51 protein-coding genes and 5 tRNA genes (2 of these 56 only partly in view) are annotated in these 56,195 nt (G+C 65.1%); 21 read left to right on the top strand and 35 right to left on the bottom strand.

What is annotated here, in order from left to right:
* Positions 1-657 carry the 3' portion of a polysaccharide deacetylase family protein gene (locus tag ACFQ24_RS13490; RefSeq protein WP_380912009.1) on the top strand. 78 nt of this gene lie to the left of the window's left edge, so the window shows 657 of its 735 coding nt (coding positions 79-735); its start codon lies beyond the left edge, outside the window; its stop codon occupies positions 655-657.
* A 59-nt stretch (positions 658-716) separates the two neighbouring features.
* On the opposite strand, the gene chrA is transcribed toward ACFQ24_RS13490, so the two are convergent.
* The gene (gene chrA / locus ACFQ24_RS13485; protein WP_380912007.1) at positions 717-2,096 is read right to left on the bottom strand and encodes a chromate efflux transporter; all 1,380 of its coding nucleotides are present in this window, start codon (positions 2,094-2,096) and stop codon (positions 717-719) included.
* Positions 2,093-3,040 carry a chromate resistance protein ChrB domain-containing protein gene (locus tag ACFQ24_RS13480; RefSeq protein WP_380912005.1) on the bottom strand — a complete coding sequence of 316 codons (948 nt, stop codon included), beginning with the start codon at positions 3,038-3,040 and terminating at the stop codon, positions 2,093-2,095. The genes chrA and ACFQ24_RS13480 overlap by 4 nt, the downstream gene beginning before the upstream one ends.
* Before the next feature lie 58 nt (positions 3,041-3,098).
* Here ACFQ24_RS13480 and ACFQ24_RS13475 point away from each other — a divergent pair, with 58 nt between their 5' ends.
* The 4 genes from ACFQ24_RS13475 (at position 3,099) to ACFQ24_RS13460 (ending at position 9,941) form a co-directional block, all read left to right on the top strand.
* Positions 3,099-4,454 (top strand): alginate export family protein, encoded by a 1,356-nt coding sequence (locus ACFQ24_RS13475; RefSeq protein ID WP_380912003.1) that lies wholly within the window; start codon positions 3,099-3,101, stop codon positions 4,452-4,454.
* A gap of 81 nt (positions 4,455-4,535) precedes the next feature.
* Positions 4,536-5,270, top strand: coding sequence for an ImuA family protein (locus ACFQ24_RS13470; RefSeq protein ID WP_380912000.1), 735 nt, complete (start codon positions 4,536-4,538; stop codon positions 5,268-5,270).
* A complete protein-coding gene (locus tag ACFQ24_RS13465; RefSeq protein ID WP_380911998.1) occupies positions 5,164-6,717 on the top strand; it encodes a Y-family DNA polymerase in 1,554 nt (517 codons plus the stop codon). Before ACFQ24_RS13470 ends, ACFQ24_RS13465 begins: the two co-directional genes overlap by 107 nt.
* Positions 6,714-9,941, top strand: a complete 3,228-nt coding sequence (locus tag ACFQ24_RS13460) for an error-prone DNA polymerase (RefSeq protein ID WP_380911996.1) — start codon at positions 6,714-6,716, stop codon at positions 9,939-9,941. Before ACFQ24_RS13465 ends, ACFQ24_RS13460 begins: the two co-directional genes overlap by 4 nt.
* A gap of 9 nt (positions 9,942-9,950) precedes the next feature.
* Here the strand turns inward: ACFQ24_RS13460 and ACFQ24_RS13455 are convergent, their stop codons facing one another.
* Positions 9,951-10,622 carry a spermidine synthase gene (locus ACFQ24_RS13455; protein WP_380911994.1) on the bottom strand — a complete coding sequence of 224 codons (672 nt, stop codon included), beginning with the start codon at positions 10,620-10,622 and terminating at the stop codon, positions 9,951-9,953.
* Between the two features lie 130 nt (positions 10,623-10,752).
* On the opposite strand from ACFQ24_RS13455, the gene ACFQ24_RS13450 reads away from it, so the two are divergent.
* Entirely contained in the window at positions 10,753-11,202 is a 450-nt protein-coding gene (locus tag ACFQ24_RS13450; RefSeq protein WP_380911992.1) for a hypothetical protein, read from the top strand.
* Here ACFQ24_RS13450 and ACFQ24_RS13445 read toward each other — a convergent pair.
* The 10 genes from ACFQ24_RS13445 to ACFQ24_RS13400 form a co-directional block, all read right to left on the bottom strand.
* Positions 11,187-12,977, bottom strand: a complete 1,791-nt coding sequence (locus ACFQ24_RS13445) for a carboxypeptidase regulatory-like domain-containing protein (protein WP_380911990.1) — start codon at positions 12,975-12,977, stop codon at positions 11,187-11,189. The genes ACFQ24_RS13450 and ACFQ24_RS13445 overlap by 16 nt on opposite strands.
* Positions 12,974-15,091: a DUF4175 domain-containing protein gene (locus tag ACFQ24_RS13440; protein WP_380911988.1), complete on the bottom strand. Its 2,118-nt coding sequence runs from the start codon at positions 15,089-15,091 to the stop codon at positions 12,974-12,976. The genes ACFQ24_RS13445 and ACFQ24_RS13440 overlap by 4 nt, the downstream gene beginning before the upstream one ends.
* Entirely contained in the window at positions 15,088-16,233 is a 1,146-nt protein-coding gene (locus ACFQ24_RS13435) for a BatA domain-containing protein (RefSeq protein WP_380911987.1), read from the bottom strand. The genes ACFQ24_RS13440 and ACFQ24_RS13435 overlap by 4 nt, the downstream gene beginning before the upstream one ends.
* Positions 16,230-17,123 carry a DUF58 domain-containing protein gene (locus ACFQ24_RS13430; protein ID WP_380911985.1) on the bottom strand — a complete coding sequence of 298 codons (894 nt, stop codon included), beginning with the start codon at positions 17,121-17,123 and terminating at the stop codon, positions 16,230-16,232. The genes ACFQ24_RS13435 and ACFQ24_RS13430 overlap by 4 nt, the downstream gene beginning before the upstream one ends.
* A 10-nt stretch (positions 17,124-17,133) precedes the next feature.
* Complete coding sequence (locus tag ACFQ24_RS13425; RefSeq protein ID WP_380911983.1) at positions 17,134-18,123, bottom strand: AAA family ATPase; 990 nt, start codon at positions 18,121-18,123, stop codon at positions 17,134-17,136.
* A 42-nt stretch (positions 18,124-18,165) separates the two neighbouring features.
* A complete protein-coding gene (locus ACFQ24_RS13420; RefSeq protein WP_380911981.1) occupies positions 18,166-18,861 on the bottom strand; it encodes a DUF4159 domain-containing protein in 696 nt (231 codons plus the stop codon).
* Positions 18,862-18,877: 16 nt separating this feature from the next.
* Entirely contained in the window at positions 18,878-20,212 is a 1,335-nt protein-coding gene (locus ACFQ24_RS13415; RefSeq protein ID WP_380911980.1) for a TldD/PmbA family protein, read from the bottom strand.
* 22 nt (positions 20,213-20,234) lie between these two features.
* Positions 20,235-21,869: a TldD/PmbA family protein gene (locus ACFQ24_RS13410; protein ID WP_380911979.1), complete on the bottom strand. Its 1,635-nt coding sequence runs from the start codon at positions 21,867-21,869 to the stop codon at positions 20,235-20,237.
* 303 nt (positions 21,870-22,172) lie between these two features.
* A tRNA-Pro gene (locus ACFQ24_RS13405) sits at positions 22,173-22,249 on the bottom strand.
* 108 nt (positions 22,250-22,357) lie between these two features.
* Positions 22,358-22,657, bottom strand: a complete 300-nt coding sequence (locus ACFQ24_RS13400; RefSeq protein WP_380911977.1) for a JAB domain-containing protein — start codon at positions 22,655-22,657, stop codon at positions 22,358-22,360.
* A gap of 166 nt (positions 22,658-22,823) precedes the next feature.
* On the opposite strand from ACFQ24_RS13400, the gene thyA reads away from it, so the two are divergent.
* From thyA to ACFQ24_RS13380, 4 genes are all read left to right on the top strand, one after another.
* Complete coding sequence (gene thyA, locus ACFQ24_RS13395; protein ID WP_380912040.1) at positions 22,824-23,762, top strand: thymidylate synthase; 939 nt, start codon at positions 22,824-22,826, stop codon at positions 23,760-23,762.
* A 129-nt stretch (positions 23,763-23,891) separates the two neighbouring features.
* Positions 23,892-25,187 (top strand): 3-methyl-2-oxobutanoate dehydrogenase (2-methylpropanoyl-transferring) subunit alpha, encoded by a 1,296-nt coding sequence (locus tag ACFQ24_RS13390; RefSeq protein ID WP_380911975.1) that lies wholly within the window; start codon positions 23,892-23,894, stop codon positions 25,185-25,187.
* Between the two features lie 211 nt (positions 25,188-25,398).
* On the top strand, positions 25,399-26,403 hold the full coding sequence (locus tag ACFQ24_RS13385; protein WP_380912038.1) for an alpha-ketoacid dehydrogenase subunit beta: 1,005 nt from the start codon (positions 25,399-25,401) through the stop codon (positions 26,401-26,403).
* A gap of 6 nt (positions 26,404-26,409) precedes the next feature.
* Positions 26,410-27,717, top strand: coding sequence for a dihydrolipoamide acetyltransferase family protein (locus tag ACFQ24_RS13380; RefSeq protein WP_380911973.1), 1,308 nt, complete (start codon positions 26,410-26,412; stop codon positions 27,715-27,717).
* Positions 27,718-27,720: 3 nt separating this feature from the next.
* Here the strand turns inward: ACFQ24_RS13380 and ACFQ24_RS13375 are convergent, their stop codons facing one another.
* On the bottom strand, positions 27,721-28,191 hold the full coding sequence (locus tag ACFQ24_RS13375; protein ID WP_380911971.1) for a hypothetical protein: 471 nt from the start codon (positions 28,189-28,191) through the stop codon (positions 27,721-27,723).
* A gap of 140 nt (positions 28,192-28,331) precedes the next feature.
* Here ACFQ24_RS13375 and ACFQ24_RS13370 point away from each other — a divergent pair, with 140 nt between their 5' ends.
* From ACFQ24_RS13370 to ACFQ24_RS13360, 3 genes are all read left to right on the top strand, one after another.
* Positions 28,332-29,501 (top strand): AI-2E family transporter, encoded by a 1,170-nt coding sequence (locus ACFQ24_RS13370; RefSeq protein WP_380911969.1) that lies wholly within the window; start codon positions 28,332-28,334, stop codon positions 29,499-29,501.
* 42 nt (positions 29,502-29,543) lie between these two features.
* Positions 29,544-29,620, top strand: a tRNA-Asp gene (locus tag ACFQ24_RS13365).
* 85 nt (positions 29,621-29,705) lie between these two features.
* Positions 29,706-29,782, top strand: a tRNA-Asp gene (locus ACFQ24_RS13360).
* A gap of 46 nt (positions 29,783-29,828) precedes the next feature.
* Here ACFQ24_RS13360 and ACFQ24_RS13355 read toward each other — a convergent pair.
* The 4 genes from ACFQ24_RS13355 to ACFQ24_RS13340 all read right to left on the bottom strand — a co-directional run bounded on the left by ACFQ24_RS13355 (position 29,829) and on the right by ACFQ24_RS13340 (position 31,370).
* Positions 29,829-30,065, bottom strand: a complete 237-nt coding sequence (locus ACFQ24_RS13355; RefSeq protein WP_380911967.1) for a DUF2842 domain-containing protein — start codon at positions 30,063-30,065, stop codon at positions 29,829-29,831.
* Positions 30,062-30,649 carry a 5-formyltetrahydrofolate cyclo-ligase gene (locus ACFQ24_RS13350; protein WP_380911966.1) on the bottom strand — a complete coding sequence of 196 codons (588 nt, stop codon included), beginning with the start codon at positions 30,647-30,649 and terminating at the stop codon, positions 30,062-30,064. The genes ACFQ24_RS13355 and ACFQ24_RS13350 overlap by 4 nt, the downstream gene beginning before the upstream one ends.
* Positions 30,650-30,850: 201 nt before the next feature.
* Positions 30,851-31,183, bottom strand: a complete 333-nt coding sequence (locus tag ACFQ24_RS13345; RefSeq protein WP_380911964.1) for a cell division protein ZapA — start codon at positions 31,181-31,183, stop codon at positions 30,851-30,853.
* Complete coding sequence (locus tag ACFQ24_RS13340; protein ID WP_380911962.1) at positions 31,176-31,370, bottom strand: hypothetical protein; 195 nt, start codon at positions 31,368-31,370, stop codon at positions 31,176-31,178. The genes ACFQ24_RS13345 and ACFQ24_RS13340 overlap by 8 nt, the downstream gene beginning before the upstream one ends.
* Before the next feature lie 189 nt (positions 31,371-31,559).
* On the opposite strand from ACFQ24_RS13340, the gene tkt reads away from it, so the two are divergent.
* The 4 genes from tkt (at position 31,560) to ACFQ24_RS13320 (ending at position 36,860) form a co-directional block, all read left to right on the top strand.
* Positions 31,560-33,527 carry a transketolase gene (gene tkt, locus ACFQ24_RS13335; protein WP_380911960.1) on the top strand — a complete coding sequence of 656 codons (1,968 nt, stop codon included), beginning with the start codon at positions 31,560-31,562 and terminating at the stop codon, positions 33,525-33,527.
* A gap of 30 nt (positions 33,528-33,557) precedes the next feature.
* Positions 33,558-34,568, top strand: coding sequence for a type I glyceraldehyde-3-phosphate dehydrogenase (gap, locus tag ACFQ24_RS13330; protein ID WP_380911958.1), 1,011 nt, complete (start codon positions 33,558-33,560; stop codon positions 34,566-34,568).
* A 77-nt stretch (positions 34,569-34,645) separates the two neighbouring features.
* A complete protein-coding gene (locus ACFQ24_RS13325; RefSeq protein ID WP_380911956.1) occupies positions 34,646-35,848 on the top strand; it encodes a phosphoglycerate kinase in 1,203 nt (400 codons plus the stop codon).
* A 106-nt stretch (positions 35,849-35,954) separates the two neighbouring features.
* Positions 35,955-36,860 (top strand): fructose bisphosphate aldolase, encoded by a 906-nt coding sequence (locus tag ACFQ24_RS13320; protein WP_380911954.1) that lies wholly within the window; start codon positions 35,955-35,957, stop codon positions 36,858-36,860.
* Positions 36,861-36,893: 33 nt separating this feature from the next.
* Here ACFQ24_RS13320 and ACFQ24_RS13315 read toward each other — a convergent pair whose 3' ends face one another.
* The gene (locus ACFQ24_RS13315; protein ID WP_380911952.1) at positions 36,894-37,280 is read right to left on the bottom strand and encodes a hypothetical protein; all 387 of its coding nucleotides are present in this window, start codon (positions 37,278-37,280) and stop codon (positions 36,894-36,896) included.
* Positions 37,281-37,381: 101 nt separating this feature from the next.
* Between ACFQ24_RS13315 and thiE the strand changes: the two genes are divergently transcribed.
* Both thiE and ACFQ24_RS13305 read left to right on the top strand, forming a co-directional pair.
* Complete coding sequence (gene thiE, locus ACFQ24_RS13310) at positions 37,382-38,074, top strand: thiamine phosphate synthase (protein ID WP_380911950.1); 693 nt, start codon at positions 37,382-37,384, stop codon at positions 38,072-38,074.
* A gap of 71 nt (positions 38,075-38,145) precedes the next feature.
* Positions 38,146-39,417 (top strand): MFS transporter, encoded by a 1,272-nt coding sequence (locus ACFQ24_RS13305; RefSeq protein ID WP_380911948.1) that lies wholly within the window; start codon positions 38,146-38,148, stop codon positions 39,415-39,417.
* 64 nt (positions 39,418-39,481) lie between these two features.
* On the opposite strand, the gene ACFQ24_RS13300 is transcribed toward ACFQ24_RS13305, so the two are convergent.
* From ACFQ24_RS13300 to ACFQ24_RS13270, 7 genes are all read right to left on the bottom strand, one after another.
* A tRNA-Lys gene (locus ACFQ24_RS13300) sits at positions 39,482-39,557 on the bottom strand.
* Between the two features lie 46 nt (positions 39,558-39,603).
* A tRNA-Lys gene (locus tag ACFQ24_RS13295) sits at positions 39,604-39,679 on the bottom strand.
* Between the two features lie 105 nt (positions 39,680-39,784).
* The gene (gene rodA / locus ACFQ24_RS13290) at positions 39,785-40,897 is read right to left on the bottom strand and encodes a rod shape-determining protein RodA (protein WP_380911946.1); all 1,113 of its coding nucleotides are present in this window, start codon (positions 40,895-40,897) and stop codon (positions 39,785-39,787) included.
* Entirely contained in the window at positions 40,894-42,963 is a 2,070-nt protein-coding gene (gene mrdA / locus ACFQ24_RS13285) for a penicillin-binding protein 2 (protein WP_380911944.1), read from the bottom strand. The genes rodA and mrdA overlap by 4 nt, the downstream gene beginning before the upstream one ends.
* On the bottom strand, positions 42,960-43,487 hold the full coding sequence (gene mreD / locus ACFQ24_RS13280) for a rod shape-determining protein MreD (protein WP_380911942.1): 528 nt from the start codon (positions 43,485-43,487) through the stop codon (positions 42,960-42,962). Before mreD ends, mrdA begins: the two co-directional genes overlap by 4 nt.
* Positions 43,484-44,401 (bottom strand): rod shape-determining protein MreC, encoded by a 918-nt coding sequence (mreC, locus tag ACFQ24_RS13275; RefSeq protein WP_380911940.1) that lies wholly within the window; start codon positions 44,399-44,401, stop codon positions 43,484-43,486. The genes mreD and mreC overlap by 4 nt, the downstream gene beginning before the upstream one ends.
* A 21-nt stretch (positions 44,402-44,422) precedes the next feature.
* On the bottom strand, positions 44,423-45,469 hold the full coding sequence (locus ACFQ24_RS13270; protein WP_380911938.1) for a rod shape-determining protein: 1,047 nt from the start codon (positions 45,467-45,469) through the stop codon (positions 44,423-44,425).
* A 160-nt stretch (positions 45,470-45,629) separates the two neighbouring features.
* Between ACFQ24_RS13270 and mutL the strand changes: the two genes are divergently transcribed.
* Positions 45,630-47,414 (top strand): DNA mismatch repair endonuclease MutL, encoded by a 1,785-nt coding sequence (mutL, locus tag ACFQ24_RS13265; RefSeq protein WP_380911936.1) that lies wholly within the window; start codon positions 45,630-45,632, stop codon positions 47,412-47,414.
* Positions 47,415-47,432: 18 nt separating this feature from the next.
* Here mutL and ACFQ24_RS13260 read toward each other — a convergent pair whose 3' ends face one another.
* The 4 genes from ACFQ24_RS13260 to ychF all read right to left on the bottom strand — a co-directional run bounded on the left by ACFQ24_RS13260 (position 47,433) and on the right by ychF (position 51,285).
* Complete coding sequence (locus ACFQ24_RS13260; protein ID WP_380912036.1) at positions 47,433-47,918, bottom strand: MaoC family dehydratase; 486 nt, start codon at positions 47,916-47,918, stop codon at positions 47,433-47,435.
* A gap of 36 nt (positions 47,919-47,954) precedes the next feature.
* Complete coding sequence (locus ACFQ24_RS13255) at positions 47,955-49,505, bottom strand: alkaline phosphatase D family protein (RefSeq protein WP_380911934.1); 1,551 nt, start codon at positions 49,503-49,505, stop codon at positions 47,955-47,957.
* 89 nt (positions 49,506-49,594) lie between these two features.
* Positions 49,595-50,089 carry a DNA-deoxyinosine glycosylase gene (locus tag ACFQ24_RS13250; protein WP_380911932.1) on the bottom strand — a complete coding sequence of 165 codons (495 nt, stop codon included), beginning with the start codon at positions 50,087-50,089 and terminating at the stop codon, positions 49,595-49,597.
* 95 nt (positions 50,090-50,184) lie between these two features.
* Positions 50,185-51,285 carry a redox-regulated ATPase YchF gene (ychF, locus tag ACFQ24_RS13245; RefSeq protein WP_380911930.1) on the bottom strand — a complete coding sequence of 367 codons (1,101 nt, stop codon included), beginning with the start codon at positions 51,283-51,285 and terminating at the stop codon, positions 50,185-50,187.
* 165 nt (positions 51,286-51,450) lie between these two features.
* On the opposite strand from ychF, the gene ACFQ24_RS13240 reads away from it, so the two are divergent.
* The gene (locus ACFQ24_RS13240; RefSeq protein ID WP_380911928.1) at positions 51,451-51,903 is read left to right on the top strand and encodes a DUF983 domain-containing protein; all 453 of its coding nucleotides are present in this window, start codon (positions 51,451-51,453) and stop codon (positions 51,901-51,903) included.
* 8 nt (positions 51,904-51,911) lie between these two features.
* Here ACFQ24_RS13240 and ACFQ24_RS13235 read toward each other — a convergent pair whose 3' ends face one another.
* The 5 genes from ACFQ24_RS13235 to ACFQ24_RS13215 all read right to left on the bottom strand — a co-directional run.
* A complete protein-coding gene (locus ACFQ24_RS13235) occupies positions 51,912-52,595 on the bottom strand; it encodes a DUF2490 domain-containing protein (RefSeq protein WP_380912034.1) in 684 nt (227 codons plus the stop codon).
* Between the two features lie 124 nt (positions 52,596-52,719).
* Positions 52,720-54,348, bottom strand: coding sequence for an alpha-D-glucose phosphate-specific phosphoglucomutase (locus ACFQ24_RS13230; protein ID WP_380911926.1), 1,629 nt, complete (start codon positions 54,346-54,348; stop codon positions 52,720-52,722).
* 102 nt (positions 54,349-54,450) lie between these two features.
* Positions 54,451-55,020 carry an aminoacyl-tRNA hydrolase gene (pth, locus tag ACFQ24_RS13225; protein WP_380911924.1) on the bottom strand — a complete coding sequence of 190 codons (570 nt, stop codon included), beginning with the start codon at positions 55,018-55,020 and terminating at the stop codon, positions 54,451-54,453.
* 81 nt (positions 55,021-55,101) lie between these two features.
* Positions 55,102-55,722, bottom strand: a complete 621-nt coding sequence (locus ACFQ24_RS13220) for a 50S ribosomal protein L25/general stress protein Ctc (RefSeq protein ID WP_380911922.1) — start codon at positions 55,720-55,722, stop codon at positions 55,102-55,104.
* A 164-nt stretch (positions 55,723-55,886) separates the two neighbouring features.
* Positions 55,887-56,195, bottom strand: the final stretch of a protein-coding gene (locus ACFQ24_RS13215) for a TraB/GumN family protein (RefSeq protein WP_380912032.1). It continues 567 nt past the right edge of the window; 309 of the gene's 876 nt are visible here — the last part of the coding sequence; the start codon falls outside the window, past its right edge; it ends in the stop codon at positions 55,887-55,889.

Genomic DNA, 56,195 nt, shown 5'->3' with positions numbered 1-56,195 from the left:
TCGCTTGCCTCACAACTTGATATCGCCTTGCCCGCCCTGGATGCCGCTGGCCTCAAAGGCACGTTTTTCCTGATCGGCAGCCAGATTCGTCCGGAACAGATCGGAAGATGGCGCGCGGCGGCTGCAGAAGGTCATGAGCTTGGCAACCATACGGTTCGCCATGCCTGTCCGAAATCCAGCTATCCGCCGGCGCGCAGGCTGGACACCAGCAATTCCTATGACATGGAAATGATGCTCGCGGAAATCCGCACAATGAACAGCATGCTGACGGCGATCGACGGAAAGCTTCAGCACGGTCTCGCAACGCCGTGCGGGCAGCATCTGGCCGGGGGCGAGGACTATCTGCCCGCACTTCGAGCCAGCGGTCTGGTTCGTTATACCCGAAGTGCCGATGGGGCGAGCGATGGGGCACTGGACCCGATGAACCTGCCCTGCATCTGGTTCGACGAAAAGGCCAGCGGAGTCGACATGATCGCCGCGGTCGAAAAAGCCAGGCGCGACGGCGGCCTGCTGATCATCGGCTTTCACGGCGTCGGCGGCGACTATCTGAAAGTTAATGGTGAGGCACATGCGCAGCTGCTTGCCTATCTCAAGCAGAACACGGCGACCATCTGGGTCGCACCGCTCATGACCGTGATGGACTATGCCGCCCGCTGAAGAGCATAGACAGCAGGGCGGTTTGGCCCGGCCCATCCGGTGGACGCCGCGCGCTGGCGTTAAAGCAGCATATAGGCCGCACCTGCTGCGGCGCAGGTGCCAAGCACCGTGAGGATGCCTGCCTTGAACCGGAGCACCGCGACAAGGGCGGCGGCGGACAACAGCAGGGCGGGCGGGTTTACCGATGCCAATACCGGCAGGTCGACCGTGGCGACCCGCTTGACCTCCCGGAACAACGTATGGATCGCGAACCAGAGCGCCAGGTTCAGGATCACGCCCACGACCGCAGCGGTGATTGCCGTCAGGGCAGCGGACAGTGCCCTGTTGCCGCGCATCCTTTCGATGAAGGGTGCCCCGGCGAAGATCCAGAGGAAGCAGGGAACGAAGGTCACCCATGTTGTCAAGATCGCGCCCAAGGTGGCGGCCGCCAGCGGGTTCAGGGTGCCTGCATCGCGGAACGCCGCCAGAAAGCCCACGAACTGCGTCACCATGATCAGCGGGCCGGGCGTCGTTTCCGCCATGCCGAGCCCATCGAGCATCTCGCCCGGCCGTAGCCAGCCGAAGGTGCCAACCGCTTCCTGCGCGACATAGGCCAGCACGGCATAGGCACCGCCGAACGTCACCACCGCCATCTGGCTGAAGAAGCCGGCGATGCGGGTGAATACGTCATCGGGCCCTAGGATCAGGTACAGCGCCAGCACCGGCGCGAGCCACAGAATGAGCAGCGTCAGTGCCATGCGGATCGACCAGCCCGGCTTGGGACGCGCGTGGGCAGGCAGTTGCTCGCCCAATGCGGTGTCGCGGTCATGGACGATGGTGCCGCCGGCCTGTCCATGCGATGCCCCGCCCTGGAACGCGCGCAAGCCCAGACGGCCGCCGGCATAGCCTGCGATCCCGGCCGCCAGAATGATGAGGGGGAAAGGCGCGCCGAGAAAGAAGATGGCGACGAACGCGATCGCGGCGATCATGCGCATCGACCCGTTTTTGAGCGCGCGCGATCCCACCCGCACCACCGCCTGTACGACGACAGCCAGCACCGCTGCCTTCAAACCGAAGAACAGGCCCTCTACCAGGGGCACATGGCCCAGCAGCACATAGACATAGCTCAGCGCCAATATGGCGAGGAAGCCCGGCAGTACGAACAACGTTCCGGCGATGAGGCCGCCCTTCGTCCGATGCAGCAGCCAGCCGATATAGATGGCGAGCTGCTGCGCCTCTGGCCCCGGAAGCAGCATGCAATAGTTCAGCGCATGGAGAAAACGTTCCTCACCGATCCAGCGTTTTTCCTCCACCAGCAACCGATGCATCACGGCGATCTGCCCGGCCGGACCGCCGAAGCTCAGCGCCGCGATCTTGGCCCAGGTGCGGGTCGCTTCACCGAGCGAAATCCCATGACTGAATTGCTGATGATCGCCATTCGTTGCCGATTTGGTGGTCATGTCTCGCCCCCGCGCTTGCTGAAATAGGCATGGAACTGGTTGAGTGCCTCGCTGGCGAAGGCGATGCGCTGAAGATCGTCGTCGGTCGATGCGCAGACGCCTGACAGCATCGCGCTCAGCCCCGGTGTTTCGGGACGGCCGAACTTGCCGTCTCCCATGTCGAGATCATGGATGATCTCTCCGATGGCCTGAAGGCCGGGATCATCCGTCAGCCCCGCGCGGAGCAGCAAGGTTTCGAAACTGCACCGGTCGCCTTCATGGGTGAATTCCGCATCGGCCATGTCGAAGCGTAGCTCGCTCGGGCCGGGCACATGGCTGCGGCTGTCGACGAAGCGGAACCGCGCCTGCGGATCGATGAATCGGCGGATCAGCCAGGCGCAGGCGATGCGATCCACATGGACGCCGCTGCGCGTAACCCAGATTTTGTTCTTGAGGTCTGGCGTCTCCGTATCAGAAGACGGTTCGGGTCGTCCGATGTCGGGATGTTCGTATCTGCGTCTGTCGAGTTCCGCCAGTGCCGCTTCGGCTTCGAGCCTGCCGTCTGCGTCGAAAAAGTCGAGGCGCTTTACGTCCGCCAGTTTCCTTTGCAGCCGGGCGATGTCGCTGCCGCTGGCGGGGCCCGTGTCGATCAGGCGGCGGGCAGCGTCGGCAATGTCCTTATAGTCCGCGTCCCGCGCGCCATCGAACAAGGCGCGGATGTCTGCGTCGGTCTGGCCGGCCAGCAAATGCGCCTCGATCAGGATCGCCTCGCCGCCTTCCTGCACGATGTCGGCCATCAAATCCTGAAAAGCCGCCTTGTTCGCGGACGTCTCCGGCAGGACATGCGCCGCATTCTTCAGGGGAACGGCGCCGATCGCCTGCAACCTGCGCCAGATCTTTACGCGCAGATAGGGCGGCTTTGCCGGCAATTGATGGAGCAGGGCCAGCCACCGGAGATTTTCCATTTCACCAATCATGATTCATATGTATCATGTTCAAAATTGTTATGGAACATGTGTATCTATGAAATGTTCGCGTTTCGTTGTGCGCCATGGCACGATGGCTTTGTGTGCTGGTCTTACCATCGTCTCGCTCCCTGCCAGAGCCGATGACGGCCTCACGCTGAGCGGCACCGTGCGCTTGCGCTACGAAACGATCGACGGACAGGCGCGCGCCGGCTTCAACCGCAGCGACGACCTCTTCAACATCCGCACCCAGATTGCGGGCGAGTATCGGTCCGGCGATTTTCGCGTCGGGGCCGAACTGTTCGACAGCCGCGCCTATGGCGCGCGCACCGGCACGCCCATTTCGACCAACGAAGTCAACGCGATCGAGCCAGTGCAGGCCTATATCGGCGTCGACATTCCGGCCGCTTTCGGCAGGGGGACAAAGCTGTCATTGACCGCTGGTCGCATGATGCTGAACCTGGGCTCGCGCCGCCTTGTCGCCGCCGACGATTATCGCAACACGACCAACGGCTATACCGGATTGAAGGCGGATATTGAGGGCAAGGCCGGTCTCAAGGCGACCGTCATCTACACGCTGCCGCAAATGCGGCTACCCGACGATCTTGAGTCCGTGCGCGATCATGTGGTGCGGCTCGACCGCGAAAGTTTCGACCTCGTGCTATGGGGCGGGATCGTGTCGAAGGAGCGGGCGGTCGGACCCGCGATGGCGGAACTCAGCTATTTCCACCTGGGCGAACGGGACGCGCCGGGGCGTCCCACGCGGGACCGGTCGCTCGATACATTTGGCGGACGGCTGATCACGCAGCCGGCCATTGGCAAGCTCGATTATGAAGTGGAAGCCTTTTACCAGACCGGTCATGTCAGCGCGTCCCTTGCCTCGGCCGCGCCGCAGTTGTCGGTGAGTGCAGGCTTCGTGCATGCCGACCTTGGCTACAGTTTCGCAGGCCGCTGGAAGCCGCATCTTTCGGCGGAGTTCGATTGGGCCAGCGGCGACCGGCCGGGAGGGCATTATGGCCGGTTCGACACATTGTTCGGCATGCGGCGGGCGGATCTAGCACCGGCTGGCCTCTATAATGCACTCGCCCGCACCAACATCCTGACGCCGGGCGTCCGCATGGAGGTAAGTCCGGGCAAACGGCTCGATATGTTCATCGCGGGACGGCTGATGTGGCTGGCGGCACGGGAGGACAGTTTCTCGTCGACGGGCGTGCGGGACGCGAGCGGCGCCTCCGGGCGCTTCGCCGGGCGGCAGGTAGAGGCGCGGCTGCGCTACTGGATCATCCCGGCGCGCCTTCGCTTCGAATATGACGGACTGGTGTTGGACAAGGGCAGGTTCCTGCGTGACGCGCCCAATGCGCCTGCAAAGCACGCCACCCTCTACAACAGTTTCAATCTCACTATCAGCATCTAGCATCCGTTTCGCCCTCCTCTTTTTGAGGGTGGACGATCGCTCACATAAAGAACATAACAAGAACATAGTGAGCGAATCGTCATGTCTGAGCCTATTCCCATCAGGGGCGACCGTCCGAAAAGCGGCGTTGCGTCCAATGATCCGTCAGCGATCCCGCTGCTGGAAAAGGGCAGGCTGCACGAACTCCATTGTTCGGGGGAAGACAGGGCGGCTGCGCTGTCCTTCGCCTTGGCCATGGGGCAGTGGGACAGGGATGGCATGGTCTTCGCCCTGCATGTGCCGCGCAAAGCCAGTCTGCCGCTGGTCCTTTTCGGTGATGGCCTCGCCGCACTTGGTTTTCCCCCGCATCAATTGACCATCGTCGAAGCGGCCAGTGAGGTCGACATGCTCCGCGCCTGCCACGATGCCGTGCGATGCAGCGGCGTCGCGGCCGTGCTGATGGAAGCGGAAGGTCGCTTTGCCGATTATGATCTGACCGCCAGCCGCCGTCTCGTCCTGGCGGCGGAAGCATCCCAAAACTGCGTGATGCTGCTGCGGGTGGGTGCCGAGCCACGATCGAGCGCCGCGCAGACGCGCTGGTCCATTTCCAGCGCGCCATCGGTTCCGCTGGAGGCGGGCGCGCCCGGAGGATCGGCGATCCATGTCGAATTGCTGCGAAATCGCGGGGGAAGGGCAGGAAGACGCTGGCGGCTGATATGGGATGACGAGCATGGAACATATCGGGATGCAGACGAGCGAGAGGCGGTGTCTGGCGCTGTGGTTCCCCTTTCTTCCTTGCGAGCGGGCGCAGTCGGCGGCGCGCGCCGATCCGGCTGAGGATGCCGCGCCCTTTGCGCTGGTGGACCGAATCGGCAATGCCTTGCGCCTGACGGCGGTGGATCGACGCGCGGCAAGGCAGGGGTTGGTCGCGGGCATGACTCTGGCCGATGCGCGGGCGCGCTGCCCTGAACTGGTCACGCAGCAGGCCAATCCTGCCGCCGATGCCCTGCACCTTGGCCAAGTTCTGGAACGGATGCGGCAATTCACCCCCATGGTGGCGCTCGACCCGCCCGGCGGCCTGATCCTGGACATCAGCGGCTGCGCGCATCTGTTCGGTGGAGAGGAGGCCCTCGCCGTGCAGGCGCGGCGGAGCGCCGGCCATGCCAGTCGCCATGCCTTTGGTCCCAACGCCATGGCTGCGCGGGCGCTGGTGCGTCATGCCTGCACGGCGGAGGACCGGCGGGAGGAGAGGGTGGCGGCATTGCCGGTCGCCGCGCTCGAACTGGAGGATTCCGCGCTGGCGGCGCTGCGGCGGGCGGGGCTGCGCACGATCGGCGATCTCGCCTCCCGGTCGATGGGAATGATCGCCGCGCGCTTTGGCGAGCAGGCCGTCACCCGGCTGCGCCAGATCATGGGAGAGGCCGCCAGCCCTGTCGCGCCGTCCCGTCCCGTTGCGCCGATCCGCGCCGAAGCGCGCTTCCCCGAACCCATCGCCCGCACCGACGATGTCATGGACGTGATCGAAGAACTGCTGGAACAGGTCGCCCGGCAGATGGAAGCGCGCAAGCTGGGCGGCCGACGCTTCGCCATCCGCCTGTGGCGGAGCGACGGCGCGCGTCAGGGGCTTGCCATCGAAACAGGGCAGCCGGTGCGCGATCCTGCCGCTGTCCTGCGCCTTTTGCGGGAGCGGATCGACAGGATGGCGGACCCCCTGGATCCCGGTTTCGGCTTTGACTCGGTCCTGTTGGCGGTTCCCCATGTCGAACCGCTGGCCGAACGGCAGCAGGCGATGGAAGAAGAAGGGGCCGCGACCGGGGATCAGGACGTCATGACCCTGGTGGACAGGCTCTCCATTCGTCTGGGCAGCGGCAATGTGACGCGCCTTCAGCCCTGTGACCGCCATCTTCCGGAGCTTTCGCAGCGGCAGGTTCCCGCGACACAGGCGCGCGCCACGGCCTGGCCGGCGCAGGACAGGCCGCCACGCCCGTTGTTGATGTTCGATCCGCCGCAACCGGTCGCAGTGATCGCCGGCGTGCCGGACGGTCCGCCACTCCGCTTTCGCTGGCGCGACAGACTGCATGAAGTGACTCTGGCGGAAGGTCCGGAACGGATCGGCGCGGAATGGTGGCGTCGGCGGCAGGGGCACCAGCCCGGCGGCGCTGGTCGGACGCGCGATTATTACCGGATCGAGGACAAGGAAGGACGCCGCTACTGGATGTTCCGCCACGGCCTGTTCGGCGAGCAGGGCGAGATCGCCTGGTATCTGCACGGGCTTTTCCCATGAGCGAAAAGAAGGGGACCGCGCCGCCGCCCTTCGCCGAAGTCGTCGCGGCGACCAATTTCAGCTTCCTTCGCGGCGCGTCCCATCCCAAGATCATGGTGCAGCAGGCGGCGCATCTGGAGATGACCGGGCTTGGCATTGCCGACCGGAACAGCGTGGCAGGCGTGGTGCGCGCGCATCAGGCGCTCAAGGATTTACGCCCGCTTGGCGTCACGATGCGCCTGATCGTAGGCGCGCGGCTGGTCTTCGCCGAGGGAACGCCCGACATCGTCGCCTATCCGCGAACGCGGTTCGGCTGGGGGCGGCTCACGCGCCTCCTGACGCTGGGCAATCGACGCACGGTCAAGGGCGAATGCGAACTGACCCTGCCCGATCTGATCGACCATGCGCAGGACATGGCGCTGATCGCGATGGGCGGCGATGCCGGGCTGCTGACGCGCTTGAAGGATACGACGCCCCATCTCTGGCTCGCCGCGACGATGCACCGGGAGGGGCGCGACGCGCGCCTGTTGGCCAAGCGCAAGGCGCTGGCGGCACGATGCGCGGTGCCGTTGATCGCCACCAACGACGCACTCTATGCTGAGGCCGATGACAGGCCGATGCAGGATGTGCTCACCTGCATCCGCGAGGGGATGACGGTGCAGACGGCCGGACGCGGCTTGGCCGCCAATGCCGAGCGGCACCTCAAAAGCCCGGAGGAAATGACGCGGCTGTTTGCCGCCTGCCCGGAAGCGGTTTCCGCCACTCAGAACCTGCTCGGCTGCATCGGCTTCACGCTGGATCAGCTGGAATATGAATATCCACACGAGCCCGTGCCGGAGGGATGGGAGCCGCAGGACTGGCTGGAACATCTGGTGCAGGAAAAGGCGAAGGCCCGCTTTCCGGACGGGTTGCCCCCAGAGTATCGCAAGACCCTGGACGAGGAATTCAGGCTGATCCGTATAAAGAATTACGCCTATTATTTCCTGACCGTCCACGACATCGTCGCCTATGCTCGCAGCCTCGATCCGCCGATCCTGTGTCAGGGGCGGGGGTCCGCCGCCAATTCACTGGTCTGCTATCTGCTGGGGGTGACGCCGATCGACCCAGTGCGTGAAAAGCTGCTCTTCTCCCGCTTCCTGACCGAACAGCGCAGCGAACCACCCGACATTGATGTCGATTTCGAACATGAGCGGCGGGAGGAGGTGATGCAATATATCTATCGCCGTTACACCCGCGACCGGGCGGGCATCGCCGCGACCGTCATCCGCTATCGCCAGCGCAGCGCGGTGCGCGAAGCGGGCAAGGCGCTGGGCCTGACGGAGGATGTGACGGCGCGCCTGTCCGGCACCGTCTGGGGCTGGGGCGGCGAAGGTCTGCCCGAAAGCCGCATGGCCGAGGCCGGGTTCGATCCCGCCAATCCCGAACTCGCCCGGCTGCGCGACATGGCGGACCGGCTCTACGAATTTCCCCGCCATTTGTCCCAGCATGTGGGCGGCTTCGTGCTCAGCCAGGGGCGGCTCGATGAACTGGTGCCGATCCACAATGGCGCGATGCCTGATCGCACCTTCATCGAATGGGACAAGGACGATCTTGAAACATTGAAGCTGATGAAGGTGGACGTGCTGGCGCTCGGCATGCTGACGGCGATCCGCAAGAGTTTCGACCTGATGCGAGAGCATGACCTGGGCGATCTGACGCTGGAGGATGTGCCCAGGGAGGATCAGACAACCTACGCCATGCTCCAGAAGGGCGACAGCATCGGCACCTTCCAGGTCGAAAGCCGCGCCCAGATCGCCATGCTGCCGCGCATGAAGCCCAAGGAGCTGTATGACCTCGTCATCCAGGTCGCGATCGTGCGGCCAGGGCCGATCCAGGGCGGCATGGTGCATCCCTATCTGCGGCGCAGGGCCGGGGAAGAATCCCCCAATTATCCCGGACCGCCGGATCATCCCTTTGAATTGAAGGAGGTGTTGGAAAAGACGAAGGGCGTCCCCCTGTTCCAGGAACAGGCGATGCGGCTTGCGATCGTCGCCGCCAAGTTCATGCCGGAGGAAGCCGACGGTCTGCGGAGGTCCATGGCGACCTTTCGCAATCGTGGCGACATGCACAAATGGCAGGAAAAATTCATCAGCGGCATGACGGGCCGGGGCTATCCGCTGGATTTCGCGGAACGCTGTTTCGAACAAATCAAGGGCTTTGGCGAATATGGCTTTCCCGAAAGCCATGCGCAGGCGTTCGGTTGGCTCGCCTATGTCTCCTCTTGGTTGAAATGCCACTATCCCGCCGTCTTCACTTGCGCGTTGCTCAACAGCCAACCAATGGGCTTCTACGCCCCGGCGCAACTGGTGCGCGATGCGCAGGACCATGGCGTGGAGGTGCGACCGATCGATGTGCAGGCGAGCCATTGGTACAGCACGCTGGAAGGCGAGCGGATCTTGCGTCTTGGTTTCGACCGGATCGACGGCTTCCGCGAGGAATGGGCCAAGGCGCTGGTCGCGGCGCGGGAAGCGAGCCCCGTGCGCGACATGGAGGATCTGGCGCGGCGGGCCGGCATGCCGGCGCGGGCGCTTCACTTGCTGGCGGACGCCGATGCGCTGCGCTCCATAGGGCAGAACCGCCGCGAAGCGGGGTGGGAGGCGCGGCGCGTGCCGCCGATGCAATTGCCGCTCTTCGCCGCACAAGATCTTCCCGAACTGGGGAAGGAAGCGGACGCCGCCCTGCCGCCCATGCCCTTGTCGGAGGAAGTCGCGATCGACTACCAGACCCATCGCCTGTCGCTGAAGGGCCATCCCATGCAGTTTCTGCGCCGCCGTTTCGCGCGTCATGGCGTGATCGATTGCGCGGCGGTCAATGCGGCGAAGGACGGCGCAAAGGTGCGGGTTGCGGGCGTCGTGCTGATACGCCAGCGGCCGGGCAAGGGCAATGCGGTCTTCATCACGATCGAGGATGAAAGCGGCATCGTCAACGCTCTGCTATGGGCGCGGGAGATGGAGAAGCAGCGGCGGGCGGTGATGGCGTCACGCCTGATGCTGATCGACGGGACGGTTCAGCGCAGCAAAGAGGATGTAGTGCATCTGATGGTCGATCGCGTCACGGACGCCAGCGGCGCGCTCGACTGGCTGCAGCAACAGCCGATGAGCCGCAGCGACGAAGTGACCCATCCGGGCCATCCGCGCGCCGCTCCATCGCCCCGGCGGCATCCGCGCGATGTAAGGATATTGCCCAGGTCACGGGATTTTCACTGACAGTGCGGCTCACCGCTTCTGCGCAAACCAGATCACATGGCGCGGCCCCTTGCCGTTGTCGCGCGCCTTGACCGCCACCTCGTCGACCGCGAAGCCGGCATTGCGCAGGCGGCGGGTGAAGGCGTCGTCCGATCCCGCCGACCATATGGCGACAATGCCGCCGGGTTTTAGCGCTGCCTTCGCCGCCTCCAGTCCCGCAGCCGAATAGAGCCGGTCGTTCGCCGCCGCGGTCAGCCCGTCGGGGCCATTGTCCACATCCAGCAGGATCGCGTCATAGGCGGCCCGCGCAGTGGCGATCACCGGCACGACATCCTCGATCAAAAGCGTGACGCGGGGATCGTCGAGGCACCCTGCCATCAACTCCGCCATCGGACCACGCGCCCATTCGATGATTTCCGGCACAAGCTCGGCCACTGTCACGCGCGCCGTCCCATCCAGCGCGCCGAGCGCCGCGCGCAGGGTGAAGCCCATGCCATAGCCGCCGATCAGCAGATGTGGCGACTTGCGCCCCTTCAACCGGTCGATCGTCATGAGCGCCAGCTGCTTTTCCGAACCGCTCATGCGGCTGCTCATCAGTTCATTACGGTCAAGGACGATCATATGATCCTTGCCGCGACGGTAGAGCTTGAGTTCCTGACCGCCCGGCACCTGTGCCGAACCCAGATATTCCCGCGGGATCATCACCCTGTCCTTCCATTCGCCGGCCTGCCATCCACGGTCAGGCGCATGGCAGCTTGGCTTCCTCCGCGCAAATGCTACAGGCTCGGGGCGATATAATCCTCCTATCTCAAGAGCAGACAGCAATTTCTTCATGCGGTATTTTCTCGATACGGAATTCAATGGTTTCGGTGGCACGCTGATCAGCGTGGCGCTGGTTCCGGAACATGGCGACCAGGAATTCTACGTTTCCCTGCCGCTGCCGGACGAGATCGAGCCATGGGTCGCGAAGCATGTCATACCCTATCTGCGCCATGTGCCGCCGGGTATCGACCTTGAACTCAATCGTGTGGAGGCCGCCGATCATGTCGCCGCCTATCTGGAAGGCGACAGCGATCCGGTCATCATCGCCGACTGGCCGGAGGATCTCGCTCATTTCTGCGCCTTGCTGGTGACGGGGCCGGGCAAGATGGCGGGCGTGGATTTCGGCCTGCGTCTGGAACTTATCAACGCCGCCGGCTTCAGCGCCGCGGCCAACAGCCGCGTGCCCCACAACGCCCTGCATGACGCGCGTGCGCTGCGCGACTTCTACATGGCGGACTGAGGAACGCCCTTCCGCCCTAGGCGATTGCGCTCCAGCCACCACAGAAGCGCGCTCGCCGCCATCCAGCCGATCCACCACAGCCAAGGGGACGTGCGGTGCCCGGCGGGCGCACTGTCGCTTGGCGATTCGTCCGATGCGCGCAGCAACGTGGCCGTGCGATCCCGCATCTGTCGCGCGATGGCCAGTTCATTGCGGGAATGGATATAGATCATCCGCGCTTGTCCCTTAGCCTCGACCCGGTGAAAGCCTGGCACGCGCGGCCAATATGCGCCGCACCCGTGAACGGGCAACACAATCGCCCTCCCGCCCCCCGGCGCAATCGCGCTCGCCGGACCCGGCAGATGGCATAGCGTCAGCCGCTCGTCCTGCCAGGAGGTGCCGGGATCGAACAATGTCTGGGAAGCCGGCCGCAAAACCGCGTTCAACAGTGCGCTCCACCAGTCATTATGCAGATCGCGCCGGCCAGTCAGGATCAGGCCATAGCTATCGATCGCGGTGAACAGCGCGATGCGTCCCATCCCCGCCTGTCGCCACGCCGCCAGTCCGGCCCCGCCATTATCGTCCAGCAACGGAACGGTGCCGGTTCCGCCGGGCCTTCTATCAAGGCGGCTGATGTCGGGAACCGCGTCGTCGGGCGAGGCGATGTCGGTCGGCCCATCATTGTCGGCAATGCCGTGTCGGGTGCGGGCGACCGCTTCCACCGGAACCGGCGGCAATGCCAGCGGCACCAGCCGGTTCGATCCTTTCAGGTCGAACCCCAACGCCCGCCACTGCCCCATACTGTTCGCCTCTACTGGCCCGGCGGCATGCAGTATTAACCCCATGCCGCTTCGCACGGCAGCCATCAGCGCGCCGCGCGCTGCCGGCCAGACCCGGTTGTCCACGATAGCTGCGTCGAACCGGCCGAGGCTTGCCGCATCCAGGCGGACCGGCGCATCGCCCAGCAAGATGCCGCCGCCGGCGCTGATCTGCGTGGTGACGTCATAGCCGGCGTCGGTCGCCCAGCGGCGCAGAAACTTGACCTCCGCCCCCGGCGCACCAGCCAGGATCAGGAGCTTGGGTGGCTTGACGAGTTCCACCCAGACCGGGACGGACGTTTGATCAATGATGCTGCCTTCCTCGCGCAGGCGCAGTGTGAAGATCGCCGGGCCTGCCACGCGCGCCGTACCCGCAAGCAGGACATGGCCTGCGGCGTCCGCTTCGGCCTGATCTGTGAGGCGTCCCGCGGGATCGATCAATTCGACGCTGCTTCCTCTCGCTGCGGAAACCGTGGCCCCCACTCGGAAACGCGCGCCGGGAGCGACCGCCCCTGGTGGTGAGAGGGCGGTGATACCCGATGGCAGCGGCCCTGGCCTGAAGCGCAATGGGACATCCGGCAGGGCGTCCATGTCACGCGGCGTAAGACCTTGGCCCAGTATTTCAATCGCCTGAACACCCGGCATCCGGCGCAGCGCGGTGCCGAGATCGGGAACCCGTGTTCCGCCGTTGGTCGAGGCCTCGGGCAAGGTGAAGAATGGCTCGTTGCTTCCTGCGGCGATGGACGATGTACCGGCCGTCGCAATCCGCAGCAGGCGCGCGCCATCGCTCCCGGCTGGCGGGAAGAGCGCGCAGTAGAGCAGGGCGCATGTCAGCGGCTGAAGGACCAGCAGCACAGCAAGCCGGAGCGGAGAAGCCCGCCCGGTTTGCGTCGCGCGGCGATGCCACAGCAGCAGCCGAATGCAGGCGACACAAGCAACGATTGCGAGGGTCAAGGCAACAAGATGCTGCATGGTCATGGCTCGCCATCCTGAATCGCGCGCAGATATCGCCGGCCGGACTCATCCGGCGGCGTGCGTCGGGCCGACTGCCCCAGCGGCCGTTCCATGGCCGACCATAGCTGCCTGCGCAGCTTTGCGCGGCAGCCTGCGCAACCCGGCTCCTGACGAACGGCGTCGATCGCCGCGCTGAGCGCCAGCGCGTCCGGCACCCTGCCGGCGTTGGCGCGCACCCATCCGTCCAGCGGACCCAGATCGATCGCGCCAGGGATTACGTCCAGACCCTCGCCCAGCGCGCGCCATGCGGCGGCGGCGGGGCCGTCGTTGCGCTCGACCGGAACCAGCGGCATCGCCCTGCCGGCGATCCCCTCCCGCTTGCCCGTCATCCGCCGGGCGGGGTCGATGGGCGGCAGTTCCGGCCCGACGCGCGACAGGAAGACGCGGGTCGCCTGCTGTACCTCCTTGATGAAGCGGAGCGCCTTGTAGGCATAGGGCAGCGCAAGATCGGGATGGCCGAGCTTCAATTCGCGTTCGGACTGCCACATCTCGTCCACCGCCTGCTTCAAGATCGCCCGCGTTTCCGGGGCCAGGCTGGACGCGGGCGAATCGTCGTGGGGATGGCCGAAATCGGCGAGTACATCTTCCGGCGCGCCAAAGCCGGAGGACGGTGTGGCGGGCGGCCCGCCATGATCATGCCCATCGCCGTCCGCATGGCCATCGCTGGTGGGCAATTGCGGCTCGCCTTCCTCTTCGCCGCCTAGGAACTGGCTGTAACGCCCGCGCAGAATCTGCTGATCGCCGCCGATCGCTGTGGAACGGGCGAGGTAACGGTCCCCCGATAGCGCGCGCCGCTGCTTCACCAGCGCTTCCGCGTCGATGATGATCTGGCGCTGGCTGCGGAAATAAGCCGGCAGGGTGGTGTTGACCATGCCGGTCAAGCCGCTGCTTTCCGGCTGTTTCGCGGAAGGCCAGCGCAAGACCAGGCTGGGGCCGCGCACTTCCTGCGGCGCGGGCGCGCGGTTGTCGCGCACGATGAGCTGCACCACCATGTCTCCCCCGGCGGCAAAACCGAACCGGTCGAAAGTGAGCGAGGGCGCGAAGCGGCGTTCCTTTGCCGAACCAATGCCGTTGATCGGGATTTCCCGTTCGGTGAAACGCACATTTTCGCCTTCACCCATCGCCAGCGTGATCCGCAGCCGCGCAACCGGGGCGACGCCATAATCGTCGGTTGCTGTGAAGACCGGGCTCCAACCACGTTGTCCCGCTTGCACGAAGGTCAGCGATTGCGTGGGACTGACTACCTTGATCTGCGGCGGCGCGTCAGCGATGGCGTCGATGCGGTGGAGCGGGGGCGTTCTGCGCTGCCGGCCTCCCGGATCGACGCGATAGAGGAAAGCTGTGTCCAGCATCCGGCTGGCGACCCAGTCGGCACCGCTGCGGCGAAGCGCTACGGACGCACCGCCCAGCAGGAGGAGGCGAGGGGCCGGGGCCGCAGGATCGAAACGAAGAGTCCACTCGATGCGCGAGCCGTGCGGCGCGCGCGTGTCGAGCGAAGCGGAGTCGCGGACCGGAAGGCTGGTATAGGCCGGGGGGATGATCCGCATATTCTGGGCCACCAGCCGGGGGATGCCGGGGACGACGGGCGTCCCCTCCTGACTAGGCGACAGCGACGGCGCTGAGGCAGGGGACCGCGGCCAGACCAAAGCCGCAATGATGCATAGCATGGCGACAACCGTCACCGCTGCGAGCATCTTGACCGGCCATGGCGGACGCAGATCGCCGGGGCTGCCCTGATCGAGCCGTGCCGCAATGCGGCGGCGCTGAAGGGCCTGGAGCAGCGAGGAGGGCGCAGTATCGGTAAAAAGCAGCGCGCTGCTGTCCTCCAGTTCCGGGCGCGTGCGGTCAAGGATGCGCACCAGCCATGCCAGATCGAACGTCGCCGCGCGTCGACGCGCTATCGCAAGGGCCACCCCGATACCGATGATCGCGATGCCACCTGCCAGGACCGGCCCGACGACGCGCCATGCGACTACGATGATCGCCAGCAGCATGGGCGCGGCGAAGGCTGCGGTTTCCATGGCGCGCTGACGCCGGGCAGGGCCGACCCAGCGGGCATAGAGTGGGTCGGCGTTCACGGCGCTACGCTCCGGCGGCGGCTTGTCGCCAGCCATCGCTCGATGCACAGAACGAGCGCGATCAGGATGGCGACCCACGAACGCAGCGGCCTGGCAGGCTGGTCGTAGGGCCGCGCTCCTGCGAGCGGCACATAGTCCGCTGCCCGCACCGTGCGCGGCGTAGGCGTTTGGGCGAGCATGTCGCGTAGCCTGTCCGGAAAATCCGGTTCCAGCAATATCGGCATATGAGCCGGTTCGAGTGGACGGAAAAAACGCAGCAGGCGGCCTTTACCGATCCGCGATGCTTCTGCGAGGCCTTCTCCCAGCGGATCGCGCCACGTCACCACCTTCTGTCGATCACCCGGCAAGAACGCGTCGTTCGGCACAACCAGCGTGCCGCCCGACCGCGCCCATTGCATGACATCGGCCGGCACCGTGCCGCCGACGAGCCAGAACAAGGCGCGATCCCGCTTCGGTAGCGCCGTCCCAGCAGACGCGACATCGATGTCCGCCGCTTTTCCAGTCGGTTGCCATGCCGATGCAGCCGCGCTGAGATAACGCAAGGCGGGCCGATGCGCGGCGTCATAGCGGATGGTGAGGCGGGGCAGGGCAGGAAGAGCCGTAGTTGGTACGGGCATTCGCCCCGGTGTAATGCGCCATGTCACTGGCCGCGAGAGGCGGACGCGAGCTGCATCCGCGCCTTCCAATATCGACGGCGCAATGATCGTCAGCGGCGTGCCGGCGGGCAGGCTTGCATCCAGTTCCCGGATCAGGCTGGCGACCGGCAGCGGCCCGGCAGGCTGCGTCTCATCGAACCCCGGAAAGCCGGGCGCGAGCCAGTGGGCACGCTGGCCTTCCAGGCTGGTGGCGTCGACCTGCGCACCGGCAATCACCGCCACATAGCGTTTGCTGTTGCCGCTGCCTAACAGTACGGGTTGCGCCAGCCACAATGCAGCCAGCGTGAAGAGCAGCAGGCGGAGCAGCAACAACAGCCATTCGTCGAAGCGAAGGCGGGAACGGGGTTTCGGCTTCTGCCGGAGCCAGCGGAGCGCAGCGAAGTCGGTCGGCCGCTGCTCGCTTTTGCGCGCGATGTGGATGATGAGCGGCAGGATAAGCGCCGCCAACGCCGCCAGCGCGGCAGGGAAAAGCAGGCCGAAGCTCATGCCGCGTCTGCATCGTGCGGCCTGCCGAACAGGCGACGCAGGGGAAGGTCGACCGGTTCGTCGAGCATATGGGCGGCGTGACGGATGCCCAATGCGTCCAGCCTGCGATGCAGCGCCGCCCGCGCTTCCCCGAACCGCGCCAGGAATTCGTCGCGCAGCGAACCGCCGTCTGCCAGCAGCTGCTCGCCTGTTTCGGGATCACGGAAGCGATAGCCGCCATCGAACGGGAAGTCGCGTTCGGCGACGGTGAGCATCTCCACGACCAGAGTTTCGCGCCCTGCGGCCGAGAGTTTTTCGGCCAGGGCGATCACGCCCCCGTCGAAACAGTCGCTCAGCACAATGACCAGGTCCTGCGCCCCGACGCGCTCCCACACCGGCCCGAGATGGTCCTCCGCCGCGAACCCTTGCGCGACGCGCAGCGACAGGAGTTCGAGCAGCAGCCGATCACGCTGCCGCGAACCCGCGGCCGGGGGAAGGAGGGCAAGGCCATCCGATCCCAACCCCATGAAGCCGAACCGGTCGCCTTGCCGCGTCGCCAGTTCTGCTAGCGCAGTCGCGATCGACCGGGCAGCGTCGAGCCTGCTATAATCGGGCCGCGCCGCGTCCGACTGGCCCATGGACGCGCTGAGGTCGATCAGCACCCACACGGCGACAGGACTTTCGCGTTCCGCCTCACGGACGAAGAATTTGTCCGACCGGGCGTAGAGCTTCCAGTCGATCTGGCGCAGTTCGTCGCCGGGTTCATAGGCGCGATACTGGGCGAACTCCAGGCCGGCGCCCCGGCTATGGCTTCGATGCAGGCCCAGGCCATGCGACCCCACCGCCCGCCGCGTGACGAGGCTCAGCCCGCGAAGGCGACTGCGTACGTCAGGAGGGAGCAGGTCGACCATCGCGCCGCGATCAGGCCAGCGGAACCGCGCAGACCAGGGCCGCAACGACGTCGTCCGCACTGCGGCCCTCCGCTTCGGCGGCAAAGGACAGCAGCAGGCGGTGCCGCATGACAGGGGCGGCGAGCGCGGCTATGTCTTCGCGGGTGGCGGCAAGACGGCCGTGCAGCAGAGCGCGCGCCTTGGCACAGAGGATCAGCGCCTGTCCCGCGCGCGGCCCCGCGCCCCATTTCACATATTTGCGGATGTCGTCCGGCGCGCCGTCGCCCGGCCGGCTGGCCCGCACGATGCGCGTGACCCAGGCAAGCAGATCGTCGCTCAGATGCACGTCGCGGACCAGTTTTTGCAGCGCCAGCACTTCCTCCCCGCCCATCACGGCGGGAACGGCGCCCGCGCTGGCGCCGGTCGTCTGCCCCAGGATCGCGCGCTCCTCTTCCTCGGTCGGGTAATCGACGCGGACGTGCAGAAGGAATCGGTCGAGCTGCGCTTCGGGCAGCGGGTAGGTGCCTGCCTGCTCCAGCGGGTTCTGCGTCGCCAGCACGAAGAAAGGCGCGGGCAGGCGATGGGTCACGCCGCCATAGCTGACCGTCTTTTCCTGCATGGCTTCGAGCAGCGCGGCCTGCGTCTTGGGCGGGGTGCGGTTGAGTTCGTCGGCCAGCAGCAGGTTGGTGAAGACCGGGCCTTGCTGGAACCGGAAGCTGCGGTGGCCGGTGCCATGATCCTCCTCCAGCAATTCGGTGCCCAATATGTCGCTGGGCATCAGGTCGGGGGTGAACTGGACGCGATGGAAATCGAGCTTCAGCGCCTCGCCAAGCGATCGGACCAGCAACGTCTTGCCAAGGCCCGGCACGCCTTCCAGCAGGCAATGGCCGCCGGCCAGCAGTCCGATCAACAGTTGCTCGACCACATCGGCCTGTCCGACGATCGCCTGTCCGATCGCGGCTTTCAGGTCGCCAAGGCGCGCAAGGCGGCTCTGGATGTCGGCTTCGGTAAGATCGGTCATGTGCTGGTCCCTTGCTGGGCGAATGCGGAGATGGGAACGCCGTCAGACCGACAGCGCATACATCACGATATTGACCGCGAACTTCGTATTGTCCTCGGCCAGGAAGCGCTTGTTGCGCCAGTCATAATCCCACTCGCAGCCATAATCCTTGTTGCTGTAGAGCACGCCCAGCCGTCCGTTCACCTCTATCCCCTTGAGATATTCGTGGACGAGATCGTCGCCCCAGCCGTTCAGTTCCAGCGCGGTGTTGGGCGGCCCGTCGAATTTGAAGAAGCTGCGATAGATGCCGTGGGTCTTGGGCAGTTCCTTCAGCGCCCTGGGGCCGAATATCTTCGCCATCTGCGCCTCGAAGGATCGGGCGAACAGGCCGTCGATGTCATGGTTACAATCGTCCACCATGACGAACCCGCCGTTTCGCACATAGCGTTCGAAGTTGCGCCGCTCGGCCGGGGAAAACTCCACGAGCTTATGCCCCGCCATGTAGCAGAAGGGAGCGGTCAACATTTTCGGGTCTGACAGGGGGACGACATGCTCCTTCGGATCGACCCGCAGCGTGGTGTAGTCGATCAGCGAGGTGATGATGTTGGACGGCGCGCGCTGATCGACGTCCCAGTCGCCCGAGTCATAGCGCAGGCGCGTAAACCGGAAGTCGTAGCCTTCGGCTGCGGAGAGTGGCCGGGGGAGCATCGCGCCCGCCAGACCACCCGCCATCAGCCGAAGAAATTCGCCCCGTGTCATTCTGTCGCGATCGGCCTCACACCGCGTCGGAAAGCGAGGTGAAGGTGAAATCGCGCAGCTTCATGGGCGGGACGACCATTGCCGTGTCGCCCTCGTCACTCTTCACCCGCACCGGCTTGCCGAATTCCTCGACATTGTTGAGCATGATGACCGGGCTTTCGTTGAAGCGGAAATTCTTGATCGGATATTTCAGCTGCCCGTTCTCGATATAGAAGGTGCCGTCGCGGGTCAGGCCAGTCAGCAGCACCGTCTGCGGATCGACCATGCGGATGTACCAGGTGCGCGATACCAATATGCCGCGTTCGGTCGAGCGGATTAGGTCCGCGGTGGATTTCGTGCCGCCTTCCATGATGATGTTGCCGAACTGCGCCTGTTCGGGCTTGCCCTGCTTCTGCGCCCAGTAGCGGCTGTAGTTCATCGTCATCAGCTTGCCGTTCTGGATGATCGGCATCTTCTTGCGGGGCAGGCCTTCCTCGTCCCAGGGATAGACCGCCGCGCCGGGATAGGCGGGGTCGGTGAACATGTTGACCTGCGGTCCATAGACCTGCTCGCCCAGCTTGTTGCCGCCGCCTTTCTTGGACAGGAAGCTGCGCCCTTCGTCGGCCGATCGGGCGTCGAAGAAATACATCATGAACGTGATGAGACCGGCGGCTGCGGCCGGTTCCAGGATCACGGTATATTTGCCCGGCTCCAGCGCTTGCGCGCCGGCTGAAGCGCTGGCCTTGCGCATGGCGATGCGGATGTCCTCGCCCGCGTTGAACTGCGCGACGTCCTGCACATTATGGCCGACCCAGCCCGACCCGCGCCCGTCCTCGGTTCGGACGGTGCAGGTATAGTCGGAGCTGGTCGATGTCTGATACCCGTAATTACCCTTGCTGTTGAGGAAGGCGACGAAGCCGGCCTGATCCTCGAGATAGCCGGCCGCGACCAGCTTTTCCGCGCGGCAGGGTGCGATCGAATCGGACGCGACCTTGGCGCGATAGGCGGGCGTGATGCCGGCCGTCGACGCGCTGAACGTGTCGGTCTTCATGTAGCTCTGCTTGGGCACCGCGGGCATGAATTCCGGATTTTCCGGCGCCAGCTTCGCCAGCTCCTCCGCGCGGCGGACCGCGCGTTCGAGCGCGGCGTCATCGAACTGGTTGATGGTGGCGATGCCGACACGCTTGCCGAACGCCACCTGCACCTGAAGCTGGATGTCGTCGGTCAGGCCGGCGGTCGACACGTCGTTGCGCGCGAAGCGGACGTTGCCACGCGTGCTGCCGGTCAGCTGGGCAGTGCATTCGTCCGCCTTGGAAAAGCCCACGACCTTGGTCAAAATCGCCTTGGCCTGCGCTTCGGGAAGGATGCTCATATTTTCTATCTCCTAACGCGTATCAGCCGAGCGTGCGGGCGGTGTTGATGACGTTGATGCCGTTGAAGCGCGCCGTCGACGACCCGTGCGACACGGCGGAAACCTGCGCGGGCTGGCCCTTGCCGTCGAAGAAGGAACCGCCCAGGCGATAGTCGCTGGCGTCGCAGACACCGGCGCAGGCGTTCCAGAATTCCGGCGTGCGGATCTGGTAGGCGACATCCTCGATCTGCTGGGTGATCTTGCCGTTCTTGATCTCGTAGAAGAGCTGGCCGCCGAACTGGGCGTTATAGCGCTGCTGGTCGATCGAGAAGCTGCCGTCACCGATGATGTAGATGCCGTCCTCGACATTGGCGATCATGTCGGCAACGCTCATCTTCTGCTTGCCGGGTTCCAGGCTGACATTCGCCATGCGCTGGAACTGCACGTTGGACCAGCTGTCGGCGTAGCAGCAGCCGTCCGATGCCTTCTTGCCTTCGATATGGGCCTGGTCGCGGATCGCCTGATAGCCGACCAGCTTGCCGTCGCGGATCAGATCCCACTTCTTGGTCTTTACGCCTTCATCGTCATAGGCGACCGCACCCAGGCTGCCCTGCTGCGTCTTGTCGGCGACGATGTTCACCTTGTCGCTGCCATATTGGAAATGGGTCTGCAGCTTGTCCATCGTGGCAAAACTGGTGCCGGCATAATTGGCTTCGTAGCCTAGCACGCGGTCCAGTTCGAGCGGGTGGCCAACCGACTCGTGGATGGTGAGCCAGGTGTGCGACGGGTCGAGCACGAGGTCGTACTTGCCCGGCTTGACGGAGGTGGCCTTGATCTTTGCCTGCGCCTGTTTGGCGGCGGCGATCGCATCTTCCTTCATGTCGTAGCTGTTGCCGTAGACGGTGACGCCATTGGGCAGCACGGTCTTGCCGCTGGCCGCGCCGTCCAGATATTCAAAGCCCATGCCCATTGGCGCGGAGAGGCCTTCGCGCACGCGGAACTTGCCGCTCGCCTTGTCGACGGCGGTGACTTCCATCGGGGCCCAGATGCGGTGCACGTCCTGGTCGATGTAGCTGCCGTCGGTGCTGGCGAAATATTTCTGCTCGTTCACCAGGAACAGGATGGAGCGGATGAAGCTCGCCCCCGCGTCCATGGCGGCGGCGTTCACGCCCATCAGCAGGTCGACCTTGTCCTTGATCGGCACCGTCATGCTGTTCTTGACGAGCGGGGTGCGCCAGCTGACCTCGCCAACGCCGGGGGTAGGGGCGAGCTGCACCGGGGCGCTCTGGCCGGGGGCGTTCGCCTTCGCGATGGCGACGGCCTGGGCTGCGGCCTTGGCCACCGCTTCCTTGGTCAGCTCGTTGGTGGCGGCAAAGCCCCATGCGCCGTCCGCGATGACCCGGATGCCGACGCCGGTCGATTCGGCGTTGACGATGTTTTCCACATTGCGTTCGCGCGTGATGACGAACTGGCGCAGGTAGCGGCCGACCCGGACGTCGCAGTAGGTCGCCCCCGCACCCTTCGCGCTGTTGAGCGCGGCGTCGGCCAGGCTCTTCTTCAGCGCGCCGTCGATGGCGCTGCTCAATTCTTCCGCGGCGATGACGCGCCCGAACATCGAAGGGAGGACGAATCCTCCCACGCCCGCAGCGCCAAGGGCCAGAAAATCGCGTCTATGCAAGGGTGGTCTCCTGCCTGAGCAAGCCCGCGCGAAGCGGGTCGATGATGTCGAAGCCATGGCCGGACGGCCGCTTCGGCTTATTGCGGTGCGGCTGAGCGCCGACCCGGTTGATGGGCGCGATCATTGCCGCGCGGCAGGGCGCGGTCAAACAACTTTTACGTTTGCGCAAAAGCGGTTCCCGCTCTTTCGACAAATGTCATCTGTCGAAAATGTCTCGCCAATGTCCGGCCGGCACGGGCGCACGAAAATGGCGGAGCGACAATGTCGTCCCGCTTCACAAAGGCCGCGATTTGAATAAGAAATTGGTCGGGGAAAGAGGATTCGAACCTCCGGCCCCTGCCTCCCGAAGACAGTGCTCTACCAGGCTGAGCTATTCCCCGACCGTGCCGAAACCGCTTTTTGGGGCGGCCCCGTAAGGCAGGAGTGCGCCTATAGAGACGGCGTTACGCACTGGCAAGCGGGCAATATGCACTTTTTTGACGCATCGGTCACAATAGGCCTGCTTCCCTAAAGCTGAACCGTTCCTTCCCGCTTGCGATGACATGGTCGGCCAGCCGGATGTCGAGCGGACGGAGGCTGCGCAGCAGCGCGCGGGTGAAGAGGATGTCGTTGGGCAAGGGCGTCGGCGTTCCGCGTCCTGGCCGCTGCTGGATCAGCGCCACCCAGCTGCCTTCGTCATGCACCAATCGGCTCACTATATCGGACCAGCCCATGGCAAGCGGCAGCAGGGTTCGTACCCGCCACTCCGCGTCCAACGTCGCGATAGCCAGGAGAGAAGACGCCGACATGGCGGGATAGTGGGAGGGCGCCGGCGCAGTCCGCCACAGCGATCCTGTCCATATCGGCGAGGCCGCTGCAGAGATGCCCCCACAATGAAGCAAGCTTGGCCGAACCGACTCGGCTGGGCTAGATATCGGCGACAGACTCGCAGCCGCAGGATCCGCCTTGACCGACATGCTTTCCGCGCAAACGCCACATTATGAGCAGCAATATCTCAACCTGATGCGGCATATCTGGCGGCATGGCGACGAGCGGATCGACCGTACGGGCGTAGGAACTCGATCGATCCTGGGCGCGACGATGCGCTTTTCGATGGCCGACGGGGCTGTGCCGCTGCTGACGACCAAGCGGGTCTATTGGAAGGTCGCGGCCCGCGAGATGCTGTGGTTTCTGACCGGCGACACCAATATCCGGAAATTGGTGCGGCAGGGGGTCCATATCTGGACCGACTGGCCGCTCGACGCCTATCGCCGGGCAACGGGCGAGGTAATCGACCGGGACGCGTTTGAGGCGCGGATTATTGAAGATGCGGATTTCGCCGCGCGCTGGGGCGATCTTGGTCCGGTCTATGGCGCGCAATGGGTGAACTGGCCGATCTATGAGCCGGCGGGAGAGGGGCTGTATCGACGGGCCGACCAAGGGCGGAACCAGATCGCCGAGCTGGTCGATGCCATCCGCGCGACTCCGGGATCGCGGCGGCTGCTGTTCACAGGCTGGAATGTCGCGGAAGTGCCGAACATGGCGCTGCCGCCCTGTCATATGACCTATCAGTTCCAGGTCGCGAATGGAAAGCTCAACGGCCTGCTGTTCCAGCGCAGCTGCGACCTGGGGCTGGGCTTCGCCTTCAACATCTTTGGCCTTTCGATGCTGACCCGGATGCTGGCGCAGCAAACCGACCTGGAGCCGGGCGAGGTCGTCTGGCAGGGGGGTGACGTTCACCTCTATCTGAACCATGCCGAGTTGGTGGAGGAGCAGATCGGGCGCGTGCCGGCCGGCGCGCCAAAGCTCCGGATCAATCGGCGGCCTTCGAGCATTTTCGATTATCGGATCGAGGATTTCGAGGTGGTGGATTATGCCCCCCAGGCGCATATTTCCGCGCCTGTCGCGGTATGATGCGACAGTAAAAGCGACAACAAAATAGACAGCCAATTCGCAATAAGCGGGAACGGGCTTGCCTCCGACAGCGTTGAAATATAATATCCGCTTCAAGCAATATTATTGCAATGCACCATAGGAGCCAGGATGAGCGACCCCACTGGGTTCGAAAGCGCGGGAGACGAGGCGGGCCGCAACCTGCCGCCCTTGCGACTGCATGTGCCGGAGCCGCCCGCGCGCCCCGGCGAAAGCGCCGACTTCACGCATTTCGACATACCGCCTGCGGGCGCTCAGGCGCGCCCTGACGAAGCGGCGCAGCCTGCCGACATGCGCGACCTGGCCTACGGCTTGGTGCGTGTGCTGAATGAGGAAGGGCAGGCGGTCGGACCCTGGAATCCCAAGCTGCCGCCCGAAACGCTGCTGCGGATGCTGCGCTATATGGCGCTGACCCGCGCGTTTGACGGGCGGATGTTCCGTGCCCAGCGCCAGGGCAAGACCAGCTTCTACATGAAGTCTACGGGCGAGGAGGCGGTATCGATCGGCGCGGCGCTGGCCCTGTCGCGCGACGACATGTGTTTCCCCAGCTACCGCCAGCAGGGCATATTGATCGCGCGCGACTGGCCGCTCGTCGACATGATGAATCAGATCTATTCCAACAAGGGCGACCGGCTGAAGGGCCGCCAGCTGCCGATCATGTATTCGGCGCGGGAGGCAGGCTTCTTCTCCATTTCCGGCAACCTCACGACCCAATATCCGCAGGCGGTCGGCTGGGCGATGGCGAGCGCGGCGAAAGGCGACACGCGGATCGCCGCGACCTGGTGCGGAGAGGGATCGACAGCGGAGGGCGACTTTCATTCGGCCTGCACCTTCGCCAGCGTCTATCGCGCGCCGGTGATCATGAATGTCGTGAACAATCAATGGGCTATAAGCAGTTTTTCAGGATTTGCGGGAGCCGAATCGACGACCTTCGCGGCGCGGGCGATCGGTTACGGAATCGCGGGTCTCAGGGTAGACGGCAACGACGCGCTGGCGGTCTATGCCGCGACGCGCTGGGCGGCGGACCGCGCGCGCGCCAACGGTGGGCCGACGCTGATCGAGCATTTTACCTATCGCGTCGAAGGGCACAGCACCTCCGACGATCCGAGCGCCTATCGCTCGGCCGAGGAGAGCAGCCAATGGCCGCTGGGCGATCCGATCAACCGGCTGAAACAGCATTGCATCGCACTAGGCATCTGGGACGAAGACCGGCACGCGGCGATGGACAAGGAACTGGCCGAACTGGTCCGCGACGCCGCGCGCGAGGCGGAGAAGAACGGCATATTGGGCCATGGCCTGCACCATCCGATGGAATCGATGTTCGAGGATGTATTCGAGGAGATGCCCTGGCACCTCCGGGAGCAGAAACAGCAGATGCTGGACGAATGGAAGGCGGCGGGGCTTTGAGAGGTGCGCTTTTCGCCCTCTCCCCTCGGGGGAGAGGATATCGCAGCTTGCCAGCTTGCTGGCTAGCGGAGGTTGGTGAGGGGACGGTTTACGCGCGACGTATCGCCATTCCCCCTCTCCCAGCTCCGACTAGGCGGCAAGCCGCCAAGTCTTCGCAACCCTCTCCCCCGAGGGGCGAGGGGAGGATCGCAGCATGACTGAAACCACCCAGATGAACATGATCCAGGCGATCAACAGCGCGCTGGACGTGATGATGGACCGCGACCCCGATGTTGTCGTGATGGGGGAGGATGTCGGCTATTTCGGCGGGGTGTTCCGCGCGACTGCGGGACTCCAGCAGAAATATGGCAAGAACCGCGTGTTCGACACGCCGATCACCGAATGTGGAATCATCGGCGTTGCGGTGGGCATGGGAGCCTACGGCCTGCGCCCGGTGCCGGAAATCCAGTTTGCCGACTATATCTATCCCGCGCTGGATCAGCTGGTGAGCGAAGCGGCGCGGCTGCGCTATCGCTCGGCCGGTGAATTTATATCGCCGATGACGGTGCGGTCTCCCTTCGGCGGCGGCATCTTCGGCGGGCAGACGCACAGCCAGTCGCCCGAAGGCATCTTCACCCATGTGTCGGGCGTGAAGACGGTGATCCCGTCCACGCCCTATGACGCCAAGGGGCTGCTGATCGCGGCGATCGAAGATAACGATCCGGTCATCTTCTTCGAACCCAAGCGCATCTATAACGGCCCGTTCGACGGCCATTACGACACGCCGGCAAAGAGCTGGGCGGGGCATCCCCAAGCGCAAGTGCCGACCGGCCATTTTCGCGTTCCGCTGGGCAAGGCGCGGATCGCGCGGGCCGGCGAGGCGCTGACCGTCCTTTGCTACGGCACGATGGTGCATGTGGTCGAGAATAGCGTCGCGGCCATGGGCGTGGATGCGGAGGTGATCGACCTGCGCACGCTCGTCCCGCTGGACATCGAGACGATCGAGGCGTCGGTGCGGAAGACCGGCCGTTGCCTGATCGTTCATGAGGCGACACGGACGAGCGGGTTCGGCGCTGAGTTGCTCGCCCAGGTGCAGGAACGCTGCTTCTATCATCTCGAAGCGCCGATCGAGCGCGTCACCGGCTTCGACACGCCCTATCCGCACAGCCTGGAATGGGCCTATTTCCCTGGCCCGGTGCGCATCCGCGAAGCCATTACCAAGATCATGAAGGATTAAGGCGTCATGGCGCTGTTCACATTCAAGCTGCCGGACATCGGCGAAGGCATTTCGGAGGCCGAGATCGTCGGCTGGCACGTCAAGGTGGGCGACCGGGTGGAAGAGGACCAGCCGATCGCCGACATGATGACCGACAAGGCAACGGTCGAGATGGAAAGCCCGGTCGCGGGTACGGTCGTTCGCCTCGCCGGCGAGCCGGGCGATCAGGTGCCGATCGGGTCGATGCTGGTCGAGATCGAGATCGAGGTCGAGGGGCAGGGCGAGGTCGCTGCCGCGCCGCCGCCGAGTGACGAGACGATCGAAGCGGAAACGCCGGGAGAGGTGGTGATCGAGGATAACATCCCCAACTCCGTTCGCCCTGAGCCTGTCGAAGGGCCTTCCTTTTCTGCTGCGCTGGTTCAGGAACAAGAAGCAGGCTTCGACAGGCTCAGCCCGAACGGGGATGAGAGTGATGCCCCCGTTCTCGCCTCGCCTGCCGTGCGGGCGCGGGCGAAGGAGTTGGGCATCGATCTGGCGCAGGTGAAACCCAGCGGCGACCGCATCCGCCATGCCGATCTCGACGCCTATCTGCTTTACGGATCGGGGCAGGGATATGGCCCTGCCGGGCGTTCCGCGCGGCGAGCCGACGAGACGGTCAAGGTCATCGGCATGCGCCGCCGCATCGCCGAGAATATGGCGGCGTCCAAGCGGCACATCCCGCACTTCACCTATGTCGAGGAGATCGACGTCACCGCGCTGGAGGAATTGCGCGAACAATTGAACGCCGAGCGCGGCGAGCGGCCAAAGCTCACCATGCTGCCGCTGCTGATCGTCGCAATCTGCAGGACACTGCCCGAATTTCCGATGTTGAACGCCCGCTATGATGATGAGGCTGGGGTCGTGACGCGGCATGGATCGGTGCATCTGGGGCTGGCGACGCAGACCGATGCGGGCCTGATGGTTCCGGTGATCCGCGACGCGCAGGACCGGAACATCTGGCAGCTGGCGAGCGAAATCCGTCGGCTGGCCGAGGCCGCGCGGACCGGCAAGGCGAAGTCGGAGGAATTGTCGGGATCGACGCTGACCCTCACGTCGCTGGGGCCGCTTGGCGGCATTGCGACCACGCCGGTCATCAACCGGCCCGAAGTCGCGATCATCGGCCCCAACCGCGTCGTCGAGCGGCCCGTGTTTCGCGGCAAGGAAGTCGTCGCGGCGAAGCTGATGAACCTGTCGATCAGCTGCGACCATCGCGTGGTGGATGGCTGGGACGCGGCGAGCTTCGTGCAGGCGGTGAAGAAGCGGCTGGAAGCGCCGGCCTTCCTGTTCGTCAATTAAGGGTTAACGCAGCGTCGTGCGGTAACTGAAGCGCCCGGTCTGTCCCGGATGCGCCGGGTCGGGCAGGAGCCAGCGGATATGCGTCACATCCTCCGCCACCGCGCGGCGGACGCCGCCAAGGGGGGTGGGTAGCCAGATGTGGTCGAACCGATCCCAGTGTGCGCCGCCGTCCACGGAAATTTCCAGGTCCGGCGCGTTCAGGTCGGGCGCGGCCCCGCGCAAGGTGGCGCGGCTAACGGCGAAGCTGCGGATGGGATGCATCCCCTCGTTCCTCCAGTTGAGCACCATGACCACCCGGTCGCCGGGAGCGGGGCGGGCGGCGATCGCCAATGTCCTGCGCGCACGGCCGTTGATATCGGTCGTGACCTTCTCTACGAACATCTGCGTGTCGAGCCGGATGGCGGCCGGCGCGGTCTCCGCCCGTGCCATTCCCGCCGCGCCCAGTGCGGCCAGCGCCAGCAGCGCCTTCTTCATGCTTGTCCCCGTTTCATAACCCTGCCGTTCCATAGCTCGGGCGTGACGAATAATTGGTTAAGGCGGCATTTTCCTTCCTGGCTCGAACGCGAGAGCATTGGAAATTGACGCTGCCGCGCGGGCGTCGCACACCTGACGGAATGAACGGGAATCAGCCGAGCGGCAGTGATCTGCAGGAGATAAACCGCCGGCGCGACCGGCTGCTGGCATCAATCGCCCTGACGTCGGGGATCGGCCTCGCCCTGGCCATTCCCTTCGCCTTGCGGGCCGGGGCGGAATTCTTCCTGCCGCTGACGGCCGCGCTGGTGATCGCCATCGCGCTGGTGCCGCTGCTGGAATGGATGGAGCGTCGCGGGCTACCGTCCGGGCTGGCGGCGCTTATGGCGCTGGTCGGCTTCCTGCTGGTCGCGAACACGGCGCTGGTGCTGATCGTGGTGCCGGCGACCGACTGGTTCCGTATCCTGCCCCAACGCCTGCCGCAGATTCAGGCTAATCTTGCGCCGGTGATCGATTTCTATGCCAACCTCCAGCGCTTCGTCGACGAAACGGTGCAGATGCTGGCCAGCGGGCCAGTCGCGGCGGCGCAGGCCTCCGCCGTCGACGCACCCCGATCGCTGCTCCAGTTCGCCGCCACCTCCGCGCCGGCCGCGATCATTCAGATGGTGTTCGCGCTGCTGATCATCTATTTCTTTCTTGCCGGATGGACACGCCTGCGCCGCCGCACGATCAACAGCCGGGGCAGTTTCGACGGGGCGATGGCCGTTGCGCGCGTGATCCAGAATGTCGTGGACGCGACATCGGCCTATGTCATCACCATCGCAGTCATCAACAGTTGCCTCGGGCTGGCGGTGGCCATCGCGCTCTGGATCATCGGCATGCCGTCACCCCTGATGTGGGGCGGTATCGTCGCCTTGCTGAACTTCGTACCCTATTTCGGGCCGATGCTGGCGGCTGTGCTGCTGGCGCTGGGCGGGCTGATGGTGTTCGACGATGTCTATGTGGCGTTGATGCCCGCCGCCCTGCAGGTGGGTTTCCATCTGGTCGAGGCGAACGTCATCACGCCGATGCTGCTCGGCCGGCGGCTGACGATGAACCCGCTGCTGATTCTGGTGTCGCTGACCTTCTGGGGATGGGTGTGGGGAACGCCGGGCGCACTGCTGGGCGTGCCACTGCTCATCATCATCCAGACGGTCGTGGCGGCCGCGGGAACGCCCGATATCGCCGGTTTCCTGTTCGAGCAGGGGACGCTAACTGTGCCCCGGCGCAAAGAAAATGACGAGAAAGAAGAAAGCGGTGTTACGGACGGTTGACAGCCCCGTCCGACGCTCATAGACGGCGCTTCCACACCGAACGCGGGTGTAGCTCAGTTGGTTAGAGTGCCGGCCTGTCACGCCGGAGGTCGCGGGTTCGAGCCCCGTCACTCGCGCCACTTTCCTTGAAGGAAGGTGGGTTTGGTTGGTTTAAGGAGACGCATCCTCCAGCGGCTGTAAAGCCCGAAGCGATGCCGCCCATGCGCGGGTGTAGCTCAGTTGGTTAGAGTGCCGGCCTGTCACGCCGGAGGTCGCGGGTTCGAGCCCCGTCACTCGCGCCACTTCCTTCATGGAAAGGAAGTGATCATGTCCCGGTCATGCCGCCCCTTAGCGCCAGCGCCCCGTTTCCATCCAGGCAAGCAGTCGCTTGAGCGGCAAGACCCAGATCCAGACGATCCCCAGCACCACATAGACCGGCACCTGAATCCACATCGGCAACGCGCCGATGAAGGGCGACAGGCTGCCCACCATCACCGCCCAGAGCAGGATCAGCACGACGATCGTGAGCATGCCCGCCGGTTTGCGCCAGCTTGGCTGGTGATAATGGCGCGGGTCGATGCTCACAGCTCCGGTCCTTCGATCAGTTCGACTTCGGTCAGGATCGAGTCGAGCGGCAGATCCCATGGATCGGCGGGCACGGTCTCCAGTTCCTGCGCCGACCAGGCGATGCCCACGCGCAGCGCGTCGGGATAGCGGGCGAAGGCGCGATCATAATAGCCGCCGCCCTGGCCCAGCCGGTTCATCCCCCGATCGAAGGCGACCAGCGGGGCAAAGATCACATCGGGCGTGACCGGCCCGTCGCCGGGATCGGGATGGCTGGTGCGGAAAGGTCCGGGCAGCAACGGGGCGTCCGGTTGCCAGAGCAGGAAATCCATGCTCCCCAGCCGGTCGAGCACACGCGGCAGGGCGAGCGCCTTGCCAATCGCCTGCAATTGCGCGGCGAGTCGCTGGGCCGGCGCCTCGTCTTCCAGCCCGACATAGAGGGCGACGATCCGCGCCCCCTCCATCTGCCGGGCGAGGGGAGAGGGCACCGCCTTGAACGCCAACCGGTGCGCCAGCGGATCGAGCGTCGATACGAAGGCGCGCCGCCTGTCTCGCGCCAGCGCGCGCAGGGCGTTCTTGTCCGATATGATGCTCTGGTCGGTCATCGAGTGTCCGGGCGGCTGGAGGCGGGAAGGGTGACGGGACCGCCTCGGTCGTTTGCTGGAAAATCCTCTGACGCCTCAACGTCAGGTGGGGACCATGTAGATCGGGCCGGAACCCGCCCAGGGACAGCCCCCTTGGATGTGATTATCGCCTCAGGGATGTTCGCTAAAGCTCGTGCCGCGCAGTGCCCGTCAGGGGCCAATCTAGGCGTCCGCGACGCCATCGGCAAGGCGCTCCCGCAGCTTTTCTATCCGGTCGGCCAGCGCCTCTATCGCGCGCGCATCATCCTCATCCCCGTCGAGCGGCAGTTGCGCCTGCCGACCCGCCGTTTCGCGACGAAGATCGTTCAGTTCGTCAGCCAGGAAAAGCGCCGCGAACAGCAGCGTACGCACTTCCGTAAGGCCAGGCGTCGCCTGCTGCGCGCGCCGCGCCTTTTGCTCGATCATCGCGGCGAGCTGGGCCAGGTGCATCTCCTCTCCGTCGCGGCAGCGGATCGGATAGTGGCGGCCCGCGATCTGAAGTTCGGTCTCAGCCATGCGTCCGTGCCTTCAACGTGTCGATGAGGTCATCGAGCGATTGCAGTGCGGCCCGCGCCGCCGTGCGGTCGATATCGTTGGAGGGCGGATTGGAGGGCGCCTTCTGAAGGCGGATCACATCCTGTTCAAGCCGGCTCACCGCACGCTCCAGCGTGCCGATCGCCTGCATCATGCGGTCGCTTGCCATCGCCCTTGCATAGACCAACTCGGTCCCGCGCAAAAGCGCTCTTTGCCGCGATTTCCCCGCTTTGGGACGCAAGGGGCAGGCGCGCGGTTGACGCATCGGGCCTGACGCGACAAAGGAGGCGCGACTTCGATTCGTCCCGCTCGCGCGGGTTGCGCCGCCATCCCTGATCAGGAAAGACGACTGTCGCCGATGCCCGTATCCGAAAAATCGCTCGCCAACGCCATTCGCGCCCTGTCCATGGACGCGGTGCAGGCTGCCAACAGCGGCCATCCGGGGATGCCGATGGGAATGGCGGACGTGGCGACGGTGCTGTTCGGCGACTATTTGAAATTCGATCCGACCGCGCCCAAATGGGCCGACCGCGACCGCTTCGTCCTGTCGGCCGGCCATGGATCGATGCTGATCTACAGCCTGCTGCACCTGACCGGCTATGCGCGGCCGACGATGGACGACATCCGCAACTTCCGTCAGCTGCACAGCCCCTGCGCGGGTCATCCGGAGAATTTCGAGCTGGCGGGCGTCGAGGCGACCACCGGGCCGCTGGGATCGGGACTTTCCACGGCCGTCGGCATGGCAATCGCGGAACGCCACCTCAACGCCCAGTTCGGCGACGACCTGGTGGATCACCGCACCTGGGTGGTCGCCGGCGACGGCTGCCTGATGGAAGGCATCAATCATGAGGCGATCGGCCTTGCCGGCCATCTGAAGCTCGGCCGACTGATCGTCCTGTGGGACGACAACAAGATCACCATCGACGGCGCGGTCGATCTGTCGAGCAGCGAAGATGTGCGCGCTCGCTATGAAGCGACCGGCTGGCATGTCGTGTCGTGCGACGGTCATGACGTCGCCGACGTGCGTCGGGCTATCGATGAGGCGCTGGCCGATCCGCGGCCCAGCCTGATCGCCTGCGCCACCAAGATCGGCTATGGCGCGCCCAACAAGGCGGGCACGTCCGGCGTCCACGGTTCCGCGCTGGGCGAGGCTGAAGTCGCCGCCGCGCGCGAATATCTGGGTTGGAGCGCCGAGCCTTTCGTCATTCCTGAGGATGTCGCCGCCGCCTGGAAGGGCATCGGCGCTAAAGGCGCGGATGTTCGCGCTGCGTGGGATGGCCGCCTGGCAAGCAACGAGAAGGCCGCGGAATTCTCTCGCCGTATGGCCGGCGAACTGCCCGCTGATTTCTCGCTCGACGCCTATATCGACGGTCTGATCGCCGCGCCGCAGAAGGTCGCGACCCGCAAGGCGAGCGAACTGGCGCTGGGCGCGATCAACGACCTGCTGCCCGAAACACTGGGCGGTTCGGCGGACCTAACCGGCTCCAACAACACCAAGACGAAATCGACCGGCCCGCTTACTGCCGACGATTATAGCGGCCGCTATGTCTATTATGGCATTCGCGAATTCGGCATGGCCTGCGCGATGAACGGCATGGCCCTGCATGGCGGTGTCATCCCCTATGGCGGCACCTTCCTTGTCTTTTCGGATTATATGCGCGCGGGCATCCGCCTTGCCGCACTTCAGCAGCAGCGCGTCATCCATGTGCTGACCCATGACAGCATCGGCCTGGGCGAGGACGGCCCGACCCACCAGCCGATCGAGCATGTCATGTCGCTGCGCATGATCCCGAACCTCGACGTCTATCGCCCCGCCGATGTGGTCGAGACGGCGGAATGCTGGGAACTGGCGCTCAAGGACGCGAACGGCCCTTCAGTGCTGGCGCTCACCCGCCAGAACCTGCCTCAATTGCGTACGGAAAAGTCGGAAAATCTCTGCGCGAAGGGTGGCTATCGCCTCGTCGCCGCGACCGCCGAGCGCAAGGTGGTGCTGATCGCCACCGGGTCCGAGGTGGAGATCGCCGTCGCCACCGCGAAGCTGCTGGAAGAGCAGGGCGTCGGCGCAGACGTCGTGTCCATGCCGAGCTGGGCGCATTTCGAGGCGCAGCCGCAAGCCTATAAGGACGATCTGCTGCCGCATCATGTGCTGCGCGCCTCGATCGAGGCGGGGACGACTTTCGGCTGGGAGCGCTACACCGGCATCGCCGGCCTGCGGTTCGGCATCGACAGCTTTGGCGCATCGGCCCCGGCCGAGGCCCTGTACGACCATTTCGGCCTGACCGCCGCGAAAATCGCGCCGCAGATCGCGGCCGCCCTCAACAACTGACCGATCATCAACACCTAGGAGGCTAGTGCAGTGGCAACGAAGGTAGCAATCAACGGTTTCGGACGCATCGGCCGCCTGGTGGCGCGCGCCATCCTCTCTCGCACCGATCATGACCTGGAACTGGTCAGCATCAACGATCTGGGCGACGCCAAGTCCAACGCGCTGCTCTTCAAGCGCGACTCCGTGCATGGCAACTGGCCCGGAGAAGTCAGCGTGGATGGAGACGCGCTGGTGATCGACGGCAAGCGCATCGCCGTCACGGCCGAGCGTGACCCCGCGAACTTGCCCCATGCGGCGCAGGGCGTGGACATCGCGCTGGAATGCACCGGCATCTTCGCGGACAAGGGGAAGGCGAGCGCGCACCTGACCGCTGGCGCCAAGCGCGTCGTCATCTCGGCGCCCGCGACCGGCGTAGACAAGACCGTGGTGTTCGGCGTCAACCATGACAGCCTGACCGCCGACGACATCGTGATCTCGAACGCGAGCTGCACCACCAACTGCCTCGCCCCGCTGGCGAAAGTCCTCCATGATGCCCTTGGCATCGAAAAGGGCTTCATGACCACGATCCACAGCTACACCAACGACCAGAACACGCTGGACCAGCTGCACAAGGACATGCGCCGCGCCCGCGCTGCCGCCCTGTCGATGATTCCCACCACCACCGGCGCTGCCCGCGCGGTCGGTGAGGTTCTGCCCGAACTCAAGGGCAAGCTGGACGGGTCGTCAGTGCGCGTTCCGACGCCGAACGTGTCGGTCGTGGACCTCAAATTCATCGCCAAGAAGGCGACGACCAAGGACGAAGTGAACGGCCTGCTCAAGGCTGCGTCGGAAGCGGGTCCGCTCAAGGGCGTGCTCGGCTATTCGGACGAGCCTTTGGTGTCGATCGACTATAATGGCGACGCGCGCAGCTCGACCGTCGACAGCCTTGAAACCGCCGTGATCGACGGCACGCTGGTCCGCGTGCTGAGCTGGTACGACAATGAATGGGGCTTCTCGAACCGCATGATCGACACCACAGGTGTCATGGCGAAGTTCCTGTAAAAGCCCGATTTCCCCGCCGGCCACCCGGCGGGGATTTTCTTGCCGCCCGGACATAGTAGACATACAGGGGAAGACGTATGGCCAAGCCGTTCAAGACAATCGATGACATGGGCGACATCGCCGGCAAGGTCGTGCTGGTGCGCGAAGATCTGAATGTGCCGATGCAGGACGGATCGGTCAGCGACGACACCCGCTTGCGCGCGGCGATGCCGACCGTGCTGGAACTGGCCGACCGCGGCGCGAAGGTGCTGATCCTGGCGCATTTCGGCCGGCCCAAGGGGCAGAAGAACCCGGAATATTCACTGTCGAAGATCACCCGGCCCTTGTCAGCCGTGCTGGGCCGAGAAGTGCAGTTCATCCCCGACTGCCAGGGCGAAGCGGCGGTGGACGGCATCAAGGTGATGCGCGGCGGCGACATCGCCATCCTGGAAAATACCCGTTTCCATGCCGGCGAGGAAAAGAACGACCCGGCCTTGGTAGAGGCGATGGCGGCGATCGGCGACCTCTACGTCAACGACGCCTTCTCCGCCGCGCATCGCGCGCACGCCTCGACGGAAGGGCTGGCGCACAAGCTGCCCGCCTTTGCCGGCCGGTCGATGGAAAAGGAACTGGACGCCCTGCAGGCGGCGCTGGGCCAGCCCGTGACGCCGGTCGCTGCGGTTGTGGGAGGCGCGAAAGTTTCGACCAAGCTCGACGTACTCAACAACCTCGTCGCCAAGGTCGATCACCTGATCATCGGCGGCGGCATGGCCAACACCTTTCTCTACGCGCGCGGGGTGGATGTGGGCAAGTCGCTGTGCGAAAAGGATCTTAGCGAGACCGCCGAGGCGATCTTCGACAAGGCGGAAGCGGCGGGCTGCACGATCCACTTGCCCTATGACGTGGTCGTCGCGAAGGAGTTCGCCGCCAATCCCCCGTCCGTGCGGACATGCAACGTGCATGAGGTCGCGGAAGACGAAATGATCCTGGATGTCGGCCCCGCCGCTGTCGAGGCGCTGGGCGACGCGCTCAAGAATTGCCGCACTCTCGTGTGGAACGGCCCACTGGGCGCGTTCGAGATCGCGCCGTTCGACGCCGCCACGGTGGCGCTGGCCAAGACCGCGGCAGCGCTGACCAAAGAAGGACAGTTGACGTCGGTGGCCGGTGGCGGCGATACCGTTGCGGCACTCAACCACGCCGGCGTGGCTGCGGACTTCAGTTTCGTGTCCACCGCTGGCGGCGCCTTCCTGGAATGGATGGAAGGCAAGGAACTGCCGGGGGTCAAGGCGCTAGAAGCCTGACGCCCGAACCGGGCCTCCGCCGCCTTTTGGAGAGGGCAGCGGGGAGGTCGACCACCGGATGTCGCCGAAGGGGCGGTATCCTTCCTTATCAAGAAGGTATGTGCAGATGCTGGATCAGGATATGAAGAGCAAGATCGCCAAAGGTAACGGCTTCATCGCCGCGCTCGACCAGAGCGGCGGCTCCACGCCCAAGGCCTTGAAGGGCTATGGCATCGAGGAAGGCGCATGGAGCAGCGAGGAAGAGATGTTCGGCCTCATCCACGCCATGCGCAGCCGCATCATCACCGCCCCCGTCTTCACCGGCGACAAGGTGCTGGGGGCGATCCTGTTCGAACGCACGATGGACGGCACGGTGGACGGCAAGCCAACGCCCCAGGCGCTGATCGAGCGGGGCGTCGTGCCCTTCATCAAGATCGACAAGGGTCTGGAAGATGAGGCCAACGGCGTGCAGTTGATGAAGCCCAATCCCGGCCTCGACACGCTGCTCGCCCGCGCCAAGGGGCTGGGTGTGTTCGGCACCAAGGAACGCTCGGTCATCAACCTTGCCAACCGGGAAGGCATCGCCGCCGTGGTGGCGCAGCAGTTCGAAGTCGGCAGGCAGGTGCTCGCCGGCGGGCTGATGCCGATCATCGAGCCTGAGGTGAACATCAAGTCGCCCGAGCGTGCCGAGGCCGACGCGATCCTTCTCGAAGAGATCCTCAAGAATCTTGACGCGCTGCCCGAAGGCGAGCAGGTGATGCTGAAACTGTCGCTGCCCGCCAAGGCCGGGCTGTTCGATCCGCTCGTGGATCATCCCAAGGTGCTGCGCGTCGTTGCGCTCTCCGGCGGGTTTACCCGTACCGAGGCGTGCGCTGAACTGGCGAAGAATCGCGGCATCATCGCGAGCTTCAGCCGCGCGCTGCTGAACGACCTGCGCTATCAGATGAGCGACGACGAGTTCAACGCGTCGCTGGGCGAAGCGATCGACGAGATCCACGGCGCGTCGACCGCCAAGCAGCCCGTCGCGGCCTGATGCGCATCGACGGCGGCCCTGCGCCGCCGTCGCTCAAGTCTGCAGAGGGGCGCCGCCTTCGTCCGGCGACAGAAGCCAGGCCAGCCCCTCTTCGGCGGTGTTCACGATCCGGCTGTTGTCCCGGGCCAATATGCGTTGCGCCTGCATCCGGGCGAGCGGACCGGGCCGCACCACGGCGGTTCGCTTTGCCTTGAAGCGGCCATTCTGCACGATATCCTGCAAGGCGGCGACGACGTCCTGCGTCTGTATGACGCTACCTACCGTGTCGATCAGTACCAGATATTCGCCCGATCGGCAGCCCATCGAGCGGATTGCTTCATGCTCGTCCCGCTCGAACTGGCGGATCTCATCGACGGTCAGTAGTCCCGACATATGGGCTACCACCATCTTGTGTTCGGGGCGGGTGGTTACTGTGATCATGCGACCCGTTATGACAGGGGCCGGTAAAATTTCGGTGACTGGCGCTTCCGCCGGATGCGCTGACACTTTCGCAGCCATCGCCTTTGCTCTACTGCCCGCGCATGACCGACTTCACTGACGAGGAACTGGCGCTCGATCCGCATTTCGCCGACCAGTTCGAGCAGGGCTTTCGCCCCGCCTGCCAGCTTTACCTGATTTCGCCGCCTTCGGCCGACGCCGATTTCACCGATCGGCTTCGCGCCGCCTTCGACGGCGGCGATGTTGCCGCGTTCCAGTTGCGCCTCAAAGGGGTGGACGAGGAGGCGGTCGCTCGCGCGGCAGAACCGCTGCAAAAGCTGTGCGCCGAGCGGAACGTGGCGTTCATCATCAATGACAGCGCGGCGCTGGCGAAGCGCCTGGGCGCGGACGGCGTGCATCTGGGCCAGGGGGATGGCGACCCGGTCGAGGCGCGCAAGCTGCTCGGCCCCAAGGTGCAGATCGGCGTGACTTGCCACGACAGCCGCCATCTGGCGATGGAAGCGGGGGAGGCAGGCGCCGACTATGTGGCCTTCGGCGCTTTCTATCCAACGACGACCAAGGACGTGGTCCATAGGCCGGATCCGTCGATCCTCGGCTGGTGGACAACCCTGTTCGAACTGCCCTGCGTAGCGATCGGCGGCATCACGGCGGACAATGCCGCGCCCTTAGTAGCTGCCGGCGCGGACTTTCTGGCGGTGAGCGGCGCAGTCTGGAACCATCCGGACGGGCCAGGCGCAGGCGTGGCGGCCTTCGCCAAAGTGATGGCCAAGCCCTGATAAGGTTCGTGCGCCTGCTTGGGCCAGAGCACATCGCTTGATAATTGCCGCCTCGCCTTTAGGCTTGCCTGATGTCTCCATCGTCCCTCGACCGCCGTTCGCTCGTCCTGGCGGCGCTGTCCACGGTGGTGGAATGGTATGATTTCACCTTGTTCCTCTATCTGGCGACCCTGCTGTCGCGGCTGTTCTTTATCGGGCGCGACGCATTGCTGGTTACGCTTGGTGGGTTTGCCGTCGCGTATCTGATGCGGCCCCTCGGCGCGCTCGTCTTCGGGCATTTCGGCGACAGGCACGGACGGCGGGCGACGTTGATCGGGTCGATGGCGCTGATGACCGCAGCGATGACGGCGACGGCGCTCTTGCCCACCGCCGCGCAAGTCGGCCCGGCAGCGGGGTTCGCGTTGCTGCTTCTACGCTGCATCATGGGCTTTGCGGTGGGAGGCGAATATACCGGAGTGGTCGCTTACCTGCTGGAAGGCTCTCCGCCCCACCGGCGGGGGCTAATCACCTCTCTCGCCGCCGCGACCAGCGAGATTGGCGCGTTGCTGGCTGCCGCCGTCGCCGCCCTGACGGTGACGTTAATCCCCGCGCCGGCGCTGGAGGATTGGGGATGGCGCATTCCCTTCCTGTTCGGCGCAGCGCTGGCCGCCCTCATCCTGTTCGCCAGATCGGCCATGCGAGAATCGCCTGATTTCGAAGCCGAGCGCGACGCAGGCAGGTTGCTCGCCAATCCGATAGGGGAGAGTTGGGCACGGCACCGGGCGGGCGTGTTGCGGGGTTTTGCCATATCCGCGTTGGGATCGATCACCTATTATGTGGGGATCACCTATGTGCCGGTCTATCTGACTGCCACCACGGGCATGGAAGAGGGCATGGCGCTGCAACTGGCGACGATCGCGGCGGTTGCGGTGATCCTGGTGACGCCGGTGGTCGGCCTCCTGGCCGATCGCTGGGGTCGCCGTCTGGTGCTGGTGGCGCTGGCGACTGTTGCGGCGATAGTGCCATGGATGGTTTTTCGTGCCTTCCCTGATGCGGGCGCGGCAGGCGCCATCGTCGGCGCCGTCCTGCTCGCCGCACTCGCAGGCGGCGTTAGCGCGGTCGGCGCAGTAGCGACGGCGGAGCAACTTCCCGCCAAGGGGCGCCTGAGCGGCCTCGCCCTCGGCGCAACGAGCGCGACCGCCCTGTTCGGTGGGCTCACGCCATGGCTCGCCCAATGGCTGACGGTTCGGACCGGAATGCCCCAAGCGCCAGGCATCATGATCGCGATCGTGGCGGTCGCGGTGCTGCCCGTATTACTCACTCTGCCGGACCCATCGCGGACACGCAGACATGATCTGCGATAGCGATTTGTATGCCAGGCGTCAGGCGGCGGGCGATCTCGGCGATAATCGGCCGTTTGCGGAAATTTGGTGGACGCACTAGGGCTCGAACCTAGGACCCGCTGATTAAGAGTCAGCTGCTCTACCAACTGAGCTATGCGTCCACTGGGCCGTTGGTGTCCCATCCGCATCCGGCCCGATGCAAGAGGATGGTGGACGCACTAGGGCTCGAACCTAGGACCCGCTGATTAAGAGTCAGCTGCTCTACCAACTGAGCTATGCGTCCGTCGCCAGTCGGAAGCCGCCCGGCGAGGAGCGGCTGTTAGCAGGCACCTTCGCCTTTGCAAACAGGAAATCACCCCCGGCCGAAAATTTTTCGGCGACGCTTCGGTCAGGCCCAGTTGCCCGGCGTCGCGCGCTGCTTGCGGGCGCGGTCGATCGACATGATGATGCCCACGCACAGCATGACCGTCAGCATCGACGATCCGCCGTAGGACATGAAGGGCAGGGGGATGCCGACGACCGGGGCAAGGCCCATGACCATCATCAGGTTGATGGCGACGTAGAAGAAAATGGTGGTGGTGAGGCCGGCAGCGGCGAGCCGCGAGAATTTGTCCGGCGCGCGCAGCGCCACGCGGATGCCCCAGCGAAACAGCAGCAGAAAGCCAAGGATCAGCAACGTGCCCCCCAGCAGGCCCCATTCCTCAGCCATGGTCGCGAACACGAAATCGGTATGTCCTTCGGGCAGATAGTCGAGATGGCTCTGGGTGCCGCGCAGGAAGCCCTTGCCGAACCAGCCGCCGGAGCCGATCGCGATTTTGGACTGGCTGATATGGTATCCCGCGCCCAGCGGATCGCTCTCGGGATCGAGGAAGATCAGCACTCGGTTCTTCTGATAATCATGCAGGAAGCTGAAGGCGATAGGGATCAGCCCCGCGCCGGCAAGCCCGGTGCCGATGAACAGGCGCAGCGGCAGGCCGGCGAGGAACATCACCGTCACGCCGCCCGCCGCGATCATCGTCGCGGTGCCGAGGTCCGGCTGCACCAGCACCAGCGCCCATGGCACGCCGATAAGCACCAGCGCCGGCCAGATCGCGTTCCACCGCCGGATTTCGCCCACCGGCAGCATCGCATAAAAACGCGCGATGGTGAGCACGATGATCGGTTTCATGAATTCGGACGGCTGCAACTGCATGAAGCCGAGGTTGATCCAGCGCTGGCTGCCACCCGCGACGCCGCCGATCAGTTCCACCAGGAACAGCGCCGCCAGCACCGCGCCATAGGCGGGAAAGGCGTAGCGGGCGAATACCTCGACTGGAATGCGACTGAGGCCGAGCGCCATCATGGAGAAGATGCAGAAACGAAGCGCCTGGTTGAAGGCCCAGGGGAAGATGCTCCCTCCGGCGGCGCTGAACAGCACGACCGTGCCGAAGCCCGCGATGGCCAGCAACAGCGCCAGGATGCGCCAGGGGAAATCGGTCAGCGGCTTGGGAACGATGCTCATCGCTCGCCTGCCATATTGGAACCGGGCGGCGGCGGGACATCATCCGCCTCGCCGGCCGGCGTCGGCGCAGGCGCCGCTATATTGCCGGCCGCTGTATTGTCCGCGGCATTGGCGACGGGCGGCGGCGCTTGCCCCTTCTCGATCGCCTTCGCAAGGCGGAAGGCCGCCATCTGCCGTGCCTGCCGCTCCGCCGGGGTGCCGCCCCAGCCCTTCTCCAGCGTCTCCAGCTTCTCCATCGCCTTCTTGGGATCGAACAGGTAAGACAGCGTGTCGCTGGCGATCATCGGCGCGTCCTCGATCCGGTTGATGTGGCCGCCATGTTCGATGATGCAGGCGATGGCATAGCGGGGATTGTCGAACGGCGCGAAACCCTGGAACAGGGCGTGGTCCCGCAGCTTGAAGGGCAGGCCCGCATTGCCGCGCACGCCGCCAGCGCGCTCCGCCATCGTGATGCGCCGCACCTGCGCCGTGCCCGTCTTGCCCGCGATCATTACGCCGGGAATGGAACTGCGCGCCGCGCCGCCGGTGCCGCCGCCGTTCACCACCGCATTCATGGCGTCGCGGATGACGACCAGATGCTCTTCGCTGACGCCCACAGGCTCGGGCCTGGCATTGGGCGCACCGAAGATAAAGTTGGGCATCAACTGCCTGCCCGTCGCCAGCCGTGCCGCCATCACTGCCATCTGCAGCGGGTTGATGAGCATATAGCCCTGGCCGATGGTGGCGTTGACGGTATCGTACACCTGCCACTTCTGATCATATTTCCGTTGCTTCCATGCCGGGTCTGGCACGGTGCCATAGCTCTGGCTGGGAAAGGGGAGCGGGAATTTCTGGCCCATGCCGACGCGGCGCGCCATGCTGGCGATGGGGTCCATGCCGATGCGCTGGGCCATCTGGTAGAAATAGATGTCGCAGCTTTGCGCGATCGCCCCGCGCATGTTGAGCGGGCCATGGCCGCGCCGCTTGTGGCAGTGGAAGAGCGTGTTTCCAACCCGGATCGCGCCGCCGCAACTGACCGTCTCGGCCGGCGAGATACCCGCTTCCAGCAGCGCCAGCGCCACCATGGGCTTGACCGTCGATCCGGGCGGATAGAGGCCCTGCAACGTCTTGTTGCGCAGCGGGACGTGATCGTCCTTCGACAGCATTTCATATTCCAGATGGCTGATGCCGTCGGAAAAGCTGTTGGGATCGAAGCTGGGCATGGAAGCGAGCGCCAGCACGTCGCCATTGTGGCAGTCGATCACGACCACCGATCCGCTCTGGGTCGCGAGCCGCCGCCCGGCAAATTCCTGAAGGCCGGCGTCGATGGTGAGCTTGATCGAGCGGCCCGGCGAATCCGGCCGGGTCGTCAGCTCCTGCACGATCTTGCCGCGCGCCGTCACTTCCACCCGCTTGGCACCCGGCTTGCCGGTCAGATGGAGATCGAATGCTTTTTCAAGGCCATCCTTGCCAACCTTGAAGCCGGGCGTGATGAGCAGCGGATCCTTGCGCGCCTTATACTCCTCGGCCGTCGCCGCGCCGACATAGCCCAGCAGGTGGCCGACCGATGCGCCGGCGGGATAGTTGCGCGAAAAGCCCTGGCTCGGCGCGACCCCCGGCAGGTCGGGCAGTCGCACGCTGATCGCTGCATATTGATCGTAGGTCAGCTTGTCCGCAACCTGAACCGGGCGGAAGCCGGCGGACTTTTCCAGCTCCTCATGAATGCGGTCGACCTCGTCCGGTTGCAGCGAAAGCAGGCGGGCGAGCTGTCGCACGGTCGAGTCCGCGTCCAGCATCCGTTGCGGGATCAGGTCGACGCGAAAATCGGTGCGGTTGTTGGCGAGCGGCCGTCCGTTGCGGTCGATGATCCACCCTCGGCGCGGCGGGATCAGCGTCAGGTTGACGCGATTGCTCTCCGACAGCAGCGTGTATTTCTCGTTCTGCGCGATGCTGATCCACGCCATGCGGCCGACCAGCATAGCCCCGACTAGCCCCTGCAACCCGCCCACCACCATCGCGCGACGGCTGAAGGTCAGGGACTGGGCGGCTTCGGTGATGATCTTGCGCTTGGGAGTCGGAAACTTCATGCCATCACGCGCCAGCGGTCGATCCGCGCGCATTGCCGGACGACGAAGGGGAAAAGAAGGATCGTCCAGACCATTTGGGGCAAAACCAGCAAGAAGCGCACGGAACCTCCGCCGGTGATGCGCGCGAAGAACAGCCCACCGGAAATGCAGAAGATAATCGCCAATGTAGCGATAAGCCAGTCCTGCCGATAGCTGCGCCACACCATGCGATGTTCGATGGCGTCGATGGCGATGAGCGCGACCGTCCAAAGGAACATGGCGGAGCCGATCGGCTGGCCGCTCGCCATGTCGTCGAACAGGCCCAGCGGCACGCCGATCCACGCGCGCCACAATTCCGGGCGCAGCAGCCGCCAGGACAATAGCAGCAGCAATCCGAACGGTGGCATGATCGGCGATTGGGCAATGACCGGCAATGTCGTCAGCAGCGATCCGAGCAGCACGGTGATGATCGGGGTCGCCTCCAGCCGGAAGCGGGAGGGGTGCCGCCCTAGCCTGGGAACATGATGCAGATGCGGGTCGATCATGGCGCGGCGGCGGCGTTAGCGGGCGCGCTTTCATTGGCGACGGGCGCGGCGGTGGGGCCGGGGCGCGTCACCGCTTCCTCGAAGATGCGCTCGACCACCACCGCATCGACGCGCGCGGGATTGGCGAGCGGGACTCCATAGGCGATCTCGCCCTGCGCGCGCACCACCACGGCGACGGGGATGTTGGGCTGATAGACGCCGCCGATGCCGGATGTGACGAGCAGGTCACCCGGCTTGAACGGATTGCGGCCAGCCGACAATGCGCGGATTTCCACCGATCCGTCGCCGAGCCCGGTCGAGATGGCCGGGATATTGTCCGCCGCCCGCCGTACCGGGACGATATTGCTCGCGTCGGTCAGCAGCAGGACGTCGGAACTGTTAGGCGTGGTGCTGTGGACCCGGCCGATCAGCCCTTCGGGCGCGCGCACCGGCATGCCCGGTCGCACGCCCTGCCAGCTACCCGCGTTGAGGCGCGCGAAGCGCCGTGCGCTGGACGAGGAGGAGGCGATCAGGCGGGCGGCGAGCAGGTCGCTGCTATCCTCGTCAACCAGCTTCAGCAGCTTCTTGAGGCGCAGATTTTCCTGCGCCACCGCCTTCGCCTCGATGATGCGGTTGCGGTCGGCCTCCACCTGCCGGCGCAGCGCGACATTTTGCGATCCGGCACGCCAGTAGGATGCCAGCACCTCGTCAATGGAGGCGACGCCGCTCACCATGCCCTTCATCGTGACGGACGCGGGCCGACCGATCTCCGCCGCTGCGACGCGCAGGGCGGAAAAGCCGGTGGGATCGAAAATGGCGATGACGATCAGCAGCAGGCCGACGGCCGCGCCGGTCAACGCCACGACATAGCTGGCGAACAAGCTATATTGCGCCCGCCGGTTCAGACCGGGGCGTCGGCTGGGTGGCCGCGCCATCCTCTATGCCCCCTCCAAGCGTCAGGCGGTTTGCAGCACACCCCGGAAGATCGGATCTTCCATCGCGCGGCCGGTGCCGATCGCGACGCAGGTCAGCGGATCTTCCGCGATGGTGACGGGCAGGCCTGTCTCGTCGCGCAGTTCGTCGTCCAGCCCCTTGAGCAGCGCGCCGCCGCCGGTCAGCACGATGCCCTGATCGACGATATCCGCGGCCAGCTCAGGCGCGGTATTCTCCAGCGCGATCCGCACGCCTTCGACGATGGTGCTGATCGGTTCGGCCAGCGCATCGGCGATCTGGCCCTGGTTGATGCTGATTTCCTTGGGCACTCCGTTCACCAGGTCGCGGCCCTTGATGTGGATCGTCTCGCCCACGCCATCCTCGGGCGGCTGCGCCACGCCGAACTGCTTCTTGATCCGTTCGGCGGTGGCTTCCCCGATCAGCAGGTTGTGGTGGCGGCGGACAAAGGAGACGATCGCTTCGTCCATCTTGTCCCCGCCCACGCGCACGGATGTGGTGTAGGCAAGGCCGCGGAGCGAGAGCACGGCAACTTCGGTCGCGCCGCCGCCGATGTCGACGACCATGGAACCGATCGGCTCGGTCACGGGCATGTCGGCGCCGATCGCGGCCGCCATCGGCTCCTCGATCAGGAAGACCTGGCTGGCGCCCGCATTGCTGGCGGCGTCGCGGATCGCGCGGCGCTCTACGCTGGTGGAGCCCGACGGCACGCAGATCACGATTTCCGGGGCACGCCAGGGGCTGTGCTTGCCGCCATGCACCTTGGTGATGAAATGCTTGATCATCTGTTCGGCGACGTCGATGTCGGCGATCACGCCGTCGCGCAGCGGCCGGATGGCCTCGATCGAATCCGGAGTCTTGCCCATCATCAGCTTGGCGTCTTCGCCCACGGCCTTGACCCGCTTGACGCCGTTCAGCGTTTCCACCGCCACCACCGAAGGTTCGTTGAGAACGATGCCGCGCCCGCGCACATAGACCACCGTGTTGGCGGTGCCGAGGTCGATGGCCATATCCTGCGACGAAAATTTGAAGAGACGCGAGAAGATCGACATGCCTTATCCTGTATCGTCCGCCGCCCCCGTCAGCGCGTTGCGGGGCCGGTCGGATAGCGGTTTCGCTCGTCCGATCAGCCCTGTTTCCTTGCACCTTGCAGAGCAAAAAATATGGGATCGCGGCTCGCGGAAAGCGCTCGATTGGGCTAGTCCCTAACCAATGTCAATACGCCGCCTGCCCGAACATCTGGTCAATCGTATCGCTGCCGGTGAAGTGGTTGAAAGACCCGCCAGCGCGCTCAAGGAATTGGTTGAAAATGCGCTTGATGCGGGTGCGACTCGCATCGCCATCCGCGTGTCAAACGGCGGCCTCGACCGGATCGAGGTCAGCGACGACGGATGCGGCATGGATTCGAGCGACATGGCCCTCGCGCTGGAGCGCCACGCCACATCGAAGCTGCCCGACGATGCCATTGAAAATGTGGCGACGTTGGGCTTTCGGGGAGAGGCGCTGCCCTCCATCGCCAGCGTGGCGCGCCTGTCCATCGATAGCCGCCCGGCCGGCGCCGACGGGTGGAACCGGACGGTCGACAACGGGCAGCTCGTGGCGGAAGGGCCGGCCGCGCTGCCGCCGGGCACGCGGATCACCGTAGAGCAGCTGTTCGCCCGGGTGCCGGCGCGCCGCAAATTCCTGCGTTCGCCCAAGGCGGAATATGCCGCCTGCCTGGATGTCGTGCGCCGGCTGGCCATGGCCCATGCCGCCGTCGCCTTCTCCGTGGAGCATGACGGACGCCGTGTGCTGGGCGTGCAGGGCGGGGAAGCGCGGGAGGAGCGGGTGGCCGCGCTCACCGACCGTCAGCTGGCCGAAAATCATGTGATCGTCAGCCTTGAGCGGGAAGGCGCGCGCCTGTCCGGCGTCGCGTCGCTGCCCACCTACAATCGCGGCGTTGGCGACCATCAATATCTGTTCGTGAACGGCCGGCCGGTGAAGGACCGGCTGCTGATCGGCGCGCTGCGTGGGGCCTATGCCGACATGCTCGCGCGCGACAGGCATCCGGTCGTCGCGCTGTTCCTGGACGTTCCGCCTACGGAGGTGGACGTCAACGTCCACCCGGCCAAGACCGAAGTGCGCTTCCGCGATCCGGCGCTGATCCGTGGCATGATCGTGTCGGGCCTGCGCCGCGCGCTCGACGCGGAGGGCTTCCGCGCCGTGCAGATGGCTGACCCCGCCGGCCTTGCCGCCTGGCGGCCAGAGCCGGCGTCGCCCACGCCTATCGGTGCCATGCCGATCTTCGAGGCGGCCGCCGGTCCGACCAGCTACAATCCGCTCTATCAAAGCGTCGGCGATCGTCGCCCGTCCTTCACCACCCCGCCACCGCAGGCTCGCGCCGAACCGGCCGCTGCGCCTGCTCCGGAGGGGCATAGCTTCCCGCTCGGCGTAGCGCGTGGGCAGGTGGCCCGCACCTATATCGTGGCGGAGGCGGAGGACGGTCTCGTCATCGTCGACCAGCATGCCGCGCATGAGCGGCTGACGCTGGAGCGGATGCGCCGGGCAATGGGAGGGCAGGGGGTTGCCTCGCAAGCGCTGCTGCTGCCCGAGGTCGTGGAACTGGACGAACCCGCCTGCGACCGGCTGGAGGCGCGGGCTGCCGAACTGCGCGACTTCGGTTTGGAACTGGAACGGTTCGGCCCCTCGGCCATGCTGGTGCGAGCGGTGCCGGCGATGCTCGGCCAATCCGATGTGCAGGGGCTCGTTACCGACCTTGCCGACGATCTCGCCGCCTATGACAGCGCGCTGTCGCTCAAGGAGCGGCTGGACCTTGTCGCCGCGACGATGGCCTGTCATGGCTCCGTGCGGGCGGGCAGGGTGCTGAGCGTCGCGGAAATGAACGCCCTGCTGCGCGAGATGGAGGTGACGCCCCGCTCCGGCCAGTGCAATCATGGCCGCCCGACCTGGGTCAAGCTAGGCCATGGCGACATAGAGAAGCTATTCGGAAGGAAGTAGCCGCCGGAGGCGGAGCAGTTAGGCCGGTCGCGTTCGCCACATTGTGATGGGGATCATCGTCAGCACGGGTTCGTCGTGCTGGTTGTAGATCGTCACCCGGTTACGGACGATGCCCATTTCGGGCCGGCTTGCCGACGCCTTCTTGTCGATCACCTCGTTGGTTCCGCGCAGCGTGTCGCCGGGACGCACCGGCCGCAGCCAGCGCAGTTCGTCAACGCCGATCGCGCCCAGGCTCGCTGCCTGCCGTCCGGGCTCTTTCTGCATCGCCGCCACGAACATTTTCATGAACAGGGCTGTGGTGTGCCAGCCGCTTGCCGCGAGCGATCGGAAATGAGTTTGCGCGGCGGCTTCGTCCGACAAGTGGAAGGGCTGCGGGTCGAATTCGGCGGCGAAGCGGATCACGTCTTCGCGCGACACGGTCAATGGTCCGGCATCGAACCCATCGCCGACCGCGATATCCTCGAAATAGACTATGCCGTCCGCCATCATCCGTCTCCTGTCCAGATGATGGCTTACGATTGCTTTCCGTTTACGTCAATGTCAAGCGATGCTGATTGAAGGCTGACCGCGCGGCACGGTTAGCGTTGCACGCGTGTTGATGTCTGCTCCGGGCGTCGACACATGGTCCATCACGCGGACTCGCGTGGTCCAGGCCTCGGGCGTCACGTCGCAGACCAGATAGCCGCGCTGGTCGTTCAGAAATTTCAGCTGCGGATTGTTCTTGAACATGAGGTCGCTGCCCGCACGCAAGTCCTGCCCGTCGCCGCCCGAGGAGATGGACGTGGAGACGAACTCGACCGCTACCGGCTTGCCCTCGCTTTCCAGCAAGCCGGCGAAATTCTGATGCTCGTCGCCGGTCAGCACGACCACATTGTCGAGGCCGCGCATCTTCGCCAGCATCCGCTTGCGCGCCACCTCATAGCCAGCCCAGCTGTCGAGATTGTAGATCTTCTCCTTTTCGTCGGCGTAGCGGCGGCGGTCCAGCGACATCATCATCACCTGCTGCGCGACGCAATTCCATTTCGCCTGGCGACGCGACAGGTTTCGGACCGCCCAGCTTTCCTCCTCGGCAGAGATCACCTGCGCCTTGGCGTCGTCGATGCCCGCGCAATGGGTCTTGAACCCGTCGTCGCAGGGCTGGTCCGACCGGAAGGAGCGGGTGTCGAGGAAATCGATCGAAAGCAGGTCGCCGAACCGCGCCTCCCGATAGGCATTGGTGATGATGCCGTTGCGCGGCAACAACGCGGCCCGCACCGGCATATATTCATACCATGCCTGAAGGCCCGCCTGCCGCCTCAGCCGGAAAACTTCCGGCGGCGCATCCTTCCAGTCGAAGTCCCCAACCCAGTTATTCTCCACCTCATGGTCGTCGAAGGTGGAAAACCATGTGTGCCGGGCGCGTGCGGCCTGCAGGTCATAGTCGCTCAGATATTGGGCGTAGCGCAGGCGATAGTCGGTAAGGTCGAAGCAGTCCTGCCCGACATGCTGGCGGACCTGATCGACCGGCAGCCCGTCCTTGTCATAGTCAGGCCCGCGCTGCTTATACTCGTAGATGAAGTCGCCATAATGATAGACGAAGGCGAGATCGTCTTCCCGCGCGAGGTGGCGGAAGGCCGTGAAATATCCATCCTCGTAATTCTGGCAGCCCGCGACGCCGAATTTGAGCGCGGTGGGGCTGGCCGAGGAAAGCGGCAGGGTGTGGGCGCGGCCGCGCGTGGATTGATCGCTCCCGAGGGTGAAGCGATACCAATAGGGCCGGTCGGGTTGCAGCCCCGCCACCTCGACATGAACGCTGTGGCCCAGTTCCGGCCGCGCGGTCGCTTCGCCGGACGCGACGATGGTCTTGAACCGGTCGTCGCTCGCCACCTCCCATTTCACCGGCAGCGGGACCATCGGCATCCCGCCATGCGGATCGAGCGGCTTGGGCGCCAGCTTGGTCCAGATCACGAAGCCGTCAGGGGCCGGATCGCCCGAGGTGACGCCCAGCGCGAAGGGATATCCCGCGAACCAGCTTTGCGCCTTAACGATGGCGGGTGCGGCCAGCATGGGCGCGACTGTGGCAGTGGTCAGGATCTGGCGGCGGGTGAGCATGGGGATGGGCGACCTTCGGATTCGGATGAATGACCTGTGTCTTAATCCGCTCCCCTATCCGCGCAATATGACAGGATGACGCGCGTCCCTCAGGCGACCCAGGGACGTAAGGTGCGCCATGCCTCCGCTTTCTTCTCGCGCGACAGGCTGGCGTAGGCGCCGCTGGAGGAGGGGAGGTCGATCAGCGTCAGGCCGGTCTGGCTTCCAAGCTGCTTGCGCCCGTGAAGAGCCGCGGTTTTGCCGTTGAAGGCCACCGCCTTCAGCGCAGGCAGGCGGCTGACGAAGAGGCCAAGGTCGCGCAGTTCCGCGCCCCGGATGCTGCCATCCAGACTGCCTTCCCGCTCCGCGCTTTCGATCACGTCCCACAGGCCGACGGCGCGCGCCTTCAGCCGCTTGAGCCGCATCGCATAGGGCAGGCCGCGCACATCCTCGTCCAGCACGTCACCCAGCAGATGCCAGAAGGCGTTGCCGCGATGGGCATAATATTCGCCCTGCCGGATCGACGCGTCGCCGGGCAGGCTGCCCAGGATCAGCAGGCGGGTGTCGGCGTCGACGCTGGGCGGAAAGGCGAATTTGAGCGGCATTGGCTTTTACCCGTCATCCCTGCGAATGCTGGGATCTCAGGCCTTGGCGCCTTCCCGCCCGCGACCTCAGCCTCCGCTGGGGTGACGATGGTTGGCTAGACATTGAACCGGAACAGCATGATGTCGCCATCCTGCGTGACATAGTCCTTGCCTTCGGACCGCCACTTGCCCGCTTCCTTCGCCCCCGCCTCGCCGTTGAACTGGACATAGTCGGCATAGGCCATCGTCTCGGCGCGGATGAAGCCTTTCTCGAAGTCGGAATGGATCGCGCCCGCGGCCTGCGGGGCCTTGCTGCCCTTGGTGACGGTCCAGGCGCGGGCTTCCTTCGGCCCCACGGTGAAGAAGGTGATGAGGCCCAGCAGTTCGTAACCCGCGCGGATGATACGGGCGAGGCCGGCTTCGGTCAGCCCCAGCGCTTCGAGATATTCGGCGCGCTCCTCGATGGGCATGGTGACCAATTCCGCCTCGATCGCGGCGGACACGATCACGGCCTTCGCGCCTTCCGCCGCCGCCTTCTCGAACACGCGCGTCGAATGGGCATTACCCTCCGACGCGGCGTCCTCCTCGACATTGCAGACATAGAGGACAGGCTTTGCCGTCAGCAACTGCGCCTGCGCGAACAGGCGCTCCTCCTCGACGTCGCGCGGCTGCGTCAGGCGGGCGGGCTTGCCCTCGCGCAGCAGGTCGAGCGCCTGCCCCAGCACGGATGCTGCGGCCTTCGCCTCCTTGTCGCCCTGCGCGGCCTTCTTGGCGAAGTTGGGAACGCGCTTCTCCAGCGATTCCAGATCGGCCAGCATCAGTTCGGTCTCGACCGTTTCAGCGTCGGCGATGGGATCGACCTTGCCCTCGACATGGGTGATGTCGTCATCCTCGAAACAGCGCAGGACGTGGACAATGGCGTCCACCTCGCGGATGTTGGCCAGGAACTGGTTGCCCAGGCCCTCGCCCTTCGACGCGCCGCGCACCAGGCCGGCGATGTCCACGAAGCTAAGCTGTGTCTCAATGATCTTGGCAGACCCACCGATCTTCGCAATGGTCTGGAGCCGCTCGTCGGGAACCGCGACGCGCCCCTCGTTCGGCTCGATCGTGCAGAAGGGGTAATTGGCCGCCTGCGCGGCCTGCGTCTCGGTGAGCGCATTGAACAGGGTGGACTTGCCCACATTGGGAAGGCCGACGATACCGCAACGAAAACCCATTTGACTGCCTTACACGATCGGAATGACTATTGCCGCGCCGATAGCGTCTGGCGCGCGGAAAGACCAGCCTTGGTCAAACAGGTTAGCCGCGCGTCGGGGTAGGACAAAAGGCGCAGTTGAAAAGCGCGCCCGCCACGCGACATGGGGCGGATGACTGGAGGCGACATGACGGAACAGGGCGGCGCGCAGGACGAAGGCTGGTGGACCGACGCTACCGGCCGGCGGTGGAAGAAGCGCCCGCCGCACGAAACCGGCGTCATGGGCCGCTGCCCGCGTTGCGGGGAGGGGCATATCTTCCGCGGTTTCCTGACCGTTCGCGATCATTGCGAGGTGTGCGGTCTCGACTACAGCTTTGCCGATCCCGCAGACGGCCCGGCGGTGTTCGTGCAGCTTTTCGCCTGCGTGCCCGGCGTCATCTTCATCCTGATGCTGGAGATACTGGCCCGACCGCCGCTCTGGGTACACATCGCCGTCGGCATACCGGTGCTGATCCTGACCACCGTGCTGCCGCTGCGGCCGATCAAGGGCTGGCTGGTCGCCGCCCAATTCACCACCCGCGCGCAGGAAGCGGGCACCAGCGCCCTGTGGGCAAAACTGCACGGCGAAGGGCGCGGCTGACGTGTCGATCAATGCCGGAAGAACAGGGTCACTGACGCCACATGGTTGACGCGGGTGTTGCCGGCGCGCTGGTTGACGACCTGGTTGAGGTAGCCGACCTCCAGCGTGGACGCGCCCGGCAGGCCGAGTTCCGCGCCGATGAAGCTGCGGAGCTGATCGAAGCCGGAGCGCGCGCCCCAATCGGTGTCGTTGAGCGCGGCGAAGCCTTCGGCATAGAACAGCGCATTCACGGCGTCGCTGTTCGCCTTCAACGGCTTTTCGTAGCGGATCATCTCGCGCAGCCGCCAGCCCATGTCGTCGCCGTCCGACCGCCAGCGCTGCTCCAGTCGCGTGCGGGACGATAGCTCGCCGCCCAACGGCTTGCCCAGAGTCCAGCTGAGCTGCTGGAAGCTGCGTTCCTCGTTGACGTCCGTGCCCTCGTCGATAGGCACGACGACATGCGCGAAACCCTGGTAGAGCGTGAGCGAAGGCGAGAATTTCCATCCTAGCGCGCCCCGGAACAGCGCCTGATCGACGCGGGAGATGCCGTCGCCCACGCGCGGCTGGACCTCTGCGAAATAGACCAGTTCGTCCTTGATCGATCCCATCGCCGTCAGGTTGAGCCAAAATTGCTCATCCTCGCTTGTGGCCGCAAGGGCAGGGGAAGACAGGCAGGCAAGCGAGGCGGACAGGCAAAGCAGAAAGCGGCGCATCATGGTCCTTGGAAAGGGATGAAGGGGACGGCCGGACGATCGGCAGCCTATCCTCCCTAATGCGCGCGCATTTCCGCCTTGTTGCTGCTTCGTGAGTTTATGTCAGGTGCACGCCCTCTTTGCGTCAGGTGATGACACTGGGGCGATCCATGCCGCTGAAGCCGGCAATGTCCGCCACCTCCTGCGCCGCCGCGATCAGCGGCGAGAGCGCGTCGGCCGTTTCCAGCGTCAGGTCGCCGTCCGGCCCGACATAGCGTTCGATATAGACACGCAATGTCGCACCCTCCGTACCTGTACCCGACAGGCGAAACACCACGCGCGATCCGTCCTCGAACAGGATGCGCACGCCCTGGTTGCGGCTCACCGACTGGTCCGTCGGATCGGTATAGGCGAAGTCGTCGGCACTCTTCACCGTTCCGCCGCTGTTGGTGGTGCCGGGCAGGCTGTCCAGCTTGCCGCGCAGCGCGGCCATCAGCGCGTCGGCCTTGTCCTTCGCGATCGCTTCATAATCATGACGCGCATAATAGTTGCGGCCATAGGTGGCCCAATGATCCGCCATGATCGCGGCCACGCTTTCCTTCCGCACGGCCAGGATGTTGAGCCACAGCAGCACGGCCCAGATGCCGTCCTTTTCCCGCACATGGTCGGAGCCGGTGCCCGCGCTTTCCTCGCCGCAGATGGTCGCCATGCCCGCGTCGAGCAGGTTGCCGAAGAATTTCCATCCCGTCGGCGTTTCGTACAGCGGCACGCCCAGCTTTTCCGCCACCCGGTCGGCCGCGCCGCTGGTCGGCATGGATCGCGCTATGCCCTTGAGGCCTGCGGCGTAGCCGGGCGCGAGATGCGCATTGGCGGCCAGCACGGCCAGCGAATCCGACGGCGTCACATAGATATGCCGCCCGATGATGAGGTTGCGGTCGCCATCTCCGTCCGACGCCGCGCCGAAATCGGGCGCGTCGGCGGCCATCATCCGGTCGTAAAGTTGCTTTGCGTGGACCAGGTTCGGATCGGGATGATGATGCCCGAAATCGGGGAGCGGCGTTCCGTTCATCACCGTGCCGGCGGGCGCGCCCAGCCTTCGCTCGAAAATCTCGGTCGCATAGGGGCCGGTGACCGCGCTCATCGAATCGAAGGCAAGCGTGAAGCCGCCAGCGATCATTGCCCGGATGGCGGCGAAATCGAACAGGGTCTCCATCAGGTCGGCATACAACGCGACCGGATCGACCACCTCGACCGCCATGTCGCCCATCATCGTCTCGCCGATCGTGTCGATATCGACATCGGCGGCGTCCAGTATCTTGTAGCTGTCGATTGCCAGCGTGCGGGCGTTGATCGCGTCGGTCACCTTCTCCGGCGCGGGGCCGCCATTGCCGATATTATATTTGATGCCGAAATCCTCGTCCGGGCCGCCCGGATTGTGGCTGGCCGACAAGACGAGGCCGCCGAACGCGCCGGAGGACCGGATCAGGTGCGATGCCGCCGGCGTCGACAATATGCCGCCCCGGCCGACCAGCACCCGGCCGAAGCCGTTCGCCGCCGCCATCTTGAGCGCGATCTGGATGACCTCCCGGTTGAGGAAGCGTCCGTCGCCGCCCACCACCAGCGTTTGGCCCCGATAGCCTTCCAGGCTGTCGAAGACCGACTGGATGAAATTTTCGGCATAATGGGGCTGCTGGAACACCCGCACCTTCTTGCGCAGGCCGGACGTGCCCGGCTTCTGGTCGGTGAACGCTGTCGTCGGCACGGTGAGAATCACGATGGAGGCCCCTTGCAAGATGATGCGGCAGCGGCCTTATGGCCCGTCTGCGTGACATTGTACAACGCACAAGGGGAAGAGCGGTTCAGCCAGGGCCGTCCCTCATTCGGACAGGCGGCGGGCAACCTCGCTCATGAACCGCACGTCGTCATTCTTCGCCAGCCATTCCGCCTCCGCGCCGATCGCGCCCAGCATGTCGGCCAGCGAGTCCACCTCGTTCTTGGCGTAGTTGCCCAGGACATAGCCATGGACCTTGTCCTTATGCCCGGGATGGCCGATGCCGATGCGCACACGGCGGAAATCCGCCCCGATATGGGCGTCGGTCGAGCGCAGGCCGTTATGCCCGGCATTGCCGCCGCCGCGCTTCACCTTGACCTTCATCGGCGCAAGATCGAGTTCGTCGTGAAAGACGGTCACATCCTGCGGCGTCAGCTTATAGAAGCGCATCGCCTCGCCGATCGACCGGCCGCTTTCGTTCATGAAGGTGGCGGGTTTCAGCAGCAGGATCTTTTCCGGCCCGATGCGGCCTTCCTGCACCCAGCCCTGGAACTGCTTCTTTGGCGGGGAGAAGCGATGCATGTCCGCGATCAGGTCGGCCGCCATGAAGCCGACATTGTGCCGGTGCGTCGCATATTGCGGTCCCGGATTGCCGAGCCCGGCCCAGATCTGCATCCAATGTCCTCCACAATAGCAAAACCCCGCTCGGGATCGGCCCGAACGGGGTTGAGCAAAAACCTGTCGGCAGGAAAAGGCTTATTCGCCTTCGCCCTCGCCGTCCTTGGTCGTGTCGCCTTCGCTGCTCTTCAGAGCCGAGGGCGCGACGATCGTGGCGATGGTGAAGTCGCGGTCGTCGATCGCGGTCTTCGCGCCCTTGGGCAGGGTTACCGCGCTGATGTGGATCGAATCGCCGACTTCGAAGCCGGACAGGTCGACGACGACATCCTCGGGGATCTCGGCGGCATCGACCACCAGTTCGACCTCGTGACGCACGACGTTCAGCACGCCGCCCTTCTTCAGGCCCGGCGAGGCGTCTTCATTCTCGAAGCGCACCGGCACGTTGACGCTGACGGTGGCGTGTTCCGAAACGCGCAGGAAATCGGCGTGCAGCGGACGGTCGGAGACGGGATGGAACGCCACGTCCTTGGCCAGCGTGCGGACGGACTTGCCGCCGACTTCGACCATGACGACCGAATTGAAGAAGTGACCGGTGCCGAGCAGCTTGTTGAGGAGCTTTTCCTCGACGTGGATCGACTGGGGTTCTTCATTGTTACCGTAGATGACGGCGGGAACGCGGCCCTCGCGGCGGAGAGCGCGGGAGGCTCCCTTGCCTGCCCGATCGCGTGCCTCGGCCGACAGCGTAAGCTGCTCGCTCATTGCGTGTCTCCAAAAGCTAATTGATGTACCTTCCCGCCACGCCTCCAGGGATGACCATCGCGGGAAGGCGGCCCTTTAGCAGAAAAGGCGGCAAAGGCAAGGGCCGAGAGCCGGGGCGCGTAACTTGCCTGCCTCCCGCGTCCTCCCGATTCCCTCGGTCCGTGCTACTGCACCCGCGTGACCTTAAATCCCCTCGCCTCCAGCATCGCGATCAGGTTGCCCTTGCCGGTGAGGTGACCTGCGCCCACCGCGATGAAGGGGCGGCCCTTCATCGGCTCGATCGCCTTCACCCAGTCGCGGTTGCGCGCGACCAGTATCGCCTCTTCCACGACCGGGTCGGGTTGCTCACCAATCTCATCCTCCTTGGCGATCGCGGCCATGTCGCCCTTCAGCCAGGCGGCAAGGATGCGGTCGTACAGCGCCTTCATGCCCTTGGCTTCATGGACGGTCTGCACCAGCAGGCGCGATTGCGC

It is taken from the genome of Sphingobium olei, assembly GCF_042678845.1.
Lineage (GTDB): Bacteria > Pseudomonadota > Alphaproteobacteria > Sphingomonadales > Sphingomonadaceae > Sphingobium > Sphingobium olei.
This window is presented reverse-complemented; position numbering and strand designations above follow the sequence as displayed.

Coding starts and splice junctions, on each gene's coding strand:
- mutL (WP_380911936.1), top strand. CDS start 45,630: ATGTCAATACGCCGCCTGCCCGAACATCTGGTCAATCGTATCGCTGCC.
- ACFQ24_RS13450 (WP_380911992.1), top strand. CDS start 10,753: ATGCGGTATTTTCTCGATACGGAATTCAATGGTTTCGGTGGCACGCTG.
- rodA (WP_380911946.1), bottom strand. CDS start 40,897: ATGAGCATCGTTCCCAAGCCGCTGACCGATTTCCCCTGGCGCATCCTG.
- ACFQ24_RS13435 (WP_380911987.1), bottom strand. CDS start 16,233: ATGAGCTTCGGCCTGCTTTTCCCTGCCGCGCTGGCGGCGTTGGCGGCG.
- ACFQ24_RS13375 (WP_380911971.1), bottom strand. CDS start 28,191: ATGAAGAAGGCGCTGCTGGCGCTGGCCGCACTGGGCGCGGCGGGAATG.
- ACFQ24_RS13460 (WP_380911996.1), top strand. CDS start 6,714: ATGAGCGAAAAGAAGGGGACCGCGCCGCCGCCCTTCGCCGAAGTCGTC.
- ACFQ24_RS13385 (WP_380912038.1), top strand. CDS start 25,399: ATGAACATGATCCAGGCGATCAACAGCGCGCTGGACGTGATGATGGAC.
- thiE (WP_380911950.1), top strand. CDS start 37,382: ATGACCGACTTCACTGACGAGGAACTGGCGCTCGATCCGCATTTCGCC.
- ACFQ24_RS13480 (WP_380912005.1), bottom strand. CDS start 3,040: ATGGAAAATCTCCGGTGGCTGGCCCTGCTCCATCAATTGCCGGCAAAG.
- ACFQ24_RS13380 (WP_380911973.1), top strand. CDS start 26,410: ATGGCGCTGTTCACATTCAAGCTGCCGGACATCGGCGAAGGCATTTCG.
- ACFQ24_RS13415 (WP_380911980.1), bottom strand. CDS start 20,212: ATGAGCATCCTTCCCGAAGCGCAGGCCAAGGCGATTTTGACCAAGGTC.
- ACFQ24_RS13370 (WP_380911969.1), top strand. CDS start 28,332: ATGAACGGGAATCAGCCGAGCGGCAGTGATCTGCAGGAGATAAACCGC.
- ACFQ24_RS13350 (WP_380911966.1), bottom strand. CDS start 30,649: ATGACCGACCAGAGCATCATATCGGACAAGAACGCCCTGCGCGCGCTG.
- mreD (WP_380911942.1), bottom strand. CDS start 43,487: ATGATCGACCCGCATCTGCATCATGTTCCCAGGCTAGGGCGGCACCCC.
- ACFQ24_RS13340 (WP_380911962.1), bottom strand. CDS start 31,370: ATGGCAAGCGACCGCATGATGCAGGCGATCGGCACGCTGGAGCGTGCG.
- ACFQ24_RS13315 (WP_380911952.1), bottom strand. CDS start 37,280: ATGATCACAGTAACCACCCGCCCCGAACACAAGATGGTGGTAGCCCAT.
- thyA (WP_380912040.1), top strand. CDS start 22,824: ATGCTTTCCGCGCAAACGCCACATTATGAGCAGCAATATCTCAACCTG.
- chrA (WP_380912007.1), bottom strand. CDS start 2,096: ATGACCACCAAATCGGCAACGAATGGCGATCATCAGCAATTCAGTCAT.
- pth (WP_380911924.1), bottom strand. CDS start 55,020: ATGCAGATCTGGGCCGGGCTCGGCAATCCGGGACCGCAATATGCGACG.
- ACFQ24_RS13235 (WP_380912034.1), bottom strand. CDS start 52,595: ATGCGCCGCTTTCTGCTTTGCCTGTCCGCCTCGCTTGCCTGCCTGTCT.
- ACFQ24_RS13325 (WP_380911956.1), top strand. CDS start 34,646: ATGGCCAAGCCGTTCAAGACAATCGATGACATGGGCGACATCGCCGGC.
- ACFQ24_RS13420 (WP_380911981.1), bottom strand. CDS start 18,861: ATGACACGGGGCGAATTTCTTCGGCTGATGGCGGGTGGTCTGGCGGGC.
- ACFQ24_RS13400 (WP_380911977.1), bottom strand. CDS start 22,657: ATGTCGGCGTCTTCTCTCCTGGCTATCGCGACGTTGGACGCGGAGTGG.
- tkt (WP_380911960.1), top strand. CDS start 31,560: ATGCCCGTATCCGAAAAATCGCTCGCCAACGCCATTCGCGCCCTGTCC.
- ACFQ24_RS13465 (WP_380911998.1), top strand. CDS start 5,164: ATGGAACATATCGGGATGCAGACGAGCGAGAGGCGGTGTCTGGCGCTG.
- ACFQ24_RS13270 (WP_380911938.1), bottom strand. CDS start 45,469: ATGTCGATCTTCTCGCGTCTCTTCAAATTTTCGTCGCAGGATATGGCC.
- ACFQ24_RS13430 (WP_380911985.1), bottom strand. CDS start 17,123: ATGGTCGACCTGCTCCCTCCTGACGTACGCAGTCGCCTTCGCGGGCTG.
- ACFQ24_RS13240 (WP_380911928.1), top strand. CDS start 51,451: ATGACGGAACAGGGCGGCGCGCAGGACGAAGGCTGGTGGACCGACGCT.
- ACFQ24_RS13475 (WP_380912003.1), top strand. CDS start 3,099: ATGAAATGTTCGCGTTTCGTTGTGCGCCATGGCACGATGGCTTTGTGT.
- ACFQ24_RS13345 (WP_380911964.1), bottom strand. CDS start 31,183: ATGGCTGAGACCGAACTTCAGATCGCGGGCCGCCACTATCCGATCCGC.
- ychF (WP_380911930.1), bottom strand. CDS start 51,285: ATGGGTTTTCGTTGCGGTATCGTCGGCCTTCCCAATGTGGGCAAGTCC.
- mreC (WP_380911940.1), bottom strand. CDS start 44,401: ATGGCGCGGCCACCCAGCCGACGCCCCGGTCTGAACCGGCGGGCGCAA.
- ACFQ24_RS13470 (WP_380912000.1), top strand. CDS start 4,536: ATGTCTGAGCCTATTCCCATCAGGGGCGACCGTCCGAAAAGCGGCGTT.
- ACFQ24_RS13220 (WP_380911922.1), bottom strand. CDS start 55,722: ATGAGCGAGCAGCTTACGCTGTCGGCCGAGGCACGCGATCGGGCAGGC.
- ACFQ24_RS13390 (WP_380911975.1), top strand. CDS start 23,892: ATGAGCGACCCCACTGGGTTCGAAAGCGCGGGAGACGAGGCGGGCCGC.
- ACFQ24_RS13255 (WP_380911934.1), bottom strand. CDS start 49,505: ATGCTCACCCGCCGCCAGATCCTGACCACTGCCACAGTCGCGCCCATG.
- ACFQ24_RS13455 (WP_380911994.1), bottom strand. CDS start 10,622: ATGATCCCGCGGGAATATCTGGGTTCGGCACAGGTGCCGGGCGGTCAG.
- mrdA (WP_380911944.1), bottom strand. CDS start 42,963: ATGAAGTTTCCGACTCCCAAGCGCAAGATCATCACCGAAGCCGCCCAG.
- ACFQ24_RS13445 (WP_380911990.1), bottom strand. CDS start 12,977: ATGACCATGCAGCATCTTGTTGCCTTGACCCTCGCAATCGTTGCTTGT.
- ACFQ24_RS13305 (WP_380911948.1), top strand. CDS start 38,146: ATGTCTCCATCGTCCCTCGACCGCCGTTCGCTCGTCCTGGCGGCGCTG.
- ACFQ24_RS13250 (WP_380911932.1), bottom strand. CDS start 50,089: ATGCCGCTCAAATTCGCCTTTCCGCCCAGCGTCGACGCCGACACCCGC.
- ACFQ24_RS13320 (WP_380911954.1), top strand. CDS start 35,955: ATGCTGGATCAGGATATGAAGAGCAAGATCGCCAAAGGTAACGGCTTC.
- ACFQ24_RS13425 (WP_380911983.1), bottom strand. CDS start 18,123: ATGACCGATCTTACCGAAGCCGACATCCAGAGCCGCCTTGCGCGCCTT.